Below are 57481 nucleotides of genomic sequence, written 5' to 3' on the forward strand. Positions count from 1 at the left end.
GAAATGGGGGGACGCAGTAGGATAGGGTAAGCGCGCCGTTGGTTGTGCGCGTCCAAGCAGTAAGGCGTGTGTGTAGGCAAATCCGCACACTATAACGTTGAGCTGTGATGGCGAGTCCGTATGNTGTTGGTTATGCGCGTCCAAGCAGTAAGGCGTGTGTGTAGGCAAATCCGCACACTGTAACGTTGAGCTGTGATGGCGAGTCCGTATGGACGAAGTTCCTGATTTCACACTGCCAAGAAAAGCCTCTATCGAGGTGAGAGGTGCCCGTACCGCAAACCGACACAGGTAGTCGAGGAGAGAATCCTAAGGTGTGCGAGAGAACTCTCGTTAAGGAACTCGGCAAAATGACCCCGTAACTTCGGGAGAAGGGGTGCTCTTGAGCGTGCAAGCGCATGAGAGCCGCAGTGAATAGGCCCAGGCGACTGTTTAGCAAAAACACAGGTCTCTGCAAAACCGTAAGGTGACGTATAGGGGCTGACGCCTGCCCGGTGCTGGAAGGTTAAGAGGAGTGGTTAGCGCAAGCGAAGCTGCGAATTGAAGCCCCAGTAAACGGCGGCCGTAACTATAACGGTCCTAAGGTAGCGAAATTCCTTGTCGGGTAAGTTCCGACCCGCACGAAAGGCGTAACGATCTGGGCACTGTCTCAACGAGAGACTCGGTGAAATTATAGTACCTGTGAAGATGCAGGTTACCCGCGACAGGACGGAAAGACCCCGTGGAGCTTTACTGTAGCCTGATATTGAATTTTGGTACAACTTGTACAGGATAGGTAGGAGCCAGAGATCTCGGAGCGCCAGCTTCGAAGGAGGCGTCGGTGGGATACTACCCTGGTTGTATTGAAATTCTAACCCATGCCCCTTAGCGGGGCAGGAGACAGTGTCAGGCGGACAGTTTGACTGGGGCGGTCGCCTCCTAAAAGGTAACGGAGGCGCCCAAAGGTTCCCTCAGAATGGTTGGAAATCATTCGTAGAGTGTAAAGGCACAAGGGAGCTTGACTGCGAGACCTACAAGTCGAGCAGGGTCGAAAGACGGGCTTAGTGATCCGGTGGTTCCGCATGGAAGGGCCATCGCTCAACGGATAAAAGCTACCCCGGGGATAACAGGCTTATCTCCCCCAAGAGTCCACATCGACGGGGAGGTTTGGCACCTCGATGTCGGCTCATCGCATCCTGGGGCTGTAGTCGGTCCCAAGGGTTGGGCTGTTCGCCCATTAAAGCGGTACGCGAGCTGGGTTCAGAACGTCGTGAGACAGTTCGGTCCCTATCCGTCGTGGGCGTAGGAAATTTGAGAGGAGCTGTCCTTAGTACGAGAGGACCGGGATGGACACACCGCTGGTGTACCAGTTGTCTTGCCAAAGGCATCGCTGGGTAGCTATGTGTGGACGGGATAAGTGCTGAAAGCATCTAAGCATGAAGCCCCCCTCAAGATGAGATTTCCCATTACGCAAGTAAGTAAGATCCCTCAAAGACGATGAGGTAGATAGGTTCGAGGTGGAAGTGTGGTGACACATGGAGCTGACGAATACTAATCGATCGAGGACTTAACCAAANGAGGTAGATAGGTTCGAGGTGGAAGTGTGGTGACACATGGAGCTGACGAATACTAATCGATCGAGGACTTAACCAAATTGTTTGAACATTCAATGCACCGTTTATCCAGTTTTGAAAGAATAAAAACTATTAATAAGATACTTGTAATTATAATAAGATATGTTATAATAGGTATTGTCTTTCAAATAGTCTAGTGATGATGGCAAAGAGGTCACACCCGTTCCCATACCGAACACGGAAGTTAAGCTCTTTAGCGCCGATGGTAGTTGGGGGCTTCCCCCTGTGAGAGTAGGACGTCGCTAGGCTATACAATAAAATTATTCCGAAGTAGCTCAGTTGGTAGTAGCACCTGACTGTTAATCAGGTTGTCGCAGGTTCGAGTCCTGCCTTCGGAGCCATTCTTGGAGAGTTGTCCGAGTGGCCGAAGGAGCACGATTGGAAATCGTGTAGGCGGTTAACACTGTCTCAAGGGTTCAAATCCCTTACTCTCCGCCAGCACTAAAAGGATTTTCTATTCCAAACGATGGCCCCTTGGTCAAGTGGTTAAGACACCGCCCTTTCACGGCGGTAACACGGGTTCGAATCCCGTAGGGGTCACCATTCATTCAATACCCAGATGGAGGATTAGCTCAGCTGGGAGAGCATCTGCCTTACAAGCAGAGGGTCGGCGGTTCGAGCCCGTCATCCTCCACCATTATTAAAATAAATTACCTTATTATCGCGGGGTGGAGCAGTGGTAGCTCGTCGGGCTCATAACCCGAAGGTCGTTGGTTCAAATCCGGCCCCCGCAACCAAAATGGTCCCGTGGTGTAGCGGTTAACATGCCTGCCTGTCACGCAGGAGATCGCCGGTTCGATCCCGGTCGGGACCGCCATTTTTTTAAAAAATATGGGTCAGTAGCTCAGTTGGTAGAGCATTAGATTGAAGCTCTAAGTGTCGGCGGTTCGATTCCGTCCTGACCCACCATATTTTTTGCCGGTGTAGCTCAGTTGGTAGAGCAACTGACTTGTAATCAGTAGGTCGTGGGTTCGACTCCTATCGCCGGCACCATGTATTCCCGGAGGGGTAGCGAAGTGGCTAAACGCGGCGGACTGTAAATCCGCTCCTTAGGGTTCGGCGGTTCGAATCCGTCCCCCTCCACCAGTTTTTTTATTCATAGGGGCATAGTTCAACGGTAGAATAGAGGTCTCCAAAACCTTTGGTGTGGGTTCGATTCCTACTGCCCCTGCCAATTAATTTCATGGCGGTTGTGGCGAAGTGGTTAACGCACCTGATTGTGGTTCAGGCATTCGTGGGTTCGATTCCCATCAGTCGCCCCATTTAATTTAAAATAATAAAATATAGTAATATGGCGGTTGTGGCGAAGTGGTTAACGCACCTGATTGTGGTTCAGGCATTCGTGGGTTCGATTCCCATCAGTCGCCCCATTTATATATATTTAAATTTTGGGGTATAGCCAAGCGGTAAGGCAACGGATTTTGATTCCGTCACGCCCTGGTTCGAATCCAGGTACCCCAGCCATTTTTTGCGGAAGTAGTTCAGTGGTAGAACACCACCTTGCCAAGGTGGGGGTCGCGAGTTCGAACCTCGTCTTCCGCTCCAATTATTTTATGGCGGCATAGCCAAGTGGTAAGGCACAGGTCTGCAACACCTTTATCACCGGTTCAAATCCGGTTGCCGCCTCCATAATTTATTACATAATCGGTTTATCCGATTTTTTTTATCTCCATTATGCCGGTGTGGCGGAATTGGCAGACGCGCACGACTCAAAATCGTGTTCCTTTGGAGTGTCGGTTCGATCCCGACCACCGGTATCTATTACAGTGAAGAATCCTTGTTATTTCAAGGATTCTTTTTTTATGTGCGCCGGCATACGCATGAACTATAGGGTGAAAGTCCCGAACCCCGAAGACAGAAGTAGAGGTTAGCCAAGAGCAAGGGTGTCTGTGGTGACGCGGAATCTGAAGGAAGCTGGAGGCAAAACACCGGTCCGAGGAACACGAATCTTATAGAAGGCTAGGTATGATTGGATGAGTTTGCATAACAAAACAAAGTCCATTCTGTCGAAGGTCATATCGAGTAAATGAGGCGGATAGATGGTGTGAAAGTGAATGCGCTTACCCGGGGAGGTCTGATGGAAACGTGAAGTACCCTTCATAACCTATTTGGTGACAAGTAGCTGAACCATCAGAAGTCAGCAGAGGTCATAGTACCATAAATGGGAAGGACNGGAGTGTGGACTCGAATTTCACTTGATCGATGAAGCAGACAATCCAAAGATGGACTTACTTAGTGGAAGAAATGGTGAATCCCATAGAAGACACTAAGAGGCTGAGAATACAAGTGGCAAAGAGAGACAGAAAAAGCATAACGACAAGGAGATACAAAATTGCTGGCCGTCAGACTTCCTGGAACCGTACGTACGATGGTTGTGAGAGGTCGGGGCCTATTCACCCTCTCTTACACGATTTTTATTTATTTTATAATTTTTTTAACAATCTTGATTATTAGATAAATAATACTTATTAAAGCAGCTAGCAATAATATACTAACACTTATCAAATAGGTTCACCTTCTTAAAAAGCGTATAGATTGAAATCTTGGTTACTTCCTGTTGTAGTTACATTTACATAAGCATTTGTATACGTATATACAACACCTACTGCACCCCAACCTTTTGTTTTATCCATTGATGCAGAAGTTCCTGATTTGGATGTAGAAATCTCACTACTATGGACAATCCCTAAATATGTTCCACTAGTTCCCAGAAGTCCGTCACCTTTTTGAGTTGTTGCGACTTTGACTTTACTAACTTTAGATTCACCTGAAGTTACTGTAGCAACTATATTTCCACGATACCAATGGTTTAGTATTCCGATTGAACCAGATACTTTACGAGAAAACGATACTCTAATTCCATTAACATTTGTTTTACTTGTGTTAAATGATTTACTTCCTGTACCACCAGGTAACCATTGAATTGCAAATGAAGAAATTTCCGGATTATCAACAGAAGAGTTATCAGAAGATTCATCTACTGGAGTAGCATACTTTTTAATAAAATCTGTATCCGATTCATTAAAAGGTTCTTCCATTTCATATGATGAATTTATTTGTTCAAATCGTTCATGAATCTGTTCGGCTGTTAAATTATCATTTTCCGGAAATGTGTTAATTTCGCTTGCTTCAACACTTGTAAGCGAATAAGGAATAATAATTAGTATAATTCCCAAAATTAAAGACCAAAAGAACTTTAATGCAACATATATTTAAATAAAACATGTAGCGTAAATAAAAAGTCTCAATTTCGATAGCGTCACCAGTTCATATAATCCATACTCTTTTTCAATGATTTCTCTAGTATCTCCATAAAAAATTTCATAATCTATGGTCATTCCTGAAACATTAGTCATTATTTTTTTGCTTTTAGTATGTTCCTTAGGAGCGTGAGTAGTAAAGAATGATTAAATTATAGTAGGAAAAGACATAATGCCTGTTAAGTAGTATTTACGATGAATAGAGAGGGTATAAGCATGAACAGACATTTTTTTATTGCAGTTCCACTTCCTTCAGACATTAAAGCAGCTCTTCAAGTGAGATGTGAAAAAATGAAGATGGATTTTCATTTTAAACGATGGGTTCATCAGGAAGATTATCACATCACATTGGCTTTTTTAGGTCATGCGGATGAAGAGCAATTACAGGATGTAATGGATGAGACGAGGAAAAATCTTCTGAATGTTCCTCCATTCGAATTAAAAATTCAAGGGTTTAATACTTTTGGGAGAAAAGAATATCCAAGAGTTTTATGGGTTGATCTGCTCGAATCGCAGCAATTAAATGTTGTGCAAGAAATAGTATACCGAGATTGTATGAAGGCTGGATTTGAATTAGATAAGAAGCCCTTTGTCCCCCATATAACTGTTGCAAGAAAATGGGATGAAGCATGCGGGAAAATTCCGTTCGAGGCATTGATGGAGGAAAATTTTCAGCTTCCAAAATTTCTAGTGGAAGAAGTGATTTTGTACGAATCAAAGTTAGAGGAAACCCCAAAATATCATAAAAAGGCTGTTATTCGTTTAGATGGCCAATAATATTACAATCAGCTCGTAAACCTTAAAAAGAAAAGGTTTATGAGCTTTTTTGTTAAAAAGATATCATTTTTAATGATTAGTTCATCTTCCGTTCATTTAAGGATTTTATGCTAAGGATGTAAAAAGGAATGGAGGAGTCAACTATGAATCTTGCGTGGAAAGAAATTAAGAAAAATAAAGTAAGATTTTTAATATTAGGTTCAATTGTTTTTCTTGTTAGTTTTTTAACTTTTATTATTTCTGGTTTGGCGAATGGATTATCACAGGATAATGCCGCCTTAATTAAGGATTTACCACAAGGACAATTTTATATGAATGAGGATGCAGATCAAACTTATAATCTGTCAAAAATAGATAGCGGTACTCAAAATGAAATATTGAGCAAAGAAAAGAATGCTGTAGCTTTTTCATTACAAATGGGCTTTTTAAATGATCAGGACAATAAGCAGCAAAGCGTTGCCTTTGTTACATCTACCGCTTCAGATTTATTTGAAAATGTGAAACATGAGGAAGTTATATTAGACAGCTCAATGAAAGATAAAGGAATTAAAGTAGGAGATACATTAACGAATAATCAATTTAGTGGCAAGTTTGTAGTAAAGGGATTTGTTGACCAAAAGAAATATAGTCATGCTCCTGTTGCCTATATTAATAAAGAGGATTATAAAGAAATTTACCGTGTGGATGAAATGCAGATGATTTTCGTACCAGACGGAGATTCTTCAAAAGAATTTGCTGGATTACAATCATTTTCAAATAAAGCGTTTCTTAATACAATTCCAAGCTATAACGCAGAACAAATGTCTTTAAATATGATTGTTTGGTTTTTAGTGGTTATTAGTGGGATGCTGTTTGCCATCTTCTTCTATATGATGAACGTTCAAAAAATTGGTTTATACGGAATTTTAAAAGCTATTGGTTTGAAAACAAGTAAGTTGTTCAAAATGATATGGACTCAGATGGCCATCATTACAGTTATTTCACTTATTTTATCCGTAACATTTAGCCAAGTATTTAATCTGATAGCGCCAGAAGGAATGCCTTTCACTTTAACAATCGCGACAACAACACAATTATCGATCGTATTCCTAATTATCGGATTTATTGGCGCTACAATTTCAGGACTCCAAATTAAAAAAATCGAACCATTACAAGCGATACAGCAAGGAGAGGCTTAATATGACTTTATTTAAAATCGATGAAGTTAGAAAAACGTTTACGAATGGCGAGGTAGAGGAAGAAATACTTAAAGGGATCGATCTTTCTCTAAAAGAAGGAGAAATAACAGCATTGGTAGGTGCATCAGGCTCTGGTAAAAGTACACTTCTGACAATAGCTGCGGGACTTCAGCCTGCATCAGATGGGCATGTTATATTTGAGGAAAAAAACATGTCTAACATGAGCTCTGAAGAGGTTCGAAAAGTACGAGCAAGTAAATTTGGGTTTGTCTTTCAGTTTGCACACCTTGTACCTTTTCTTACAGTTGAAGAACAATTGCTACTGATGCTAGATGTTTCTGAATCAAAATTAAAGAAGTCGGAACAAAAAAATGAAGTTGATCGAATTCTAAAATTAGTAGGGATGAACCATCGGAAAAATGCTTATCCTTCTTCATTGTCAGGTGGAGAGAAGCAACGTGTTGCTATTGCACGGGCAATCATTCATAAACCGAAAGTTCTCTTCGCGGATGAGCCAACCGCAAGTTTAGATTCACAAAGATCCAAAGAGGTTATGTTATTAATTAGAGATTTGACTAAAACCTTAAATATTACTACATTAATGGTGACACACGATGAAGAGATGCTTGCTTATACGGATCGTATTATTAAAATGAGCGATGGTGTCATTTTGTAAGATGTCATTTAGATCGAGCAGTAAAAAGCCACAACCACACTTTTGATGGTTGTGGTATTTTTTTGATTAGACAGGCTCATTACCATAACGTGGAGTTGATTATTTACGTTCTGACTGGGCGCACGTCCAATGAGGCACTTCGTTTGCGCTCCAAGGTCTCATCTGTGACACCGATCCCCCAAGCCTACACTCCAATTAACTTATATACATGGTGTATGTCATTCCCTCTTTTGAGGATGAGCCATTAAACAACGGCATTAAATTAATGACAAGGTGTAATTATGGATTTTTTAATAAACTTAGTGTTAAGTTACCAAATCATTAAACTAATGAAGCATATTGTAGAAAGAAAGGGGGGGTGATTTGAAATGGCGTTTGTCGTTGCCTTATTGATTGTATTAGTAGGTTTAATAGCGGCATTCCAATTAAGCGAAGGAAGGTCGGAGAAAGGGAGATATATAGTTTGGGGTATTATTACAATGATTGCATTTGCACCATTCTTATCTTTCTTAATTGGCTTAACGTATGGAATGACGGTTAGAAATGGTTGGACAGCAACGATTATGATGTTTTTATTCCCGCTGATTTTTGTCATAGGGCTTATTATATTACTCTTAGGTATTTATAAAAATAAGGAAGAAGATCGCTAAATGTCTCTTAAGGGGATAATCAGTTCATTATCTTTAATATAAAGGTAAAAAGCCGCGAGACTCCTGCGAATTGTTTTTTCAATGAAGTAAATGAAATGTAGAGAAGGAGCCATACGCCCTCGTAAACACCTGTGCTGTCGCTGCGCGGCTCGTGCCTTGCTGGCAGTAAACATAGCGGTTTTTTACCATTTAAGAAGACAGCCTTTTTAATTGAAATGTTTATGTTAATCGAGCTTTTCGGCCTACTTTACAAACGATTCTCATTAATGCCCTGTGTAAAGAAGGGAAGATGGTAAAGACAGCATCCATTGTTTTATGCATTGGCATTGGACAAATAATAGGCTTATTTTTGTGTACGCCTGCAATAGTGATTTTCGCTAGTTGCTGTGGAGACATCATTTTTTGCTTTTTCAATTGTTTGGACATCGCCGATTTATCGATATTAATAGCTGTTGCCTATCAAAAATAGGTGTATCAACAAAAGTCGCCTTGATGCCAAATTCCTCAGCCTCCTAGTGTAGTGATGTCGTTAGGCCCACAACAGCATGCTTCGTAGTTGAGTATGCCGCGGATATAGGAGATGGTCCAAACCCTACCGCTGATGAGGTATTGATGATATGTCCAAAACCTTGTTCTTTCGTAATTTGATCGCCAACTTGAGTACCATACACAACGCCCCATAAATTGATATCCACGATGTTTTTCCATTCGTCCATCGATATATCATAAATTTCACCATACATAGCTCTACCAGCATTATTAAATAAATAATCTAATCTTTGGAACTCCTCATATACATTTGTAATGACATGTTCCACACTTTTGTAATCGGTTACATTCGGACGCCCCCAGGAAAGCGCTCAGTCGGAACGGAAATCAACCCTACGTTATGGTGATGAAACTAATGGAGGAAATATCCATCAAATTGTTGAACTATATATTATGCTTCAAAATCAGAAGGGGAATTACATGGGAGAGTAATAAACTGTATTGGATATAATATCTAAAAAAGTATATTATTAATAGTAGAGAAAGAGAGGGAATGACATGAAACAAATTTTGAAAGTAGTATGTGTGGTATTAATGGCTGTTTGGTTAATACCAATTGAAGGCGTACATGCAGCGAGCTTCAAAGATGTGTCCAAGGATAATACATTGATAACGGAAATTGATTACTTAGTGGAAAAAGGAATTATTAATGGCTATCCTAATAACCTATTTAAACCAGATACATATGTAACGAGAGCGCAGGTAGCTGTCATGCTAACACGTGCTTTAGGGTTGCAAACGACGAATGTCAAAGATCCAAAGTATCACGATGTACCTACTACACATACCTATTATAAAGAAATTGCGGCAGTGCAAAATGCTGGGATCTTCGATGCGGCACAGAAATTTAATCCGAATGCAACTCTTTCAAGAGGGGACATGGCGATTGTGCTGCAAAGAGCATTTAAAATAAAGGGATCTGAGACAAGCTATTTTACAGATGTTTCAGAGAAGACAAGGGGCTATAAGGAAATCTCGATAATTTATAATAATAATATAACAAGAGGATATGATGATGGTTCATTTAAACCAAATTTACCTTTAACGCGAGCTCATTTTTCAGCATTTTTAGCTCGTGCATTAACGTTATCGAATCCGAATCTATTAAAAGATACGGCGTATGACTATACGTATGCGCATTATTCGTTGGAAGACAAAAAACAGTATACATTAAAATATCAGTATAGTCATTATGACGGTAAGAGTGATGTGTGGGAAGTAAGAGATTTGAATTCTAATAAAGTATTTAATAGTGAGCTTTTATTTAGCGATGGTGTTGTTTTTGGTCAAGGCGTTGATCGTGATTATGATTTATTTTACGATTTATTCTTCGGATTACCCCTTAGAATTGGCGTGATTCAACATGAGGATGATGGCGGGGTAATTTCAGGAGTCCGTCTTACTGTTAAAGCAACAGATGGTACTGTCCAAGCAGGTGGAGTCGATTATAATAATGTAATTGTTCTAGAAGAAAAGTCCATATACAGTGATGGAGTTTCAACATATTACTTTGTCGATGAGATTGGTTTAGTTAAGGAACTTTACAATGATGTTGTTGTTTATGAGTTACTCGATCGTACAGCCAATTAAATATTAGCACAAGAAAAGCAAGTCTCCAATAAATGAGGAGGCTTGCTTTTGTCATGGCTATATAAATAGCGAAGCATTTAATATAATGAAATATGAAAAAAACGATGAAGTGCTTGTAGCCATTCCTTTTCGTTATGAGTTGTATAGGTGGTTAGGGATTGTCCCTCGTATATTCGGAATTCGTCGTTTAGCATTGTATATCGACCGTAGAGGGTACGAATCATAGCGATTTTATTTTTTTGTTTAGAAAGTCTTGGAGCGAACTTTGCATCATTAGCGTCATCAAAAAAACTATAGAGCAAACGCCAATTATGTTTTGTTTGTTCATACAGCATCCAACCGTTCGCATCATCTTGTTCAATTTTATAAAGTTCATTGCCTTCACGGTGTTGATGCCCAGCTATTAGTGGAACTGGCTTACATGGAGCTAGTGCGCCTACGCCAACATCGGAAATATATGATTGTCCAGCGAAAGTGACAAGTAGTAGCTGATGCATAGGTATATCTTCGATAGGAGTATCTGCTTCATGGTTACGCCAAAACTGTGCATAGCGATTGGTCACTGAAAAGCCGAGCTCACGAAGTAGCCAACTAAATAAAATATTTAGTTCAAAGCAATTGCCTCCGCGATGTTGAATAATGATTTTTTGAAAAAGGTCAGGGATAGCGAAGGAGATGCTATGTTTCAAGGCAACATCTAGGTTCTCATAGGGAATGGTATGTAGATGTCTTGTTTGGAGCTGGCCAAGGAGCTTAATAGAAGGCTCTAAAGATCCTTGAAATTGAATGAGCTTTAAATATTGCTGTATTTGTGAATTCATAAAATCGCCTCACTTCCTTATTAAATAACATAACCGAAATGGCTTAAGAATACACGTATAATATTAGAAAGAAAATAATAGAAAAGTAGTCAAATAACTTGTAAAATGAAAATATTAGCTACTATAAAGAGAAATACTTCCAATTTTAGTTAATAATAATGATTGTAAGGAAGGTATACGAATGACAAGCGAAATGAAATGGATAGAAGTAAATTCATACGATGAAATGAGCGAAGTAGCGGCGGATATTTTCACTAAGCAATTACAAGTAAAACCGGCTAGTATTTTAGGATTAGCAACAGGTGGTTCTCCTGTAGGGATGTATAAGGAATTAGTGAAACGTCAACAAGCCGGAAAAATATCCTTTAGCGATGTAAATACCTTTAACCTAGACGAATATGTTGGTCTCGATCAATCAAGTCCGGCAAGCTATTGGACATTTATGCATGAGAATTTATTCAATCATGTAGATATTAAGGAAGAAAATATACATTTACCAAATGGTAAGGCAGAGAATTTAGATGCTGAGTGTGTGGCGTATGATGCTCGAATTAAGGAAGCGGGAGGAATTGATGTACAGCTTTTAGGCATTGGTGTTAACGGACATATTGGCTTTAACGAACCAGGCACACCTTTCGATTCAAAAACTAATATTGTAAAGCTAACTGAATCTACACGCACAGAAAATGCAATTTATTTTGATGACTTTAAAGATGTACCAACACATGCTATCACAATGGGTATTCAATCTATTATGAATGCCAAAGAAATCGTGTTAATTGCATTTGGCGAGAAAAAACTAGAGGCTATCGAAAGATTAAAAAGTGGGATCGTGACAGAAGATTTCCCAGCAAGTAAATTATTAAATCATCCCAATGTAACGGTTATTTACGGCGGAACAAAATAGAAAATATAAGCGCAGACTTTGTATTATTTAAAGCCTGCGCTTATTTATTTTGAATTTAAAGTGACGGATAGAGCTAGCAAAGGGATGGATAGAACTAGCGAAGCGACGGAGAGAGCCATCGAAATGACGGAGAGAAGAGCCGAAGCGACGGATAGAGCTATCGAAATGACGGAGAGAAGAGCCGAAGCGACGGATAGAGCTATCAAAGTGACGGATAGAACTAGGCAAAGCTATGGATAGAACTAGCGAAGCGACGGATAGAGCCAGCGAAACGACGGATAGAAGAGCCGAAGCGACGGATTGAACCACCAAAGCGACGGATAGAACGTCAAAAAGGGAGGGGCATTCTCCCGGACGCTTAATATATAGAATTTTTATTTTCTGCCTGATACGATAACACCGGCAACAACGGCAAGCCCACCGATAATTTGGAAAGCGTGTAGCTTTTCATCAAGAAATAGTACCGCAAAAATGGAAGCAAAAACTGGGATAAAGTTTAAGTAAATACTAGCCTTATTCGCGCCAAGCTGTACCACGCCGCTATTCCAGCTTAGAAAGGCAATAATTGATGCAAAAATACCAACATATAGAATGGCTGCTATCGTTGACCATTGCCAGTGAATCGGTTCAGAAAGTGTCATTGTTTCGTAGATGTAAAAGGGTAAAAGCATAATTGCCCCGATCAAGATTGTTACGAGGAATGTCGATTGACCAGGTAAACGATTGGCGTAATGCTTTACTAGAAGCGAATAAATACTCCAACAGAAAACTGCCACTATAACAATTAGATCCCCTTTATTGAAAGTAAAATCGACTAAACTTGCAAATGAGCCCCCCGAAATAATAAACACGACACCACTAAGTGATAAGGCTGTTCCGAGTAGCTGAAATTTTGATAGTTTTTCCTTCAAAAAAATGAAAGACAGTATGTAAATCATAATAGGCGTGGATGAGTTCATTAAAGATGCATTAATTGAAGTTGTGTAATGTAATCCAATATAAACAAGTGTATTAAATGCTGCAACACCTGTTAAGGCTAAAATAATGACGATTGGCCAATTCTCCTTTAGCATACGCCATTCACTCTTTAAATTCCGATAAGCAATCGGGAAAAATACGATAAAGGCGACGCACCAACGTAGAAATGCTAGGGTCAAAGGTGGGATATCACCACTAACTGCACGACCAATAACAAAATTACCACCCCATAAAAGAGTGGCGAGCAATAATAATGCGTATGGTGGTATTTTCATGAAGCAATAACTCCTTTAAAGATAGACTATTATTGTCAATTATAGGCACTAACTTCGTTATTAATCAATGCTACAATATTATCTATATGCTAGAATAAGGAAAACAAAAGGAGGGATTAGGGTGAAAAGCACCGTACCATATTTACAAAAAGGTGATACAGTTGGTCTTGTGGCTTTATCAAGTCTAGTGAAGCCTGAAATGCTAGGGGATGCAATGTCCTTTCTAGACGATTTAGGTCTTAAATATATTATTGGGGATACCATTCAGGCACAGCACGATTATCTAGCAGGCAGTGACGAGGAGCGTCTGGCTGATTTTCATGAGATGGTTAGCAATCCAGAGGTAAAGGCAATTTTTTGTGTTAAAGGTGGCTATGGCTCTGCACGGATTGCGGAAAAGATTGACTACGGACTTCTCGAGGAAAACCCAAAAATATTCTGGGGCTTTTCAGATCTTACATATTTACATTGCGCTATTAATGAATATGCTAATTTAGTAACGTTTCATGGACCGCTACTTATGTCTGTAGGAAGACTAGATGATGTATCAAAGAAAATGTTTTTACAGCTATTTTCACCGATGGAAATACAGTATACGGAGGATATTTCCCCATTAACAATGATTGCACCTGGTGTAGCTCGTGGTCAGATTATTGGAGGGAATTTACGTCGCCTTGTCAGCACATTAGGCACAAAATTTGAAGTTCGCACAGAAGGTAGAATTTTACTGATAGAGGAGCTTGCTGAGACGATTTCACATATTGATTCGATGCTGCAGCAATTAAAGCAAGCGAGAAAGCTTGAGCAATTAGCAGGTGTTATGATCGGTTCCTTTACGCAAACAGGAGCGGATGAAGCGGCACTACATACTTTAATGAAGGAATACTTTGCGGATTTAGGCGTTCCAGTTGTAGCAGGCTTTAAAATTGGCCATGATTCAACGAATATTGCTATTCCATTAGGGGTAGATGCTGTTTTAGATGCACAGGAAAAGGTACTGAAGATTTTGCCTGGTGTGCATTAAAAACAAGCATTCTATGTTATGTTAAATTGATTAAAAATAGGGGGGGAGAAGATGGATATTGAGCAAAAACTATATCAGTCGGCGGTAGAATTGATCGAAAAAAGATACCCTTCTGGTTGGGGTGGTGCTGCAGCAATGTATACTGAAGATGATCAGATTTTAACGAGCGTAGCACCAGACGTTATTAATGCATCTACTGAATTGTGCATGGAAACTGGTGCAATACTTGAAGCGCATAAACTTAATACGAAGGTTACTCATAGTATTTGTGTTGCCAGAGAAAACGAAAATTCTGTATTGACTGTGTTAACTCCTTGTGGTGTATGTCAAGAAAGGCTTTTTTATTGGGGTGAAAATGTAAAAGCGGCTATCACTAATCCGAATGGTGAATTGATATTTAAAACGCTGAAAGAAATACAACCATATCATTGGTATAAAGCATACGAAAAATAATTAAAATGGTTTTTATCTATTGTAATGAGGAATAACTTTTGCTACTTAAAAAAGACATTACATATTTGGTGTAAAAATATGTAATGTCTTTTTGATTTAATAAGGCTCTGCATCATGCCCCTTATCTACTGCATCTTTAGGCGCTTCATCACCATCAATATTACCGAGCGGCTTTGATGAAGATGAATCCTTTTGAGCTTTTTGTAATCCTTCTTTTAACAAGCGACCATATTCCTCATCTGCTTCCTCCGCTAATGCAATCATCGCCTCTTGAATAGCAGTATTACAGACTGATAAATCGCGAATTAAATTTTCGAGAAGCTCATCTCGCTCCCACTGCTCAAAATTGCGATATGTTTCTCCAGCTTGCTTCGTATTACTTTGACGATCAATGGTTTCCCGAACGAGATTGCCTTCCACGAGTGGTGTATATTCTTTACCCGGTTGAGTAGCTTCTTTTAAACCATTTAACATCGAAGGCTCATAGTTTATATGAGGATTCTGCCCTGGAGCTAAATCACGCTTATACAGCATTTGACCACCGTTTTGATTGGTTGCTACCCGTTTTTTAGGAGCATTGATAGGGAGCTGTAAATAGTTTGCACCTACACGATGACGCTGTGTATCAGAGTAAGAGAAGGTACGACCCTGTAGCATTTTATCGTCCGAGAAATCCAATCCATCCACAAGTACACCTGTACCGAAAGTGGCCTGTTCGACCTCAGCAAAATAATCTTCTGGGTTTTTATTTAACACCATCTTACCTACTGGATACCATGGGAACTGATCATTAGGCCAAAGCTTCGTATCATCCAATGGATCAAAATCAAGCTCTGGATGTGGACCATCCTCCATAATTTGAACGTTAAGCTCCCATTCAGGATAATCCCCATTTTCAATCGCATCATATAAATCCTGTGTAGCATGATTGAAGTTTTTCTTTTGGATTTCTTCCGCTTCTTTTTGTGTTAAGTTTTTAATGCCCTGTAAAGGTTCCCAATGATATTTTACAAGGACGGCTTTACCTTCGCCATTGACCCATTTATACGTATTGACGCCAGAGCCTTGCATCATTCGATAACTAGCGGGAATACCCCAAGGTGAATAAATGAATGTCACCATATGGAAGGATTCTGGAGAGCTTGCACAGAAATCAAAAAAGCGTTCAACATCCTGAATATTTGTAATCGGATCAGGCTTAAAGGCGTGAATCATATCAGGGAACTTCATAGCATCGCGGATAAAGAAGATTTTTAAATTATTGCCGACTAAATCCCAGTTACCATCCTCAGTATAAAATTTTACAGCAAAGCCTCGTGGATCACGTAAAGTTTCTGGCGAATGTCCACCATGAATAACAGTTGAGAATCGCACAAAAACAGGCGTCTGTTTCCCCTTTTCCTGAAATACTTTTGCTCTCGTATACTTAGAAATAGGCTCATCCCCGACTACACCATATGTCTCAAAATAGCCATGTGCCCCTGCACCTCGAGCATGAACAACGCGCTCAGGAGCTCTTTCGCGGTCAAAGTGACTTATTTTCTCTATAAAATCATAGTTTTCAAGGGTTGCAGGTCCTCGATTACTGACAGTTCGTATATTTTGATTGTTAGTAATAGGATGCCCCTGTCGATTTGTCAATGTCATGTCATGCTCGTCTGTTGAATCATGTTGTTTTGTCATTGTATAACCCCTTTCTTTGATATAGCCATTGTGTCCATATTAGGGGAGAACTAGACATGAAAAAACCTTCTGCATACGAGGTGAGTTAGAGTCAACGAAAGTGAATTATCAATATATGCTCAAAAATTTGAAAATGTTGATTTTGACTATTTTGATATTGGTATTAGTATTTTTAAAAATAGATATATGGTTGCATGGGTATAGAATAATGCAAGCCAGTCAGGGAGATGTATCAAGTAAGCGATACATCTCTCTTTTTATTGTTAGAAACAGATTAATCTTTAATGAAGTTTGTTTGTTCATTCATTTTAAGTGGATTATCAAAATATGTTTATAAACCTGCGAAAGGTTATTTTGAAAATTCCGAAATTAATGTTACGGTTATTAACAAGTTTGGGATAAGGGCTTCATGGTGATCATTGCTGATGGTTTTTCGTTGTGGGGATTTTCGTACTATTAACACTTTTCATTTTGATTAAAATTAATTTTAAAAGCGAGGGATGACTTTAATTTATTATAAAGAGGAGATGATTAACCATGAGTAAATTACTAGTTCTCTACGATAGTTGGTGTCCTTTGTGCATTAAAATAAAAAAAATATTCAACGTTTAGATTGGTTTCATTTAATTGAATTTCAAACAATTAGAGAAGATATTGATTTTATAGAGGTGTCTTCTGAACAACTAATAAAAAAGATGCACTGCGTTAACCTAGTTACCAAAGAAATTTTTGTAGGAATCGATGCTGTTGCAGCTATCGCTTTTCGACTTCCAATTCTTTTTGTTTTATATTTTCCTATACGGATTTCAAGTTTTATAGGAATTGGAGATTATAGGATTACTGTTACATTATGCTCTTTAGTTGCTCAATATTTTTATGATCACTTTTATGAGGTGTAAATTATGTCGACAATATTTGTATTTTCAATTGCTATGATGGGATTAGGTTTAGCAACTTATACAGCTTCACAATTTGATGTTTTAAAGAAAAAGCTAGTGCAATTAGAAAAAGAAATAAAAGAGTTAAATGATATAATAAAAAAGAGTGAAAATTAACACTCTTTTTTATTTGCCTTTTAGCAAGATGAATCTCTTCTCTTTTTCTAACTCTTTTCTTGATAAGGACCATAATCCTTATCTCTCTCTGGGTTATAAATTGCAATATAAAAGTACATATCATCTATGCTAAAAAAAATTACTTAAAGAAGGAGATAGAAAATGTTACATAATGGATTAAAATATGTTGGATTATTAATCATGTTAATTTTCGGTGGAATCTTTTTGTTAAGGTGGTTTCTTCATGATGAATTATTAGTAGATCAACTAATTGCCTTTGTAACAGGTTTTATAATCTGTATTGCGTCTTTATTTGTAAAATCAAGATGAGGTAATTAAATGCCTTTCTAATTTAGAAGAGCCAAAAGTGAGCCGATTACTCACTTTTGGCTGCTGTGGTTTTTGCAAAAGCTTTATTGAGTAAGAAAATAGAAAATCGAATCATTAAAATATAAATAAATGATTCTAGAAAGCTTGTAAATAATATAAATGCATAGCGGCCGAAAATTTCAAATTCAAATTCATTTGTTAAATAGTTTTGTATCGACCAATCAAAGAATAAGTTTTTATAACTAACAATTATAAATATCGCTAATAGTATAATCCAATACATCAATGACATTTGAAAACGCATTCCTTTTCTTAACATAGTATAGTCCACATCCTCTTTGTCTTTTATCTGATTAGTCTGAAATTTAATTCGGTATATGTTGAGAGTTTCAGAATCCTAACCTAGATGAGGAAGTAATTTCACGAAAAGGTCAATTCTACATATTGCTAAAATACATTAAAAAGCTCTCCTACACAAGGTGTAAGAGAGCTATTGGATGGCGTTTTCAAATAATTGTCAAGTTGTTTGAGTATGGCCATTGCTTATAGTTGGTTATTAGTCATTGGTCATACAGTAACAGGTAACTTGTCATTGGTTTAGTTAAGTTAGCTTCAAAAAGCTAGTTTTGAAAACAGCACATCCAACTCGGTTTGGAGTCTCACCGCCCCGAGATTAGAAATAACGAGAATCATCGAAGTTAATTTCAACACTATAATTCTTTGCATTGATAAGATTTGATAATTTATGTGCATCTTTTTCTAGTGTAATGGCACGTTCACGATACTCATCTGGCTCATACATAGCAATTTCATAAAGCATTGTATTTTCACCATAACCCATGCGTACACTTTCTTTTTCATGCATACTAAACTGTTTGCAAAGCTCGGCATCAGCGCGGAGTTGTGTTGCGAGCTCAATAGCTTCAACCAATGCTAGCTTTTCGCCTTTAAAGTCTACTAAGTTTTTTATATTTGCTTCATATACTAAACGATCTAAAGTACGGATATCAAGACGTACTTGAGCTAACTCAGCTTCAATTACTTTCATTGCACGATTACTCGTTTTAGGAGCTTGCCCTTTTTCAACGGTTACAAAAGCGCTACGATGTAATTCGCTAACGAGCTCTTGAACTTTTTTGGCTAAAATACTTTTTAGCTTAACAGCTTCTGCAAGATTAATCATGAAAACACGTCCTTTTACAGTGTAGTAGATGGTGCTGCGTTTGTTAATAGGGCCATTTTATAATCGCCGCCATGAATTTGGTTAAACATCTTACCAGCAGATGCAAGAAGCTCTTCCGCACTTTCTTCTGACAATGCTGGGCGGAGGTAGAAAATATGTAGAGCCTCGGTCGTTTCCTCTGAAACAGACGTACGTTTAGAATCGACAAATGGTGACCCAAATGCTCCTTCGGTATCACAGCTATAAAGGATATTTTTTAATGCATTAAAACGACCATTTAAGCCCTCATAGCCAGTTTCCTCGTTGCCAAGTGCGATTTCTATATTTCCTTGTAGTTTAGCTACGTCATATAAGCCTACTGGAATTTCATATTGGAGGGAGAAAAAATTATTTAAATCAACACCAGAGTGAAGGGGTGTTAAATAATTTTGCTTACTAATTCGGCGCATTAAGCTTTCTGCTGAGTGACGATAGCGGTTCGGATCTGCACCAAGCTTTTTCCATAGTTGTCGCCATTCTGCGATACCCTCTCGTTGCGTTACAGGATTATCTTGCATTTCTAAAAAGAGGTTCTCCTGATACAATTGCATGCGACCTTTAATCATTTGAGGAGATTCTGCAACGACAATTTTGGTATAATGGATAATGCCGATTTTTAGCTCGGGATGTTGTGTCAATAGAGACTGATTAATTGAAATTTCCATAAAACATCACCTACTTTATCTATTTCTATTATTGTACCATGTAAGGAGTTGGAAATAAAATGAACATACATGACCTACAACGTGAATTTGTGGCGTATGCAATGTCCATTGGTGTAGACAAAATTGGCTTTACAACAGCAGCTCCTTTTACTGAAATGAAAAATAGACTGCGCCGCCAGCAAGAACTTGGTTATCAGTCTGGCTTTGAAGAAAGTGATATAAAAAAACGTACAGAACCCTTACAATTGTTAGAGGGAGCAGAAAGTATTGTGGCGATCGCTGTAGCCTATCCGTCGCGTATGCAAGATGCACCTGTAGGCAAAAAGGGAGCAAGACGCGGGATTTTTTGTCGTGCTTCCTGGGGTGTCGATTATCATACAGCAATACGCGGACGATTGAAGTTATTATCTGCTTGGCTTGAAGAGCGAGTAGAAGGTGTACGTATTGAATCAATGGTTGATACGGGTGCACTTGTAGATAGGGCAGTTGCAGAACGTGCAGGGATAGGCTGGAGCGGGAAAAACTGCTCGATTATTACGCCTGAGTTCGGTTCTTATGTATATTTAGGAGAGCTTATTACGAATATCCCATTTGCCCCTGATAAGCCTATGGAGGATGAATGCGGGGATTGCCGTTTATGTTTAGATGTTTGTCCAACTGGCGCGTTAATCGAGGGAGGACAGCTAGACTCTCAGCGTTGTATAGCCTTTTTAACGCAAACTAAAGGAATGCTACCTGATGAGTTTCGTACCCATATTGGTAATCGTTTGTATGGCTGTGATACATGCCAGACCGTATGTCCAAAGAATAAGGGGAAGATTAACTGGATACATGAGGAATTTAAGCCTGATCCAGAGCTTGCAAAGCCATTACTTGTACCACTTTTAACAATTTCAAATCGTGACTTTAAAGAAAAGTTTGGACATGTTTCTGGTTCATGGCGGGGGAAAAAGCCAATTCAACGCAATGCTATTTTGGCACTTGCCCATTTTAAAGAAGAAGCTGCCATACCAGATTTAGTAGCACTTCTTGAAAAGGATACACGACCTGTTATTCGAGGAACTGCAGCATGGGCTTTAGGTAAAATAGGTGGGGAACAGGCTCAATCTGCATTACTTGAAGCAAAAGTAAAAGAACAAGACGAGGAAGTACTCGTAGAAATTAATAAAGGTTTACAATTTTTTAGTTAAGGAAGTGTACCGTTATGCCATTGCATATCGTTTTATATCAACCAGAAATTCCAGCGAATACAGGAAATATTGCACGCACATGTGCAGGAACAAATACCTCGCTACATTTAATTCGTCCTCTTGGCTTTTCCACAGACGATAAAATGCTAAAACGTGCCGGCTTAGATTATTGGCATAGTGTCAATGTCGTGTATCACGATTCGCTAGAGGATTTTTTAGAGACATCCAAAAATGGCGACGTTTATTTAATTGAGACATATAGTGAAGAGCCATTTACGACACATGATTTTAGTGATAAAGATCGTGATATTTACTTTATGTTTGGAAAAGAAACGACTGGCTTGCCAAAGGATTTTGCGTATGAGCGTAAAGATATGTGCTTACGAATTCCACAGAGTGAGCATGTTCGTTCACTCAATCTATCGAATACAGCTGCCATAGTTATTTATGAGGCATTACGACAACAAGGATATCCTGGATTACATTAAAAAAGCAGTTCTCCCATAGAGGGGAACTGCTTTTGTTTTTCGTTAGACGTGAAGGGATTCGGCAAGAGAAGGAAAGCACCCGACAAGCGACGGATAGCCCGGCAAGCGCCGGAAAGAGCTCCGCAAGCACCGGATAGCCCGGCAAGCGCCGGAAAGAGCTCCGCAAGCACCGGATAGTCCGGCAAGCGCCGGAAAGAACACCACAAGCGCCGGATAAAACCCGACAAGCGACGGATATACCCCCTCAAACCGACGGATAGTACGTCACATCACTTTAAAATTTCAATAAAACAACGTTACCTGCTGGGTCCTCAGTTTGGAATCCCCCATCTATATCAGTAACTGGTGTACCGATTGCACGGAGATTTTCTTTCATTGTTGCTGCTTGCTCTTCATTATCTAGACGTAGTGAAAAAGTTTTTAAGCCAACCTGATTTTCACCAAGTTTTGGTGCGTTCTCAGAGTACCAAGTGTTTAAACCGATATGATGGTGATAGCGGCCAGTTGAGATAAATAAAGCTTGTGCACCATAGCGAGTGACAATCTCAAATCCTAATCCTTTTGTATAAAATTCCTCTGCGGCAGCTAAATTAGAAACTGATAAATGAATATGCCCCATAACCGTATCAGTAGGTAGACCATCCCATCTACCATCACCTTCCTCTAATATAGAATGAACTTTAAGAGGTTCAGTAACCATATGCACTTGATCAAAATGCCATGTCCATTCACTTTCAGGGCGATCAGCATAAACCTCGATGCCGTTTTTATCAGGATCACTTAAATAAAGTGCTTCACTTACATCATGGTCAGATGCACCGAAGTACACGCCATTGTTATGGAAATGAGTAATAATATTTGCTAAATCACGACGAGTAGGCAATAAGATTGCAAAATGATAAAGTCCAGTTGTTAAGCTCGTTTTTTCTTCTACTGTTTCGGGTTGGACGATTGTCAGTAAAGCTGTTTTGCCATCTGCTGTTAAAGTTGCTTTATGAGATTCCTGATGTAAAACTGTAAAGCCAATTACCTCTTGATAATAAGTTAATGAACGCTGTAGATCACTCACTTTAATTTCAACATTTGTGACATATGTGTTAGGTTTTTCATGAAAATGCATAGTAAATTACCTCCGAATATTAGTTATCTTTAATCATCAACTTACTTTATGTAAGTAAGTGTATTTTATAAAGTGCAGAAAGTCAAGTAATTATATTGTTCCAAAAAAATAGAGAAGTAACCAACGAGGTTCTTCTCTAAAAAATCAAGGAAATCCTTATGAATGTTGAGACGTTTTAACTGAGGGTGTCCTTCGGCAAAACGAGGGGTTGATTTCCGTTCCGACTGGGCGTTTTGCCGCTGACGCTTCGCTTTCGCGCAGATAAAACATTGTTGCTGACGCTTCGCTTTCGCACAGATAAAACATTGTTGCTGACGCTTCGCTTTCGCACAGATAAAACATTGTTGCTGACGCTTCGCTTTCGCACAGATAAAACATTGTTGCTGACGCTTCGCTTTCGCACAGATAAAACATTGTTGCTGACGCTTCGCTTTCGCACAGATAAAACATTGTTGCTGACGCTTCGCTTTCGCACAGATAAAACATTGTTGCTGACGCTTCGCTTTCGCACAGATAAAACATTGTTGCTGACGCTTCGCTTTCGCACAGATAAAACATTGTTGCTGACGCTTCGCTTTCGCACAGATAAAACATTGTTGCTGACGCTTCGCTTTCGCACAGATAAAACATTGTTGCTGACGCTTCGCTTTCGCACAGATAAAACATTGTTGCTGACGCTTCGCTTTCGCACAGATAAAACATTGTTGCTGACGCTTCGCTTTCGCACAGATAAAACATTGTTGCTGACGCTTCGCTTTCGCACAGATAAAACATTGTTGCTGACGCTTCGCTTTCGCACAGATAAAACATTGTTGCTGACGCTTCGCTTTCGCACAGATAAAACATTGTTGCTGACGCTTCGCTTTCGCACAGATAAAACATTGTTGCTGACGCTTCGCTTTCGCACAGATAAAACATTGTTGCTGACGCTTCGCTTTCGCACAGAGCAGAACAACAATATAAGCGGACACACTCCTTAATTTAATAGTTATTCAACAATAAGAAAATCACTAAGCATGAATATATGCTTAGTGATTTTCTTGAGGTATTATTTCTCTGATCTGTAGTCGCCTTCATAACCAGCAGTGAAAATAGCAGCTAAGAATGCAACAGTTACACCAATAATTAATAGTAAACTCATGGAAGAACCCTCCTCATGTTTATAAAGACATCTTTTTTTAGTATAGCCTATCTACTATAAAAATGAAACGACATAGCGGAATAAAATATGTCAGAAATGGTTCAGAAATAACTATTTCGGGAAAACTGTAAGAGAGGTGATGAAAATGGAAAAAAAGGTTCCGAATATCGAAAACGGTACAATGGCTAGAAATTTTAAGGATTTGCAGGATTTAGGTAAGCAGATGGAGCATTTGCGTGATGGTCAAGAGCTTGTAGAAGACGACCGAATTCCAGACCCTATCCAAGTAGATGATTATGAAGAGGAAGCAACAGAACAATAAGAAATGACCCCGAAAATTTTCCTTATGTTTCTTAAAACCAATTTTTTGTATAATGGAACTAGGAAAAGAAAGGGGTTGTTATTCTTGAATTTACAAGCAACAAAAACATTAGCAAACGGTGTGGAAATGCCTCGCTTTGGCTTAGGTGTTTATAAAATGACAGAGCGTGATGAGACTTTGCAGGCTATTGATAAAGCTGTTAAATATGGCTACCGAGCTATAGATACGGCTTCGCTTTATGGTAATGAGGTTGAGGTGGGGGAAGCTATTCGTCATTCTGGCGTTAAACGTCAGGATATTTTTGTTACGACGAAGGTTTGGAATAATGACCAAGGCTATGATGAAACATTACGTGCCTTTGAAGTATCATTGAAAAAGTTAAATATGGATTATTTAGATCTATATTTAACCCATTGGGCAGTACCTGAAACATTCGAAGAAACATATAGAGCAATTGAACGTTTATATGATGAAAAATTAATTCGTGCAACAGGTGTCTCGAATCACCATGAGCATCATCTGCAAAAGCTATTAGGCAAAGCAAATATTGCACCAATGGTTAATCAAGTAGAGGTGCATCCATATTTACAGCAAGACGCATTAAGAGCATTTTGTAGTGAGCATGGAATTGCTGTTACTGCATGGTCTCCACTAGGTCGTGGTGGTGTGCTTGATAATCCAACGATTATGGAAATTGGTCGCGAAATAGGGAAGACAGCTGCTCAAGTAGTGCTTCGCTGGCATTTACAAAATGATACACTTATTATTCCGAAATCTGTAACACCTAGTCGTATTGAGGAAAACGCACAGATTTTTGATTTTGAATTAACATTAGCTCAAATGGATAAAATAGCTGTGTTAAATCGCAATGAACGATTTGGGCAGGACCCAGATAATTTTAAATTTAATTTTTAAGTACTCAGTGAAATAGAAATCCCGCTCTCTACTTAGAGAAGCGGGATTTTCATGTTAAATTATTTAGATTCCTTTACAAAAGGAATATAGTTAGAAAGCATTTTTGCCATGTGCGCACGTGTAGCGTTGTTACCAGGCATAAATTTGCCGTTTGCACCGCTAACGATTTTTAAGTCCTGCATCAATGCAATTGCATTTTGTGTTTCAGCATTGTATTGTGAAATATCACTGAAATCAGCTTTTAAACCAGATTTAGCATCATGTTGTAAATTATATGCACGAGTAAACATTAATGCAAGTTCATAACGTTTTACTTTCGCATTTGGATTAAATTTACCATCTGTACCTTGAACAATTCCAGCTTCAGCAAGTGCTACAATTTCTTTTTGTGTTGCAGCATTTACATTCGCAATATCCGAGAATGTTGCTTGGCCTTTAGCTTCAAGCTTTAAGGCACGTGCGATAAATGATGCAGCTTGTGCACGAGTTAAGTTTGCGTTTGGTGAATATGTTGTTGCAGAAATACCGTTTGTTAAATCACGGTAATAAAGATCACGAACATAGCCTTCTGTTTCTGATCCTTTTGCGATATCTGTAAATGGAATGGTTGCGATAATACGTCCTTCTACTTTTGGATCAACTTTTTTCAGTGTATCTAAGTGTTCGATAAACATTTCATAGTCAATCGTACCAGGTTCACTTACACGGCCGTCCTCATAAACTTTTTTCAGTGTATCGTAGCCGTCTCCGCCTTTAGCAGTGAATGTATTTGTTGCCGCTTTATAATAGGCTGCTTTATCAAGTTCTTTACCATTTAATTTAATAGATTTCACACGTTTACCAGCTGGTGCTTTTCCGTCAAACTCTACTTGTAAACCAGAGAAGTGTAGGAAGCCACCTGATTCTTTCGGGAATTCTTTCACACTATGTTCAGCAATTTCATAGATTTCAGCACCTGTTAATTTTGCGATACCAAGTGCATTACCGAATGGCATTACTGTCATAACTTCGCCAACAGTGATATCTCCAGCGTCAATACCAGCTCGGATACCCCCACCATTTTGGAAGGCAAATTGTACTTCTGGGTCAATTTTCTTAGCACCAGCAAGCATACCATCAGCAATTAAGTTACCAAGGTTTGTTTCACCAGCACGAACGCCCCAAAGATTACGACCGCCATTTAGTGGTGAAACAGCTGTATTGCCTGTTGATTGATTTAAGATTTTTGAAATTTGTTCTTTATATGGTGCTAAAAGTGCTGTAGCTTCAGCATCAGCCTCTACAGGTTTTTCTTTATCAGTTAAAGCGTGTAATTGACCGAAGTAATCAACAACGGCACCGTTATCGTCGAATGTTAGGTCTAATTCACCTAAATTTTCGCTATATTGGCCAGTTTGAACGATAATTGTAGGGTTCTTAAATGGCGTTTCTGCTTTCACAGGCTTGTCTAATTTTGTATGTGTATGACCACCTACGATCACATCAATGCCCTCTACAGCCTTCGCTAGTAATTGGTCATTATCCCAATCTACTGAGTCATCGAAGCCTATGTGTGTTAATGCGACAATTTTGTTAACACCTTGTTTTTCAAAATCTGCTACTGCTTTTTTCGCAGAGTCGATATAGTTTGCAAACTGGACGTTAGCAACGCTTGAAATGGAAGGAGTTTCTTCTGTTGTTAAGCCAAAAATACCTACTTGTTCTCCATCGATTTCTTTAATAATGCCGTTATAAATTTTACCTTTTTCAAAGTCTTTTGTGACTGTTTTGAATTGTAAGCCATCAAATAGAGAATCCTTTGAAAAATCTAAGTTTGTTCCTAATAATGGGAAGTCTGCTCCCTTAACAAATTTCGCAAGTGCAGCATGTCCTTCTGGGCTTGAACCTAAATCGAATTCATGGTTACCAAATACCATGGCATCATAACCCATTAAGTTCATTAACTTCATATCAGTCTCTCCAGCAAATTCGTTGAAGTATAAAGTACCAGAGAAAACATCACCAGCATCTAAAAGAAGTGAGTTTGCATTTGCAGCACGAAGTTCTTTTACTTTTGTTGCACGCTTTGGAGCATCCTCAACGTGTGCATGCGTGTCATTTGAGTGTAGAATTGTTAATTTAAAACCGTCTTTCGTAGCTGTAGGTGTTGCTTCCGCTGCATGTGCAGCAAAACCAGGTGTAGCTAGTAAACTCGCAACTAGAGTTGTTGCTGCAATACTTTTAACCCATTTCATCAATGAATTCCCCCTCATAATATGTCAGATGACTGACAATTTAATCTTATTCTATCATGAAAAAAATCTACCGTCATTACCAATAATGGAAAATGTATATTAAATTTACTGTAAAAAATAGATGAAGAAATTGTAAATAATATATTTATACTTTTTTAGAATTATAAGTAAATAGATTGAAGTAAAGGCTCATCACCATAACGTGGGGTTGATTTCCGTTCCGACTTGGCGCTTTGTAGCTGCCGCTTTGCTTTCGCTACAGAAAACATTTGTTGTTGCTGTCGCTTCGCTTTCGCACAGATAAAACATTTGCCGCTGCCGCTTCGCTTTCGCGCAGAGCAGAGCTTCCTGGGGGCGTTGGGCCAACAAGTGTTTGCTGTGCGAAAGTGTAGTGTTAACGTAGCGTCAGTGGCACGAGGTTGGTCACGAAGGCGTTATCACAGGACGTGATGCTCTTAGCTTTCGTTCCTCTACTCGCTTCGCTACAGGGGTCTCATCTGTGACACTAATCCCCAAGGAGTCGCCCAGTCTCCACTTCAGTCAACTTATATAAAAAGGCATAAAAAACTGCACCCCCAATTGTTAGCTGGAAGTGCAGTGTAATAATTATTACTGATCCTTTACAACGATTTGCTTATTTAAAAATGGATGCTCGAATTCCAATTGAATAGCATGGAGCTCGTAATCATCACTTGCCGTTTCTCTTGCTCCGTACATTGTATCTCCAATAATCGGATGACCGATATGTGCTAAATGTACGCGAATTTGATGTGTTCTCCCTGTTTCAAGAATTAGATGGACGACACAAGAGCTTTTATAGCGAGCTACAACTTCATAGTGTGTAACTGCATGCTGTCCAGTTTTAGAAACGACACGTCTTGTTGCATGATGTCGGTCTTTCCCAATAGCTTCGGCAATTGTGCCAGATGAAGAACGTAAATTTCCTTGTACCTCTGCAGCGTATGTTCGAATAATGGATTTTTCCTCAATCATACGGTCAAAGATTGATTTTGCTAATGGGTGCTTTGCTACAAGTAATAAACCCTGTGTTCCTCTATCTAATCGATGGACATGCTCTGCATAAGTGCCACCTTGCTCTTGAATATGTGCCATAACATGATTCATACAAGTGTGGGTATCACGTGCATCATTTGGATGTGTCGACATGCCTTTTGGTTTAGAGACAATCAAGCAGTGGTCATCTTCATAAACGACATCTATTGCACACACCGGTGTCGGTTGATAATTGGATGGCGGAATAGGGAATGTAAATTTTATGATAGTTCCTGCCTGTAGTGGATCTTTCCATTGAATAGGCTCTCCGTCAACTGTTGTGATAGCCTTTGCCATACGCAGTTCATGGACTAGCTTTTTGCCGAGTCGCCAATGATTGCGTAATAGTTCCTCGACTGTCAAATTATTTGTATTTATTTCATAATGAAACATATATCTTCCTCCGTAGAAAAGACCGTATTCCTATTGTAGAACACGGTCTCTTAATCAATTTGCTGTTTTAGCAGCCTTCATTACATAGAAGCTTGCCCCTGCAATTAAAATAAATGCAGTTAGCGCTAAAAATGGGATTGTGATAAAGCCTAACCAGTTTATATATTGACCAGTACATGAAACAAGACCACAAGAAGGAGCAGTTTCAGCTAAAAAACTAAGCTTTTGAATTCCATAATGGTAAAGTGATACACTGCCACCCATAATGGCAAAAACAGCTGTTGTTACAGCAATACGTGCATTTTTTTGGATAAAGGCAATAGTTGTCATAATGACAATTGGATACATGAAAATACGTTGAATCCAACACATTTTACACGGCTCATATTGACGGATTTCAGAAAAGTATAAGGAACCTAGTGTTGCAACGACAGAAACTATCCAAATAAATAATAAGCCATTTTCCTCTTTTTTAGACATTTAAATTCTCTCCTTAATATAACCATGTACTTGTTCGATTATAGTTGTTCTAGTTTTATATGTAAATTAACTTACCCAAAATAAGGTATAGTTTTATCAAGAATTTCGGTCTAAAGTATGAATGGCTAAGGCAGACGTTCCAGACTTTGAAATGTTATCATTAAAATTAGTAATGCCAAAGAAGAGGTGTTTTTGTGAAGGAGAATGAGCATTCCAATATCAGTATTTTAAAAGAGATTGCAGAGTTATTAAATGAGGAAACTGAAATAGTGACGATGTTAAAGGGAGCGCTTGTAAATTTTTTAAATGGTACAAATTTTGAAACTGGCTGGATTTTTTTTATCGATGAAAAAGGGCGTTCAGAGCTTGTTGTCCATGAAAATTTACCAGAAGCATTGGAGTATAAAAATTGCCATTATTTAAAAAAGGGAGGCTGTTGGTGTGTTTCCCGCTATCGTAATGAGGAATTAAAAAAAGCTTCTAATATTATTGAATGTCAACGAATTGAAAGTGCAATAGCAGCTAATGTTGGCGATCACGAAGGCATTACACATCATGCAACAGTGCCGCTTCAATCGGGACAAGAGCGTTTTGGTGTCTTAAATGTTGCATCAAAGGATACCGTACGTTTTTCAGAGGAGGAGCTAGCATTATTAGAATCAGTAGCATTTCAGATGGGTTCTGCTATAAAGCGTATTTTACTAACAAAGCAAGAGCAAGAAATGGCACTCGTAAAAGAGCGCAACAGGTTAGCGCGAGATTTACATGATTCTGTTAATCAACTCTTGTTTTCCGTTACGTTAACGGCGAGAGCTGGTATTGAAATGACAAACGATAGTGATGTGAAGGAGACGTTTAAGGAGATTCAGCATTTAACACAGGATGCCTTAACAGAAATGCGTGCTCTCATTTGGCAGCTCCGTCCAAAAGGATTAGAAAATGGTTTACTTGAAGCGATAAAGGTGTATGCTGAAATGCTTGGCTTAAAGCTTCATGTAACGGTCTCAGGTGTACTACAATTCCCATCACGTATTGAAGAAACTTTATTTCGAGTAGCACAAGAAGCACTTAATAATGTTCGTCGTCATGCTGGTGTGCTAGAAGCGGCACTTTATATTACGGTCACTTCTACAGATATTTTACTTGTTATTCGAGATGATGGACGAGGCTTCGTCATCGATAACAACACTAAGCTACTTTCAATAGGCTTGCAATCGATAAAGGATCGTGCGAAATCAGTTGGTGGTACAGCTGACTGGGTTAGTGAAATTGGCAGAGGAACAGAGCTGTTAATTCGCTTGCCATATTAAGGGGGGAAGAGAATGATACGTGTATTAATCGCAGACGATCATCATGTAGTGCGTCGTGGATTATTATTTTTCTTAAAAACACAGAAAGATATTGAAGTTGTAGGAGAAGCGAAAAATGGACTGGAGGCAGTAGCTTTAGCGGAAAGTATACAGCCAGATATCATACTCATGGACTTAGTAATGCCTGAAATGGATGGTATACAGGCAACGAAGCGCATCAAAGCTAAGTTTCCGCAAATAGAAATTTTAATGCTTACAAGCTTTTCAGACCGTGATCATGTGGTGCCAGCTATGGAGGCTGGAGCAGCAGGCTATCAGTTGAAAGATATTGAGCCTGATGAATTGGTATTGTCCATTCGCCGTATTATGCGAGGCGAAAATACATTACACCCAGAAGCAACAACGACTCTTGAAATGGACCGTCAAGAATCTAAAAATGCGCCTCATGCATTAAATCCACTAACACCTCGTGAACAGGATGTGCTTGCAGAGCTCACAAAAGGGAAAAGTAATCGCGAAATTGCGTCCTCCTTATTCGTCACAGAAAAAACAGTGAAAACCCATATTTCTAATATTTTCACGAAGCTACAAGTACAGGATCGTACTCAGGCGGCTCTTTATGCTGTAAAGCACGGGCTGACAGAGGGTAGTGGTATGTAAAAGCTAATTAATTATTAGTACAGATTATGGCTCATGACCAAAAACAGGGGATGCTATTTGTTAAAACATATGCCATGCATATAAGTTGATTGGAGTGGAGGCTTGGCGACTCCTTGGGGGTTCAGTGTCACAGATGAGACCCTGGAGCCAGTAGGGGAACAAAGGCTAAAAACATCACGTTCTGTGATAACGCCTTCGTGACCAACATCGTGCTGTTGCTGTCGCTACGCTTTCGCACAGACAAAACATGCTGCTGTCGCTACGCTTTCGCACAGACAAAACACGCTGCTGTCGCTACGCTTTCGCACAAAAAAACATCGTGTTGGCCCAAGCGGCTCATCGGACGCCCACAGGAAAACGCCTAGTCGGAATGGAAATCAACCCCACGTTATGGTAATGAGAATGGATTATTGAAAAATATGCAAAAATATGTAAACGACGAGTTCATAGGAGCCCGTCGTTGAAACCTTTATTTATTTTTGAATAAAAAATTTGTTGGAAATATCTATTAAAGTAGAGCTTGGTGAAAGTGCTAGTTCATCTTTTAGTTTTTGCTCATAGGCGAGAAATATTTTGTATGCATGATCATGAAGTCCTGCATTTATTAACATGTGTAAATAGTGCTCAAGTTTTTGCTCATTATATGGATCAAACTCTAAAAGGCCGTTTAAAAAATTAAAGGCCTTATCAGTATCCGTTAGTACAGTTGCTTGAAAACCTTTTTCTAATAAATCTATGTATGATTTAGTCAGCTTATCTTTATAGGCAGTAGCCCATTCATAATCATCAAATATGAGCAGTCCATTTTTATAAATAGAGAGACATTGATTGATTAATGAAATTGGTGGAAATTCTAACTTTGTGAAATCATCATAATATCTTTGGAAATCATATAAATCACAAAGAATGTTCGGTTTCTCAAAGATATAGTATTTATTTGAAAAGATAATACAGTTTACATAACCTATATTATTTAAGGTTTTTCTTAAATAAGAAAGAGCGGTATGAAGGTTCGATTTTGCTCGAACATACTCTAAATCAGGCCATAGAATTTCGATTAAATAGTCGCGATGAATTGGAATATTTGGATGTAAAATAAAATATACAAATAACTCCTTTGTTTTCTCCGTTTTGAAGGCCACTAAGCTGTTGTTACTATATGCGGCAAATTGATTAAAGCATTGTACATTTAACATAGTTCTCGAAGCTTGCTGAATCATTTGTTGAATGGAATATTCATGCTCAATACGAGAAATAGTCTTTTCTAAACGAGCATGGCTAATTGGTTTAAGTAAGTAGTCAAGCCCCCCGATTTCATATGCCTGTAAAGCAAATTCCTGATATGAGGTTATAAAAATAACACTAACATGTGGACGATCAGTTTTGATAATATCAGCTAATTCAAGCCCAGTTAGTTCATTCAACTTTGCCTCTAAAAAAATGACGTCAAATTCTATTGTTGATAGCTCATTTAAAAATACTCTTACACTTGTAAAAGTTTGGATTACCTCTATTTGCTGAAATGCTTGTAGTTTATTTTGAAAATAGTGTAAAGCTAAAGGTTCATTGTCTATTAAAACTGCTCGAATCACATCAAAATCTCCTTTTTACAATTAAATTGAAAACATTAAACTCTAGTTGATTGTGTTTGAAAAGGCTTCCCGCATATAGGGAGGGCACTAAAAAGTGAATTTCACATAAAATTAAAAATTTGACACTAAGATTTAGCGCTCTGTATTCCGTTTTCCATGAGCGAGCATCGAGCCTCCTACGCTATCGTCTCGTACAGGATTATGTTTAGCTTGTTCCCGCAGGAGTCTCGTAACGCCGCGTTAAAACTTTTACATTAGAAATTTGGACTTCCACAAATAGTTACTATAAAGTAGTTTTTCAGAGCCTTTATATAGAGGATAGAAGTTTTATATTTTGTGTTAAGAGAATTGAAATAATTGTATAAGCGTTTATGATCAAACTATTCTTTTAAAAAACGGAAAACAACTTTGTTATAGTAGAAAAACCGTTTAATAGCGCCGATTATAGGTATTGAAGTTGTTTTTTTCTTATATTGTAAAAATAGTAGAATGAATGTAATGATTTATTAGGCGTTATTATAGTACATTCGACTTAAATAAAACTCAAAAAGTACTTAAAAAATACTTAAAATAAATGGCGAAATAGTAATTAAAACACAATTAACATAGAAAAAATAGGACTTATAGTAAAGGAGTACAAATATGAAATTAGAGCGACTTTTAACGATGACAATGATTTTAATAAATCGTAAAAAGGTGAAGGCCCAGGAGCTAGCCGATTTATTTAATGTGTCAGTCCGTACTATTTACCGGGATATTGAAACGTTGAGCTGTGCTGGGGTTCCTGTCATTAGCCAACAGGGTGTTAATGGTGGAATTAGTTTAATTGATGGCTATCGTGTCGATAAGCAAGTATTAACGCAGGAGGAACTTACTTCACTTTCTATTGCCATCAAAAGTGCACTGACAACATATGAAGATTCACATGCAGAAGCAGTGCTTGAAAAGTTAACAGGCGTAGCGGATGAGAAAGTAAAACAATCTATTGATCAACTATTTATTGACCTTAGCCCTTGGGGACCAAATGCTATTTTTAAGGAACAAATTACATTAATAAAAAAAGCAATTGAACACGCGTATTGTATAAGTTTCACCTATTCCACTACGCATGGTCGCATAACAAATCGACTATTGGAGCCGCACACGTTAGTACAAAAAGGGAAGGTTTGGTATGTTTACGGCTATTGCACATTGAGAGAAGATTTTCGCTTATTTAAAATTTCAAGGATGAAGAATTTAAAAGAAGAGATGACAACCTTCCAGCGCAAAGAAGTCAACTTATCTGAACTCCCATGGGATAAAGAGTGGCATCGCCCTCAAAATATAGTAAACCTGACGTTGTCTTTCGATTCTGCAGTAACGACACTTGTTGAAGAATCATTTGGCGCCGAGCATGTAGATCATGAGAGTTCAACTATTAAAATTCCTTTGCCGGAGGATGAATGGCTATATGGCTTTCTTCTTAGCTTTGGTCACCGCGTAAAAGTTTTAGAACCACCTCATATAAGTGAGATTGTGCTAAAACGAGCACAGGAAATTGTGGAGTTGTATAAAAAAGATTAACTTCTACCTAATTGATGACATACAGATGTCAGGTTTCCTTTGTTATAGTCATTACAAATAGAACGAAGGGTGGAATGAATGATGCAAAGTTATTGTCAAAGCTGTGGAATGCCGTTAGTGGATGAGTCATTATTTGGTACAGAAAAAGAAGGACACAAAAGTCAGGATTATTGCACATATTGTTATGAATTAGGAGAGTTCAAGCAGCCAAGTCTAACGGTCGAAGAAATGGTCGAAATGTGTGTGCCGCATTTAAAGGAAGACGGAATGGCGGAAGAAGAAGCACGCCAAATGTTAGCTTCTTTTTTACCAAGCTTAAAGAGATGGAGAAAGCATGAAATGAAAGAACCCGTTGTGATGAAGAAAGAATTATTTCAAATCGTAGGAATCTCGGCACGAACAAGTAATGCCAATGAAATAACTCCTCAAGCAAAAATACCGCAATTATGGACAAACTTTTATCAGCAAGATGTAGTGGGACAAATACTTAATCCAGTCAATCAAGTAACATACGGTCTGTATTCTGACTATGAAACGGATGTTAATGGAGAGTATTCAATTACACTTGGCGTGGAAGTTTCAACTGCGGATGAAGTTCCGGAAGGTATGGTCTTAAAAACAGTGCCAGCTGCTAAATATTTAGTTTTTACTTCTGACAAAGGTCCATTTGAAGAAGTTGTCGTGAAGGCTTGGCAGGACGTTTGGGCTTGGTTCTCAAACTCAGGGGTAGAACGAACATACACTGGTGACTTTGAAATGTACGATGAACGATGTGCCAACCCACAAGAAGCACAAGTCGATATTTATATTGCGATTAAATAAAAAGTCATTTTTAGGCCTCCTATCGATAATTGATAGGAGGCCTGCTTGTTTACGCGTTTAACTACTTTTGGCAAGTGTTTTTGTATGTGCAAGCACAAAGCCGATTCCGGACGCAATTATGCCGAGGCATAATTGATAAAACAAGCCTCTAACCAATCAATTGGTAGGAGACTTGTCATCATTTGCTGGAGGAACTTCTATTTCTGGCTCAATATGCACGAGCACCTGACAAAAGCGATTTTCACGAGTAACGGTTTTCTCAATCTCCTCTGTAATACGGTGACTTTCAAAGACGTTTAAGTAAGGATCGACGGTTACTGTTACGTCAATAAAGTGCATATTGCCATGTGCACGACCCTTAAAGTCTATGAGTTCGATCACTCCGTCAACATTGCGAATTAATACGGATAATGTCTCAACCTCTTCGATATCAAAGGCATCTGTCAGACTTTGAACCGCTTCCCAAAAAATTTCTACAGCTGTTTTAATAATAAGAAGTGCGACGAGAAGTGCTGTTAATGTATCGATAATAGGGAAGCCGAAAATTGCTCCAAAAATCCCGATCGCTGTCCCTATACTTACAAGGGCATCTGAACGATTATCATAGGCGGCAGCCTTAACAGCAGCGCTTTTTACTTTTTTTGATAGTGCCAAATTATAGCGATAAACGATATACATCACTACTGCACTGCCGATTGCCACGTAGGCTGTTACTAGTGATGGCGCTGTGCCAGTTGGCTCCCAAAGGCTTTTTATCGAATTAATAAGTACCTGTAAGCCAACAATTAGCATAATGAACGATGCAACAAGTGACGCAACTGTTTCTGCACGTAAATGCCCGTATTGGTGATTAGAGTCAGGTGGTATTTGGGCAATCCGCAATCCAATTAATACTGCAATGGATGCGATAATATCAGTGGTATTGTTAAGTCCATCTGCTTTTAGTGCTTCCGATGTTCCGATATAGCCAATCGTCAGTTTTATTGAACTCAGTATTAAATATGTACCAATGGATAACCAGGCACCTTTTTCCCCTTGACGTAAATTTGTATAGAGCTCCATTTTGTTTCCTCCTCGCAAAACTTTCGGGCATTATAAAACGACTCCCTTAATCGTGTAAGGGAGTCGTTTTTGCGTATTTATTAACTTTATTTCAGTAGAAGCTCCCACCATTATAGGTTGTGAGCAAAATATTATTTTTATCGCCTGAATTTTATAAGCACGATTTTAATCGTACCATGGTAAATACCGATAAGGCAATTTAATTTTAGTCTTCATCGTTTTCATTTGATAAATCACTTTCAGGTACTTTCAGAATTTCTAAGTATAAAATATGGTGACCATCTAATTCTTTTGCGATAAATTCATAACCTTGTTCTTCAATACTGTCTCCTTCGACCGCATCAAATTGCTTCGTCATGAACCAACCACCGATTGTATCAATATCATCATCTTCTATGTCAGTACCTAGCATATCATTAACGCTTTCAACTAGCATCTTCGCATCTAAAATAAAGTGATCTTCGGCAATTTCCTGAACCTCTGGAATTTCATCTTCATCGAATTCATCTTGAATGTCGCCGACAATTTCCTCAATAATATCTTCAATCGTAACTAGACCAGATGTTCCGCCATATTCATCCATTAAAATAGCCATATGAATGCGTTCACGCTGTATTTTTAGTAACAATTCGTTAATTTGCGTTGTTTCCATTACGCGAATAATTGGCTGCATATAATCAATCACTAGTTTATCGCCATTTGCTGGGTCTTTAATGTAAGCGGTTAATAAGTGCTTCATATTGACTAAGCCGATAATATGGTCCTTGTCACCATCGATAATTGGGTAACGGGTATATTGCTCAACACCCATTAAATCAAAAACTTCTTTAATCGTAAGCTCTTTTTCAATTCCCACGATTTCAGTACGTGGTACCATGATTTCTTTTGCAAGACGATCAGAGAACTCAAAAATACTGTTAACATATTCATATTCTGAAGTATTAATTTCTCCACCCTTTAAACTATCTGACAAAATCATTCGTAACTCTTCTTCTGTATGGGCTACTTCTGATTCTGACATCATTTTCAAGCCGAAAAGACCAGTTAAGCCACGTGCAGATCCATTCAACAGCTTAATGATTGGATAAGTAACATTGTGGAATAAAATTAATGGGCCAGAAAGATTTAATGTGACAAATTCTGCTTTTTGGATGGCTAATGTTTTTGGCGCCAATTCTCCCATAACTACATGCATAAACGTTACAATTGAGAATGCAAGTATGAATGAAAGGACAGTAGTAAAACTTTCACTCAAATTTAGAAATTCAAACACTGGATTCAAGATAATCTTAAATGTAGGCTCACCAAGCCAACCTAGGCCTAAAGCAGTGATAGTAATACCTAACTGACATGCAGATAAGTATTCATCTAAATCTGAAATAACACGTTTTGCATTTTTTGCTTTTTTATTCCCTTCTGCAAGCAATTGATCAATGCGTGTAGATCTTACTTTAACGATTGCAAACTCAGTTGCAACGAAAAATCCTGTCATTATTATTAGTAGGGCGAATGCCGCCAACCTTATGGTTATTCCCAATATGTCTCCGTCCAAATAATTCCTTTGTCCCCGCCCAAATGAGGGAAGTAAACAAAGTGTACACCTCCTATGATTTAAAAAATTGTTGGATGTTTTAATCATAAAATATTTACATGCAAAACACAAATATTGACAACAATCTTTTTTACTTGATTTTCAATCCGTAAATTGGAAAAATTATATATTTCCAAACACCTAAAGGATTGAAAATAAAAATTCGTTATGCTAACTTTAATAGAGCAAAGAAGATAGTTTGTTTAGAGAAAGAAGCATTTGCATCTCATATAAAACGACACGTCAAAAATCTCAAGAGATCTTTACTCGCGGATTTTTTTAAATGAATTATTTTTTCATAGCAACAAAAAGGAGCCATCTCATTCGTATGAGATGGCTCCTCTTTGTTTGAATTATTTATTGTTGTTGAAAACGTAATTTCAAGCACGCTTTTTCCACATCGTGTAGCGTTTCTTTTAACGGAATTTCACCTGAATAAAGTGAAATTGTAACAGGTGCTTTTTCTGTTAAACCTTGCTGTGTAAAAATATAATTTTTGCCGTTATACGTTAAATACATATTTTTTACAGGTCTTTTTCCGAAAGTAGTAGTAGATGAATTAAAAAAGCCTTTTAATTGACTACAGTATTCATTATAGAAATCACTTTTAAAGCCCGAAAGAGCCTCGAATTTTTTACTATCAATAGCTTCAGCTTCATTCGCTAACTCGAAAATTTTAGCGGAAAACTCGGAAAAAACTTCTTTTACTTTTGCACGAATTAATGCTTTTGAATTATAACTGTTTAAGTCATCTGAAAGAGTGACTTTACTCATTGAAATAGCCTCCTGCATAAAAAAACATTTAATACTTGATAACATAAATGTATAAGAAAAATAAGGGAATTTCAATATACTTAAACAATTTTAAGATAATAGCAGTGCTAAAAATAGTAAAAAATAGGTATGTTTATACAGTATGAGTGCGGAAAAATATTACTTTTTTCAGTCGTAAACATGGTACAACATAAGTTCATGAATCATTTTTTTAACATCCTCTTCGTTTGGAGGGACAGGTCCACTCCATTGTATAACGCCATCTTTTAAGTACTCTGCTGTGTATCGTTCACGTTGATAGAAGAAAGAAATAGTCCAGCCTGGGAGCTGAGAATTTTCAAATAACGGCTTAAAGCTGAAATGCTGAATCATAACCAAACCCCATTTCTTATATATGTAGTTAATATTATTCAAGGATAGTGGTAATTTTGCAACTATTCACTTTGCGAGTAGTGAATATGCTTAGACATAATCATAACATGTGGTTGATTTCAGTTCCGCCTGGGCGCTTTGTTGCTGTCGCTTCGCTTTCGCACAGATAAAACAATTGTAGCTGCCGCTTTGCTTTCGCTACAGATAAAACAATTGCTGCCGCTTCGCTTTCGCACAGAGCAAAGCTTCCGGGAGCGTCTGATGAGCCGCTACAGGGTCTCATCTGTGACGCTGTGATCCCCAAGGAGTCGCCCAGTCGGAACGAAGATCAACTTAATACGTAGCCCGTAGCGTAAATCAGCATCTTCAAAATAATGAAGATGGATAAAAATAGTTAAACAACATACTTAATAGAGGGTATTTCTTTCGTAGAAAATCATTGCTCTGCTATAATGAGTGCAGCAGGCGACAAAATACGCCAATAGTGAATACAATTGAAATGAGAGGATACTAATGGATAATTTTCTAGTGACATTAATATTTATGGCAATCATTGGAGCTGCAATTGGTGGTGTAACAAATCATTTAGCCATTAAAATGCTTTTCCGACCACATGAAGCTATCTATATAAAAAATTGGCGAATGCCTTTTACACCAGGTCTTATTCCCAAACGACGTGACGAATTAGCAAGGCAACTTGGACTAACGGTTGTGAATTATTTATTAACACCTGAAACCTTTAGAAAGAAATTTTTCTCAAAGGATATTCAGGAAAAGGTTGAAGAGTTTGTACAAACAAAGGTAGAAGAAACGATTTTTACAAATGATAAAACGATTCAGGATTGGCTAACATTAGCTGGATTTTCCAATATGCCAGCAACAATTGAACAGAAGGTAGAAGCAATTGTTGAGGGACAATTTGAATCAATTAAGAATACACTATCAACGAAATCAATTCGTACACTATTATCAGCAGATATTCAAAATACAATTGATGCAAAGATTCCAGTAGCCGTTAACCATATTTTAGAAAAGGGTGAGGATTACTTTTTATCACCTGAGGGCGAACTGACGATTAAGGCAATGATTGATGACTTCTTATCGTCAAAAGGATCGCTTGGTGGAATGATTAATATGTTTTTAGGTGATTCTTCTTCGCTCGTGGCAAAGGTTCAGCGTGAGCTTATAAAATTTATGCAGTCACCAGGAACATCAGAATTACTAACGAAAATTTTTACTCAGGAATTGGAGAAATTAAAAGAGCGCCCAGCGATGGATTTCTTACAGGATATTCGTTTTGAACCCATTTTATCGAAATTGCAAACTTACGTAAAAGAACAATTAGCAGTTGAAGAGCGCTTGAATCAACCTATTTCGCATTACTGGCCAGAAGGTAATACATGGATGAAGGAAACAGTAATTCCACAAGCTATCGAAAAAGCGTTTGTAAAAGCTGAAGACAAATTAGAAGATGTTTTGAAACGCTTAAATTTACAAGAAGTAGTACGTGAGCAGGTTGATTCTTTCCCTGTATCGAAATTAGAGGAGCTTGTACTAGGTATTTCAAAACGAGAGTTTAAAATGATTACAGTACTTGGTGCAGTTCTTGGTGGGTTGATTGGGATTGTGCAAGGGTTGATTGTCTACTTTATTTAAAAAGGAGAATATGTTTATGATTAATATTTACAATGACATTAATGAGTTAGAGGCAACTTTCCGTAAGACACCTGAATTTGAAGTGTTGAAAGAAGCGGTGGCAGTTGTTAAGGAAGATGAAGAGGCATTAAATCTATTCAAAAATTTCCGTAAGATTCAAATTGAACTACAGAAAAAGCAATTAGCTGGCGAGGATATGCTGGAAGATGAGCTTATATATGCACAAAAAGCTTTACAGCTAGCACAGCAAAATGAAAAAATTTCCTCAATGCTTGAGGCAGAAATGAAGCTGAGTAAACTAATTGAAGAGGTAAACCGCATTTTAATAAAACCTATACAAGCATTGTATGAAGAAATTTAACAGCGTTTTTTAGTAGGAATATTACTTTAACCTACGCAATAGTTGGCCTAGCGGCGATGTTAAATGTCCAAGCGGCGGAAGGGTAGGATTTACCGGCGCTATTAAGAGTCCAAGCGGCGGTAGAGCATAATCTACCGGCGCAATCAAGAGCCCAACCGGCAGAAAAGCAGATTCTCTCATCGATCTTATCAAATAGCTCCTTTAGGAATAAATATACCAATAGTTGCACATATAACAAGTAAGAAAGAAAACGTGTTTCCGCAAGCCGGAGCACGTTTTCACTTTAAGGCTCAATATCGGAGGTTATACTATGCATGTAATCATTGAATGGACCTATAAAACGCAAAAGGGTGCAGAAACTGTTCTGCGTTCAGAAGAAATGCCTGCAGCTCAAGCATTACTACTAGCAGAGGACATGGAGCGGACAGGGAGAGTAAAATCACTGCATTGTATCGATCGACAGGATACAAGTTGGTCTTTAAAGGAACTAAAGGCATATTTAAAGGAAATTGACACTGAGCCACACAATATTACAGTCTATTTTGATGGCGGCTTTGATCGTGCAACAAAACAATCGGGGCTAGGCTGTGCTATTTATTATGAACAAAATGGCAAGCCATATCGATTAAGAAAAAATGCTTTTTCGTCGGAGCTTAAAACGAATAATGAGGCAGAATATGCTGCGCTTTATTTGGGGGTAGTTGAGCTTGAACTATTAAACGTTCACCATTTGCCCGTTTGTTTCACTGGTGATTCCCAAGTAGTCATCAATCAATTGAGCGGGGAATGGCCAGCACTTGAAAAGGATTTATCGAGCTGGGCAGATAAAATTGATGTAAAGCTGAAAGAGCTCAGTATCCAGCCAGAGTACAAACTTATATCACGTAAAGAAAATTCTGAAACCGATCGCCTTGCAACTCAAGCATTAAACGGTATAGATATCACTGGGTTAAAGGAAATTGTAAAGGAATAATTATGGACCTGACTACTCCCACAGCTAAAGCAGTGGGGTTCTTATATACTTAAGAGAAGCGTTACAAAGCTCTCCACAGATGGTGTTGCCATGTCCTGTGTACAACATCTTTGATTTATCTTCTGTTCCATAAGACTTTCTTATTTACACAAAAAAGCACTTCATTCCTCCCACCTCTGAAGAAGTGGGCTTCCTGAAGCTCACTTCTGTGAGACAATCAAAATAAAACCACCAGTTTTTTCGAACTGGTGGTTTTTAACTTCTAAACTATTCTAAAGCATTCATTCCCAATGGACCCTAGTCGGAACGGAAATCAACCACACGTTATGGTGATGATCCCTAATTACTCCATTCATAACAGCTTTTACAAAAGTATTGACTGGAAATATCACCCATCATAAATTTTCCTGTTTTTGATGAAACTTTTACCATTATAAAACTACTACTACTATGAATCCAATAATAAGGAGAGATATTATGAACATGAAAAAATTTGCTCCAGCAGCAATGACAGCATTATTATTTGGAAGTGTAGTAGTACCAGTCGCTTCAGCAAATGAAAATCCTACAGAGGCAGAACAACAAGTTCCACAAATTCAACCTGTTCACATTTTCAACAATACGCATGGAACAGTTGAGAAAGTTAATGTTGGTGAAAGTATTACATATTTCACAGTAAAAGATGGAGATCAAACAAACATTTTAGAGGTAACTAAAGATACACTTGTTTTCGATAATACAGGTAAAAAAGTGGAACTTAAAGAAGGCGATAAAATAGTAGCTTATACACTTGCAAACAAGCCACAAAAATTAATTTATCCACCACAATTCGACCCTGATGTTGTCATTGTTGAAACGGAGGAAGCTGGATTTGTTGAAGTTGATTACTTCTTTGAAAACTTAACAAATACTTATGATATTTTAAAATTAAACATTGGTGAAAATACTGAGCTTTTAAATGCAAAGGGAGAGAAAGTTGCAGCAAAAGATTTAGCGGAGAAACACTTAGCTGTTTTCTATACGGCTTCAACAAAAAGTATCCCAGCTCAAACAACACCTTCGAAAGTATTTGTTCTTGATGACGAATCTAAAAATACTCCAGAAAATACTGTAGAAGCGGAAATAGCAGCAATCATCGCGGCAGATTATTATGAGGTAGATGGAACAAAGATGGTTCCGTTACGCTTGATTGCTGAAAAGCTTGGCTATACAGTAAAGTCAACGGGTAAAGGTGCAATAATTTCAAAAGGTAATTTATCTTACACAATTACTCTTGGAGAAAAAATGTTTGGTTATAACAAAGCATTACGCCCACTTAATGCAGCACCTGCTTTGTTAGAAGCGAATAAAACGTATGTGCCAGTTGAATTTGTAGAGGAATACTTAAAATAATTCGAAAAAACTCTGTAAAGGTAAGTATGCCTTTATGGGGTTTTTTGTGTTTTGTGAAGAATGTTTAATAAATGCCGAAAAACACTTTCTATATAAAAAATTCCCAAATTTAATTGTTATAGGAAACTTGAAAGAACAGTTATCGTCTTACTTTATGAAGAAAATGATTTTACTTCAGGAATTCAAACATAAGAGAGGATTTTATATGCAAAGGAAATCAAGTAGATCTAAAAGAACGAAACCAAAGAATAAAATATTGAAAATCTCCTTATTAGTTATTTCGATGTTACTCTTAACCGTAACTAGTTATGGAGCTTATGCGTTTGTTAAATTTAAAAATGCCTATGATAGTTCAAAGGTCGATTTAGATAGAGAAGGAAATAAATCAGACCTTAGAGAAGAGGATGTTTCATTTACAAAAGATCCTATCTCAATTCTATTATTAGGTGTTGAAGATTATTCTAGTAAGGCGGAGAATGGTCGAGCAGATACTCAAATGGTTATTACTTTAGACCCGGATACATCTGAAATTAACTTAATTACAGTGCCTCGAGATGCAAGAGTTAATATAGAAAATGCTGGGGAATATACGGGTATACATAAGATCAATGCCGCTTATAATTACGGATCAATTACAGGCTATGGGGCAATTAAACTTCAATTAGAGACAGTTGAAAAATTTCTTAATATACCGATAGACAACTTTATTGCAGTAAACTTTGATGGTTTTAGGGATATTGTCGATGCTTTAGGTGGAGTAATAATAGATGTAAAAGAGGATTTCTGGGAAGACAATATTTACGATAAAAAAAGGATAGAGTTTCATAAAGGTGAAGCACATTTAAACGGGGAAGAGGCACTTGCATTTGTAAGAATGAGATACAGACCTGTTAATGCTACATACTCACGCGAAGAGAGACAAAGACAATTTTTGACTGCAACAATTAATCAAGCAAAATCGACGAATACAATATTTAAAATTGGTCAAATTGCAGATATTTTAGGAAAAAACGTAGAAACAGATTTAAACCCTAAAGAAATTTACGCACTCCAAAAACAATATTTGAATTCCAAGAACTTATCTGTAAAAACGTTAGACATACAAGGGGAAGATCAGTATATAAATAATGTTTCTTATTATATACCCGATATGGAAAGCTTGGAGAAAGTAAGCATGAAATTAAGAAATATTCTTGAACTGAAAGAAGAAAATTTCAAAACAAATGCGGATATTGCTAGATAAAAGATGAGAATCCATTTTGATTAATTTTTTCAAAATGGATTTTTTGTATTATAAGCAAAATATTCTGTTATTATTTGTGGTTTTGCTTAACGTTATAAAAATTTGTTAAACTATTGGTACTATAATTTATGAGAGAAAAGAGCGAAGAAAATGAAAATCATTCACATAGATCAAAAATATCCTGAGGATTGGATTCGCGTATTAAATCATATTGCGAATTTATTTTTTGAGGATTCCAAGCTAAAAGTAGAGCCTGAAGAAACGGATATGGCAGTGTCTTTCGAATATAACGTTGGCGATGATTTCTCACTGTCGACCAAAGCAGTTCTAAAGGTAGATGGTAAGCGTTATACGAATGATTACCGTATTCAATACGAATCTGGGGCTGAAGGACGTGAACTAAATATTCGTATGAAGCGTGCTTTGTCTCACGTATTTTTAGATGTGCTAGAGCAACATACGGGAATGCATCAGCAATGGGGGATTTTAACAGGTGTGCGTCCGACTAAGCTTTACCATAAATTTCGAATGGCCGGGAAGAGCGAGGAAGAAATTGCGGATATCCTTATTCGTGATTTCCGTCTGTCAGAGGACAAGGTGACGCTACTAAAAGAAATAGTTGCTCGTCAGTTAGTGACGATCCCTGACATAGATAAAATCGGTAAAGAAATAAGTATCTATATCGGCATTCCTTTTTGCCCGACTAAATGTGCCTATTGCACGTTCCCAGCTTATGCGATTGGCAGCAATAGAAAGCAGGGGCGTGTCGCTACATTTTTAGATGGGCTGCATATTGAATTACGTGAAATGGGGAAATGGCTGAAGGAAAATGACATGAAAATCACGTCCATTTATTGGGGTGGGGGTACACCGACATCTATTGAGGCACATGAAATGGATGCATTGTATCAGACGATGAATGAATGCTTCCCACATCCTGAAACAATCCGTGAAGTAACAGTTGAAGCGGGCAGACCTGATACGATTACGCCTGAAAAACTAGAAGTGTTAAAAAAATGGGGTATTGACCGAATAAGTGTCAATCCACAATCTTATACAGACGAAACACTGAAAGCAATTGGTCGTCATCACACAGTACAGGAAACGATTGATAAGTTTTGGCTAGCACGTGAATCGGGCATGAATAATATTAATATGGATTTAATTATTGGTTTACCGAATGAAGGGGTTGAGGAATTCCAGCATTCGTTAGAGGAATCTGCAAAAATGCAGCCAGAATCGCTAACGGTACACACTTTGTCATTTAAGCGTGCATCGGAAATGACACGTAACAAGGCTAAATATAAGGTAGCAGACCGTGATACTGTTGCACAAATGATGCATATGGCACAAGTATGGACGAAGGAAAATGATTATGTACCATACTATTTATATCGTCAAAAAAATATTTTAGGCAATTTAGAAAATGTCGGCTACAGTAAAGTTGGCGAAGAAAGCATCTATAATATTGTCATAATGGAAGAAGTACAGACAATCTTAGGGATTGGGTGTGGAGCTTCCTCTAAATTTGTTCATCCCGAAACAGGGAAGATTACGCAGTTCCATAATCCAAAGGATCCTGCTGCCTACATCATGACGTTCGAAGATGCAATCGGTAAAAAAATCGAGTTTTTAGATGAATTGTATAAGGCATAAAAAATGATGGCAATCTGACGTGTGTTCAGATTGCCTTTTTGTTCGATAAAACTCGAAAACGTTCCGATAAATTCGTATATTGTTCCGATAAAAATGGAAAACATTCCGATAAATCCACATAATGTTCCGATAAAATCTCAGGAATGTTTTAAGTCTGAATTATAATGATTATAAAAGCTTAACTTCAATGATTGGGGGTATAAAATATGAAAGTCATTATTAGTCCAGATTCCTATAAGGGGACTTTGTCGGCCATCGAGGTGGCTGATGCAATGCAAGCAGGAATCTTAGATGTTAATCAATCGATTGAAACAATTATTCTACCAGTTGCAGACGGAGGAGAAGGTACATTAGAATCACTTGTTGCCTCAACAGATGGTCAATATATTTTACAACATGTGCTTGACCCATTGGGCAGAGAAATTGAAGCGAGATATGGTGTGCTCGGTGATAATGAAACATGTGTTATTGAAATGGCTCAGGCATCCGGTATTATGCTGTTAAAGGACAGTGAAAAAAATCCTGAGCTAGCATCAACGTACGGGACGGGGCAGTTAATCAAGGCTGCTCTTGATAAAGGGTTTAGGAAGTTTATTATCGGAATTGGGGGTAGTGCTACAAATGATGCTGGTATTGGCATGTTAAATGCGCTTGGACTGCAATTAAAAAAAGAAGATGGCACTTTAATTGCTGATGGGGTGTCGGCATTATTAGATTTAGCGTCAATTGATACTAGTCAGTTAGATTCCAGATTGGCTGAAGTAAAATTTATTGTTGCATGTGATGTTGATAATCCATTGATTGGAGAGCGGGGGGCAACAACTATTTTTGGACCTCAAAAAGGTGTAAAAGAGCATCAAATGGCTTATTTTGATAGCTGCTTAAAGCAGTTTGCAGACATTGTTGAACAGCAATTTGACATCCGCCTGCACGACTATAAAGGTGCAGGCGCTGCAGGTGGAATGGGAGGTGCATTAATAGCTTTTTTAAACGGCAGTTTTCATGCAGGTATTGATATTGTGATCGACGCCGTACAGCTAAAAAAACATTTAGAAGGTGCCGGGTTTGTTATGACAGGTGAAGGCAAATCAGATCGTCAAACATTACATGGGAAAGCACCATTAGGAGTGGCGAAGGCTGCGAAATTAGCGAATGCACAGACTGTCTTATTGTCAGGGGCAATAGATAAAAATGATAAACCTGAATTACTCGAATATTTTACTGTTGTTGAATCATTAGTAGATGAAAATATTAGTGTTCAGCAGGCAATGCAAGAACCTTATTATTTTATTCGCATGAAAACTAAGAAAATGCTTGAGAATTATATACAAAATGGATGTAAATTCGGAGCTGGGGATGACGTTTATTAACGTAGCAACTTATAGAATCACCCTCCTGTTATGGATTTTAGTTTAATTGAAATAGAGAGCAGCCATGGTTAGCTCTCTTTTTTGTATAATAGAAAAGTAGAAAGGAAGTTAGTAGATGAAAAAATTAATAGTAATGCTCCTTTGTATTTTTTTATTAGCAGGCTGTACGGAGACATTAAATACGGAGAAAGTATCCGTCACTGCGGGACATGAAATGCGTGTCCATTTTATTAATGTAGGACAAGGAGATTCGATTTTTATTGAGTCGCCAAACGGCAAGACGATGCTTGTTGACGGAGGTGTTAAAGGAGCTGGTCAACAGGTTGTTTCGTATTTGAAGGAACTTGGTGTGAACAAGCTCGATATAGTGGTCGCTACACATCCTGATGCAGACCATATCGGTGGTTTAATTCCTGTGTTAAATTCGATAGATATTGGACAATTTTATGATTCAGGGAAAGTACATACATCTCAAACCTTTGAAGAGATGCTGACACTTATTGATACGAAGAATATTCCTTATAATGTTCCAAAAACAGGCGATAGCATAGCGTTTGATGATGATCTTAATGTGAAGGTGTTAAACGCCAATGAAAATGCAACAGATAATAATGATGCTTCCATTGTCTTAAAAATTGCATATGGTAATGTATCGTTTTTATTAACAGGTGATGCGGGTGTTGCGTTGGAAAAAGAGATGCTACAGTACGATGTGAAGTCGACTGTGCTAAAGGCGGGGCATCACGGTTCTAACACGAGTAGCTCGGCGGAGTTTATACAGGCAGTACATCCTGAGGTGACAATTTTAAGCTATGGAGAGGGAAATAAGTATGGTCACCCTCATACGGAAGTGGTTGAGCGTCTACAAGCAATTGGCAGTAAAATTTACGCAACCGCAGACGCTGGGACTGTTATCGTATCAACAGATGGGGTAAACTATGACGTGAATTCGAAAGAAATGTCAGGAACAAGTGTCAAAGCACCATCAACTAGTGCGAGCGTTGAGATTGTTAGTAAGGACTTAATAGAAGAAATTGTAGGCATTAAAAATAATGGTAGTGAAGCAGTGTCCTTAAAAGATTGGCAGCTTATATCAATTGAAGGGTATCAAGTTTTTAACTTCCCAAATGTATCATTGCAGCCAGGGAAAACAATTTATGTCACAAGTGGTACAAATGCACGGGAAGGTCAAAACTATTTAAAGTGGACAAAAAAACAGATTTGGCTGAATGATGGGGATGCTGCACAATTACGTAATGCGAAAGGGGATATTGTCAGTGAGCTCGACTAAATACACCTTAGACCGTATTGAAGATGGATATGCAGTTTTCTTGAAGTACCCAGAGGAAGAGGAGCAAATTATTATCTTACAGTCCGCCATGAATAAGCCAGTACAGGTGGGCGATCGTGTGCTTATTGAAGAAATTGATGGCATCTATCAAATTGAAATTTTAAAAGAAGAAACTGAGCAGAAAAAGGCTGAAATACAAAGCTTAATGGATAGATTACGTAAGAAAAATCAATAGTTATAGAATGAAGAATAGGCTGGGATTAGGCTAATCACTAAAAGTGGCGGATGGCATTTGTTAAAATGGATACCTTGTAATATGTTGATTGTAGTGGAGGCTGGGCGACTCCTTGGGGATCAGCGTCACAGATGAGACCCTGGAGCGAGCAACGCGAGTGAAGCGGCTCATCGGACGCCCCCAGGAAAGCGCCCAGCCGCAACGGAAATCAACCGTACGTTATGGGATGAGAAAAGCCTAAAACGCTATGCTAAATATTTTGAATATATGCTAAAATAATTATATTAAGAAGCTAGGAGCTGACACAATGTCCATTAACACAATTATTTTTGATTTAGATGATACGCTATTATGGGATAAAAAATCTGTCAAAACAGCATTTGAAAAAACATGTGAATATGCAGCAACAATACATAATGTGAATCCAGCTGAACTAGAGGAAGCTGTGCGTAAAGAATCACGTACGCTTTACGAAGGCTATGAAACATATGATTATACGGTGTTAATCGGTATTAACCCATTCGAAGGACTTTGGGGAACATTTGATGATCCAACGGAATCTTTCCAAAAAATGAAAGATATTGTGCCAGGATATCGTACAGAAGCATGGACAAAGGGCTTAGCAGCTCTTGGAATTGATGATGCGAAGTTAGGAGCAGAGCTAGGGGAACGTTTTGTGGCAGAACGTAAAGTGTCTCCATTCTTATATGAGGATACTTTTGCCGTGCTAGATGAACTAAAAGGAAAGTATCAACTCGTATTACTGACAAATGGAGCACCAAGTCTACAAAATTTAAAGCTAGAAATAACACCAGAAATCGCGCCATATTTTGACCATATTATTATCTCTGGTGACTTTGGTAAAGGGAAACCAGATGCCTCTATTTTCGAGCATGTCATGGAGAAAGTGGGCATTATAGCAGATGATGCGATCATGGTTGGAGATAACTTAAATACTGATATTTTAGGCTCATCTCGTGTTGGTATGCGTAATGTTTGGATCAATCGTGAAAACAATGTACCAAATGGCGTTGTTACTCCAACATATGAGGTCGATTCTTTAACTGCATTATTAGAACTTGTAACTAAGCTGTAAGCAAAAGGATAAATATAAATTAAGGCGTATCAATAAACAAGGGTTGATTCTCCTCGTCACTACGTTCCTGCGGGGCTTTCCGCGCAAGCTCATCCCGCAGGAGTCGCCACTCTCCGTGAAAAATCAAAGGTTCCTCATCATTAGTATGAGAAGAAGAGCTGAAACAAAATAGTGTTTGTCTACAGTCTGAAATGTACTGATTCATTAAAGGATCAGTACATTTTTTTGTTTTTTAAAATTTGTCGAAACATTTGCTGTTCGGATAAAATGAATTGTCTGAAAAAATAATTTATACTAATATTGATAATAAAAGTAAACACTTTGAATCTAGTGATTTCAATTTAAGAAAGCGCTTTCTTCAAATCGATTTAGAGAAAATGTACAAGCCTAGTCGTTGTAAGAATAAATATATTGGATTACATGTTTATGGGGGTGTATATGATGAAAGCAAATCGTTTAGTGTTTGAAAATGCCATTGATATTAATCCACGCTCAGGCATCATAAAATTCAATGGGAATCGAATGATCTTAAAATCAGCTGAGGCTCTTGGGTTTTTTAGGCGCGATATCATTCAAACGTTGAATATGGAGCGAGCAAAAGGGTTTTTATTACGCTATGGTTGGGCATGCGGCTATAGTGCTGGTGACTCTATTGAGAAGATGTACAATTGGAAAGAGTTAAAAGAGTTAATAAGAGCTGGCGCAGCGATTCATACATTAGAGGGCGTTGTCAGTGTAGAAATTGATGTATTGGAAATAAGCGACGATAAATTTGAAATGGAAGGTAAGTGGTTCCATTCTTACGAGGCGGAGGAGCATGTCCGCCATTTTGGCTTTAGTGACGAAAGCGTATGTTGGACATTAATCGGTTACGTAGCAGGTTTTCTAGCAAAAACCTATCCAAAGGAGATTGTCGTTTTTGAAGAAAAGTGTCGTGGTAAATGTGATGACTATTGTAAATTTGTCGTTCGAACCAAAGAACATGCTACAGCAGAGCAATTAGATTTATTACGATATTTTCAAGAAACTTCCTTAGCTGACGAATTAGATGCTACGTATAACGAATTAAAAACGCTGAATAATTCTATCCTGCATTCTGACACCATCCACAAACAAATGACACATGCAATGCTTGAAGGTTATACATTGAATCAACTTTTACATCTTTTAAGTGATGCGTTGCAATGTAGTGTAACAATAGAACGTAGATATTTAATGAAACCAGTTGGCTATTATTTTATGCAGAAGGATGGTGAGGAACTCTATATAGAAAGAAGTAGTAAGAAAAAAGAACTTCGACATGAATATGAGATTATGACTATGAAAAAACAATTGGGGACTTTAGTGATTCTTAGTTATAATGATTTAACACGAGAGCAGGAAATGATTATTGAACGCGCAGTGACGGTCTTCTCAATTTATTTATATACACAGATGCAAATTGCCCAATCGCAGTGGCAAAGAAAGTCCGATTTTTTAGATGAAGTCATGACTAGACAATCTTCCACAGAGGCACTCATTAAAAAGGCACGTAGTATTTTCTATTTTGATCCGAGTAAAAATAATCGTGTCATCGTGATAACATCTGAGCATGAGGAACCAGAAACTTTGCATAGCTATTTAATGACAGAGTATTTAAATGTGGAGTGCTTTATTAAAAATCAAGAGGTTCTGCTTATTCTAGAGGATTGTGAAAAGAATATCGAATATATGTCAGACTTTGTAAGCATATTATCGAAACGATTAAAAGAGCAATTCAAACAATCTATATTCCAAATTGGCGTAGGGAAAAATGCCGAAAAGTTAGAGGAAATAGGAAACAGTCACAACGAGGCAAGACTGATTTGTCAATTTCTACAATCTGCCGCACCTGGACAGACACAATCTGCTATTTACGAAAACTTTCAGCACATAATGCTTTTTTTAAAGACGACAAACCCAAAGGAGCTTTTACAGTTTTATGAAGTGGTACTGGGCCATCTATTAAAATATGATGAGCAAAATAATGCAACACTTGTCCATACGCTAGAGGTTTTTTTAAACCACAGTGGTAATGTCAATAAAACAGCAAAGGCTTTGAGTCTATCAATCCCTGGTTTTCGTTATCGAATGGAAAAAATTGAAGCTTTATTGCAAGAAGATTTACGTACAGGAGATGGACGTTTCCGATGTCAGTTAGCCTTGAAAATCTATTATGTAATTAAAACGTTAGAAAATAAGAAGTAAGAAAAGTCAGCGGAATTGCTGGCTTTTTTCTATTTCTCGCATATATTTCTTTCAAATTTTAAAGAAAGGAAACAGAATACCATACTTTTTATAAATTATCTAAAAATTCAAAAACTATTACATTTAAATAGACATGTCAAACAAGAAAAAATAGTTGTAGGGGGAAAGGGAATGGTTGTAAAGCAAGGTACGAAGCCATTGACAGGGCAGGAATATTTAGAAAGTTTAAAGGATAGTCGGGAAATTTGGTTACATGGTGAACGTGTAAAGGATGTCACGACCCACCCAGCGTTTCGAAATTCGGCACGATCGATTTCACGTTTATATGATGCCATGCATGACCCAAAATACAAAGATATTTTAACTTGTGAAACGGATACGGGTAGTGGTGGTTATACCCATAGTTATTTCCGAGCAGCACGTAGCGCAGATGATTTAATTAAAGGACGAGATGCTATTGTTGCTTGGGCCCACCTTACATATGGGCAGATGGGTCGGACACCAGACTACAAAGCTTCATTCCTTGCAACTCTCGGTGGGAATCCTGAATACTATTCACCTTACCAAGAAAATGCAAAGCGTTGGTACAAAGAATCACAGGAGCGCAATTGGTTCTTTAATCATGCAATTGTGAATCCGCCTGTAGATCGACATAAAGATGTCCATGAAGTAGACGATGTTTTTATCCAAGTGGAACGTGAAACGGACGAAGGTTTGATTATTAGTGGTTCAAAGATGGTGGCTACTGGTTCAGCTATTACTAATTACAATTTTGTTGGCACATATGGATTACCAATCAAAGATAAAAAATTTGCTGTTGTCTTTATTGCACCAATGGATGCACCCGGTGTGAAGCTTATTAGTCGTGCATCGTATGAAATGACATCTGCAATTATGGGGAGTCCATTTGATTATCCGCTAAGTAGCCGTTTCGATGAAAATGATGCAGTACTTGTATTCGAGCAAGCACTTATTCCATGGGAAAATATTTTAATTTATGAAGATATGCAAAAGACCACTTCATTCTTTGTAGAAAGCGGTTTCATTAATCGCTTTACTTTCCAAGGTGTCACTCGCTTAGCGGTAAAATTAGATTTTATTATTGGTGTATTGTTGAAAGCATTAAAGACAGCGGGCACTGATCAATTCCGTGGTGTACAGGTGCATATCGGGGAAATTATAGCTTGGCGTCATATGTTCTGGTCATTAAGTGATGCGATGGCACTGAATCCTGAGAAAAAAGAAAATGGCATCGTTATTCCGAATTTAAGTGGTGGATTCGCCTATCGCGTATTTTTACAGGAAGGTTGGCCGAAGATTAAAGGCATCATTCAGCAGATTGTGGCAGGGAATTTAATCGTTCAGCCATCTAGTGCAAGAGATTTTTTAAACGAAGAATTCCGTCCGACATTAGATAAGCTCTATCGTGGTTCAAATGGTATTGAAGCCCTTGAAAAAATTAAAACAATTAAGCTACTTTGGGATGCGATTGGTACTGAATTTGGTGGTCGAGGTGAATTATACGAACGTAATTATGCTGGAAATCATGAAGATATTCGATTACAGACATTGTTTGGGGCACAAGGCAGCGGTAAAACAGATGAGTTTATAGCGTTTGCTGAGCAATGTATGGCAGATTACGATTTAACAGGGTGGACAGACCCTACGTGGGTTAATCCAGATGATGTGAATTATTTTACAAATAAATAGTGATAACAATTAGGGGGAATGTTTGATGTCAAATTTTGATGTAGCACAATTAGCGCATGTGGAGCTTTTTACACCAAAGCCAGAGGAATCTTTAAAGTTTTTCACAGATTATATGGGGTTACAAATTACTGCACGTGAAGGGCAATCGGTTTATTTACGAGGCTATGAAGACTTTTATCATCACACACTAAAGCTTACGGAAGGAAAAGAAGCTGGTCTTGGACATTCGGCATGGCGTGCAAGTTCACCAGAAGCGCTAGAGCGTCGTGTCGCATCTTTAGAAAAAAGTGGCTATGGTAAAGGGTGGATCGATGGTGATTTAGGTCATGGTCGTGCCTACCAATTCGTCACACCAGATGGACACAATCAAGAAATTTTGTGGGAAGTAGATTATTTCCAACCAGCTGAAGATCAAAAAACATTATTAAAAAGTCGTCCACAAAAACGTCCATTAATGGGTGTTCCAGCGCGTCGTTTAGATCATATCAACTTAATGTGTAGAGACGTGGCAAAAAACCGTGAGTTTATGTCCGAGCATTTAGGCTTCAAGTTACGTGAACAAATTGTCTTGAACAATAATGAAGAAATCGGTGCATGGATGAGTGTTAGCCCACTTGTACATGAGGTAGCGTTAATGAACGACCAAACTGGCAATAGTGGCCGCTTCCATCATATTGCATTTTGGTATGGTTATCCACAGCACCTAATGGATACAGCAGATATTTTTGTAGAAAACGGCATTCAAATAGAAGCAGGGCCTGGTAAGCATGGTGTCAGTCAAGCGTACTTCATGTACGTGATGGAGCCTGGTGGCAACCGAGTTGAACTATTTGGCGATTCAGGCTACTTAATTTTCGATCCTGATTGGAAGCCAATAACATGGCGTGAAAATGAGTTAGATGAAGCGATTGTTTGGTATGGTTCTCCACTACCGAATGAGTATTTCTTATATGGTACACCAGATCGATCAGTAAAGGTTCCTGTGAAATAAACAATAGTAGTTCATCGCCAAAAGTTAGCGATAATATTTGTTAAAAAACGTATGTCGTGTATATAAGTTGATCTTCGTTACGACTGGGCGACTCCTTGGGAAAGCGTCTAGTCGGAACGGAAATCAACCCACGTGATGATGATGAGCCAGTAATAGTTTGACCCGAAAAATTTACATCGCTGTCTCAAATACTACTTCAGAGTATTTGAGACAGCACTAAATCATAAGGAGGTTATGTAATGGAGGATCGTTTGTTTAGGAATGCGATGGGGAAATTTGCAACAGGTGTCACAGTAATTACAACAAATGTAAATGGCAGTATTCATGGTATGACTGCAAATGCGTTTATGTCTGTTTCTCTTGATCCAAAATTAGTTGTCATCTCTATTGGCGAAAAGGCCACTATGCTTAAGCATATCCAGCATAGTGGAACATTTACTGTCAATTTTTTATCAGCACAGCAGCAAGAGCTGTCCATGCTATTTGCCGGACAAATCAAAGAAAAGCGCCATGTAGCATTCGGTGATTTACAAGGTGCACCAACAATTGAAGGCGCTATTGCACAAGTAAGCTGTGAGGTCGCAAGCACGTATATGGAAGGGGATCATACGTTATTTATCGGACGAGTGAAAAACATTCATCTAGAAGACGGGGAGCCATTGTTATTCTTTAATGGACAATACGGTGCATTATCAGCAGAAACAACGCTACAGGTCTAGGAGGTTAGATATGGATAGACAACTATATGCAGAGAAATTACAGGAAGCTGAGGCAACGAAGCAACCGATCAATCCGCTATCATCTACTGTTCCAGACATAACTGTAGATGACGCTTATGCTATTCAATTACTTCAAATTGCTGCAAAGCAACAAGAGGGGAAACAAATTGTCGGTAAGAAGATTGGTTTAACGAGTAAGGCGATGCAGCAGCAATTTAAAGTTTCAGAGCCAGATTACGGTCATATTTTATCGGATATGGTAGAGGTCGATGGTGCAACGATCTCACTGAATCATTTCATTCAACCAAAGTTGGAATTTGAGATTGCGTTTGTTTTGAAGAAGGACTTATATGGACCAAATATTACAGTGGAGGATGTTATTGAGGCGACGGATTACATTGTCCCTGCACTAGAAGTAATTGATAGTCGTATAGTGGATTGGAAAATTCGTTTTGAAGATACAGTCGCAGACAATGGTTCCTCCGCCATGGTGATTATTGGTGGAACGCCTACAAAATTGCTAAATGTAGACTTACCACATATCGGCATGAATGTTTACCGTAATGGTGAGTTGTTTGATAGTGCCGCCGCTGCCGCTGTTATGGGTGATCCATTACGTGCAGTTGCATGGTTAGCAAATAAACTGAGTAAATATCATATCGGTTTGCAGGCGGGGGAATTTGTGTTAGCAGGCGCATTAACAGCGGCAGTCACAATTGAGGATGGAGATACGTTTACGGCAGAGTTTGCCCATCTAGGTGCTGTGTCCGCTACGTTTAGGCTGAAGGAGGAGAAATGAAGATGGCAAAATTGAAAGTTGCGATTTTAGGCTCCGGTAATATCGGTACAGATTTAATGTACAAAATTGAGCGTAGCGATTATTTAACAATGAGCGTCATGGTAGGAATTGACCCTGATTCTGAGGGAATTCAACGTGCAAAGGCTCGTGGCTATCATACAATCACGAATGGAATTGATGGCTTAGTGGTATGTCCTGAGCTCTTTGATATTGTGTTTGATGCCACAACGGCAAAGGCACATTCTATACACAGTGAGAGAGTGCTCGCTCTTGGCAAAAAGATCATTGATTTAACGCCAGCTGCTATAGGCCCATTTGTTGTGCCATGTGCTAATTTGGAAAAATTCGCGACGGCCGATAATGTCAATATGGTGACATGTGGTGGCCAAGCGACTATTCCAATTGTCTATGCTATTAACCAAGTAGCTGATGTTGAATATGCGGAAATTGTTGCAGCGGTAGCAAGTAAAAGCGCAGGACCTGGTACACGGGCTAATATTGATGAATTTACACGAACAACAGCAAAAGCAATAGAGGACGTGGGCGGAGCAAATAGGGGGAAGGCCATTATTATTTTAAATCCAGCCGATCCGCCGATTATCATGCGTGATACTGTGCATGTTTTAGTGAATGAAGGTAATAAGGAACAAGAAATTATCAAAGCGATAGAAGATATAGTGCTAGCTGTTCAGCAATATGTACCTGGATATCGCATGACAAGTGCTCCTATTTTTAATAGTCAACAAGTATCAATCTTTTTAGAAGTGGAGGGAGCAGGGGATTTCTTCCCAACCTACTCAGGAAATCTCGATATTATGACGGCAGCAGCCGTACAAGTGGGGAATGAAATCGCTAAACAGCTACAGGAAACAGTGAAGGCGAACTAAGCGGAGGTGAATATAATGAAAAAATTAACCGTTTTAGATGTGACATTGCGTGATGGTAGTCATTCAATGCGCCATGCATTTACGGAGCAAC

At 38.3% G+C, this 57481-nt stretch carries 56 protein-coding genes, 16 tRNA genes and 2 rRNA genes (2 of these 74 only partly in view); 53 read left to right on the plus strand and 21 right to left on the minus strand.

Translation table 11 applies throughout. The features are described from left to right. From AN161_RS05065 to AN161_RS05150, 18 genes are all read left to right on the plus strand, one after another. Positions 1-1551, plus strand: a 23S ribosomal RNA gene (locus AN161_RS05065); it begins 1465 nt to the left of the window's first position. Between the two features lie 191 nt (positions 1552-1742). Next, positions 1743-1858: ribosomal RNA gene (gene rrf / locus AN161_RS05070) — 5S ribosomal RNA — on the plus strand. A 16-nt stretch (positions 1859-1874) separates the two neighbouring features. Next, positions 1875-1951 (plus strand) — tRNA-Asn (locus AN161_RS05075). 5 nt (positions 1952-1956) lie between these two features. Next, positions 1957-2048, plus strand: a tRNA-Ser gene (locus AN161_RS05080). A gap of 30 nt (positions 2049-2078) precedes the next feature. Next, positions 2079-2153 (plus strand) — tRNA-Glu (locus AN161_RS05085). An 18-nt stretch (positions 2154-2171) separates the two neighbouring features. After that, positions 2172-2247 (plus strand) — tRNA-Val (locus AN161_RS05090). A 25-nt stretch (positions 2248-2272) separates the two neighbouring features. Further along, positions 2273-2347 (plus strand) — tRNA-Met (locus AN161_RS05095). 4 nt (positions 2348-2351) lie between these two features. Beyond that, positions 2352-2427: transfer RNA gene (locus AN161_RS05100), tRNA-Asp, on the plus strand. A 16-nt stretch (positions 2428-2443) separates the two neighbouring features. Next, positions 2444-2519, plus strand: a tRNA-Phe gene (locus AN161_RS05105). A gap of 8 nt (positions 2520-2527) precedes the next feature. Continuing rightward, positions 2528-2603: transfer RNA gene (locus AN161_RS05110), tRNA-Thr, on the plus strand. Between the two features lie 9 nt (positions 2604-2612). Continuing rightward, positions 2613-2696 (plus strand) — tRNA-Tyr (locus AN161_RS05115). A 14-nt stretch (positions 2697-2710) separates the two neighbouring features. Next, positions 2711-2784: transfer RNA gene (locus tag AN161_RS05120), tRNA-Trp, on the plus strand. Positions 2785-2796: 12 nt separating this feature from the next. Continuing rightward, positions 2797-2872, plus strand: a tRNA-His gene (locus tag AN161_RS05125). Positions 2873-2904: 32 nt separating this feature from the next. Next, a tRNA-His gene (locus AN161_RS05130) sits at positions 2905-2980 on the plus strand. A 19-nt stretch (positions 2981-2999) separates the two neighbouring features. After that, a tRNA-Gln gene (locus AN161_RS05135) sits at positions 3000-3074 on the plus strand. Positions 3075-3080: 6 nt separating this feature from the next. Next, positions 3081-3155: transfer RNA gene (locus AN161_RS05140), tRNA-Gly, on the plus strand. 10 nt (positions 3156-3165) lie between these two features. Next, a tRNA-Cys gene (locus AN161_RS05145) sits at positions 3166-3239 on the plus strand. A gap of 47 nt (positions 3240-3286) precedes the next feature. Next, positions 3287-3367 (plus strand) — tRNA-Leu (locus AN161_RS05150). Positions 3368-4129: 762 nt separating this feature from the next. Here AN161_RS05150 and AN161_RS05155 read toward each other — a convergent pair. Beyond that, positions 4130-4786 carry a hypothetical protein gene (locus AN161_RS05155; RefSeq protein ID WP_053593290.1) on the minus strand — a complete coding sequence of 219 codons (657 nt, stop codon included), beginning with the start codon at positions 4784-4786 and terminating at the stop codon, positions 4130-4132. A 300-nt stretch (positions 4787-5086) separates the two neighbouring features. Between AN161_RS05155 and thpR the strand changes: the two genes are divergently transcribed. From thpR to AN161_RS05175, 4 genes are all read left to right on the plus strand, one after another. Next, the gene (gene thpR / locus AN161_RS05160) at positions 5087-5647 is read left to right on the plus strand and encodes an RNA 2',3'-cyclic phosphodiesterase (RefSeq protein ID WP_053593291.1); all 561 of its coding nucleotides are present in this window, start codon (positions 5087-5089) and stop codon (positions 5645-5647) included. A gap of 143 nt (positions 5648-5790) precedes the next feature. Next, on the plus strand, positions 5791-6825 hold the full coding sequence (locus tag AN161_RS05165; protein ID WP_053593292.1) for an ABC transporter permease: 1035 nt from the start codon (positions 5791-5793) through the stop codon (positions 6823-6825). A gap of 1 nt (position 6826) precedes the next feature. Further along, complete coding sequence (locus tag AN161_RS05170) at positions 6827-7501, plus strand: ABC transporter ATP-binding protein (RefSeq protein WP_053593293.1); 675 nt, start codon at positions 6827-6829, stop codon at positions 7499-7501. Between the two features lie 368 nt (positions 7502-7869). Then, a complete protein-coding gene (locus AN161_RS05175; protein WP_053593294.1) occupies positions 7870-8151 on the plus strand; it encodes a hypothetical protein in 282 nt (93 codons plus the stop codon). Between the two features lie 219 nt (positions 8152-8370). On the opposite strand, the gene AN161_RS30495 is transcribed toward AN161_RS05175, so the two are convergent. Both AN161_RS30495 and AN161_RS30500 read right to left on the minus strand, forming a co-directional pair. Beyond that, the gene (locus AN161_RS30495; protein ID WP_241774504.1) at positions 8371-8565 is read right to left on the minus strand and encodes a hypothetical protein; all 195 of its coding nucleotides are present in this window, start codon (positions 8563-8565) and stop codon (positions 8371-8373) included. A gap of 98 nt (positions 8566-8663) precedes the next feature. Further along, positions 8664-8969: an SDR family oxidoreductase gene (locus AN161_RS30500; RefSeq protein WP_053593295.1), complete on the minus strand. Its 306-nt coding sequence runs from the start codon at positions 8967-8969 to the stop codon at positions 8664-8666. A 229-nt stretch (positions 8970-9198) separates the two neighbouring features. Between AN161_RS30500 and AN161_RS05185 the strand changes: the two genes are divergently transcribed. After that, positions 9199-10290 carry an S-layer homology domain-containing protein gene (locus AN161_RS05185; RefSeq protein ID WP_053593296.1) on the plus strand — a complete coding sequence of 364 codons (1092 nt, stop codon included), beginning with the start codon at positions 9199-9201 and terminating at the stop codon, positions 10288-10290. 77 nt (positions 10291-10367) lie between these two features. Here AN161_RS05185 and AN161_RS05190 read toward each other — a convergent pair whose 3' ends face one another. After that, positions 10368-11111, minus strand: coding sequence for an arylamine N-acetyltransferase (locus AN161_RS05190; protein WP_053593297.1), 744 nt, complete (start codon positions 11109-11111; stop codon positions 10368-10370). A gap of 193 nt (positions 11112-11304) precedes the next feature. On the opposite strand from AN161_RS05190, the gene nagB reads away from it, so the two are divergent. Together nagB and AN161_RS29450 are read left to right on the plus strand one after the other, a co-directional pair. Continuing rightward, positions 11305-12018 carry a glucosamine-6-phosphate deaminase gene (gene nagB / locus AN161_RS05195; RefSeq protein ID WP_053593427.1) on the plus strand — a complete coding sequence of 238 codons (714 nt, stop codon included), beginning with the start codon at positions 11305-11307 and terminating at the stop codon, positions 12016-12018. Positions 12019-12102: 84 nt separating this feature from the next. Then, a complete protein-coding gene (locus tag AN161_RS29450; protein ID WP_158002975.1) occupies positions 12103-12258 on the plus strand; it encodes a hypothetical protein in 156 nt (51 codons plus the stop codon). Between the two features lie 134 nt (positions 12259-12392). On the opposite strand, the gene AN161_RS05205 is transcribed toward AN161_RS29450, so the two are convergent. Then, the gene (locus AN161_RS05205) at positions 12393-13271 is read right to left on the minus strand and encodes a DMT family transporter (RefSeq protein ID WP_053593299.1); all 879 of its coding nucleotides are present in this window, start codon (positions 13269-13271) and stop codon (positions 12393-12395) included. A 121-nt stretch (positions 13272-13392) separates the two neighbouring features. Here AN161_RS05205 and AN161_RS05210 point away from each other — a divergent pair, with 121 nt between their 5' ends. Then, on the plus strand, positions 13393-14295 hold the full coding sequence (locus AN161_RS05210; RefSeq protein WP_053593300.1) for an LD-carboxypeptidase: 903 nt from the start codon (positions 13393-13395) through the stop codon (positions 14293-14295). 51 nt (positions 14296-14346) lie between these two features. After that, complete coding sequence (locus AN161_RS05215) at positions 14347-14748, plus strand: cytidine deaminase (RefSeq protein ID WP_053593301.1); 402 nt, start codon at positions 14347-14349, stop codon at positions 14746-14748. A 96-nt stretch (positions 14749-14844) separates the two neighbouring features. On the opposite strand, the gene AN161_RS05220 is transcribed toward AN161_RS05215, so the two are convergent. Next, complete coding sequence (locus tag AN161_RS05220) at positions 14845-16431, minus strand: catalase (RefSeq protein WP_053593302.1); 1587 nt, start codon at positions 16429-16431, stop codon at positions 14845-14847. Between the two features lie 902 nt (positions 16432-17333). Here AN161_RS05220 and AN161_RS29455 point away from each other — a divergent pair. Beyond that, positions 17334-17486 carry a hypothetical protein gene (locus AN161_RS29455; protein WP_158002976.1) on the plus strand — a complete coding sequence of 51 codons (153 nt, stop codon included), beginning with the start codon at positions 17334-17336 and terminating at the stop codon, positions 17484-17486. Positions 17487-17862: 376 nt separating this feature from the next. Here AN161_RS29455 and AN161_RS05225 read toward each other — a convergent pair whose 3' ends face one another. From AN161_RS05225 to AN161_RS05235, 3 genes are all read right to left on the minus strand, one after another. Continuing rightward, the gene (locus AN161_RS05225) at positions 17863-18135 is read right to left on the minus strand and encodes a hypothetical protein (protein WP_053593303.1); all 273 of its coding nucleotides are present in this window, start codon (positions 18133-18135) and stop codon (positions 17863-17865) included. Between the two features lie 354 nt (positions 18136-18489). Beyond that, complete coding sequence (locus AN161_RS05230; protein WP_053593304.1) at positions 18490-18999, minus strand: hypothetical protein; 510 nt, start codon at positions 18997-18999, stop codon at positions 18490-18492. 14 nt (positions 19000-19013) lie between these two features. Next, positions 19014-19703, minus strand: coding sequence for a phenylalanine--tRNA ligase beta subunit-related protein (locus AN161_RS05235; protein ID WP_053593305.1), 690 nt, complete (start codon positions 19701-19703; stop codon positions 19014-19016). Positions 19704-19762: 59 nt separating this feature from the next. Between AN161_RS05235 and queG the strand changes: the two genes are divergently transcribed. Both queG and trmL read left to right on the plus strand, forming a co-directional pair. Then, positions 19763-20893, plus strand: coding sequence for a tRNA epoxyqueuosine(34) reductase QueG (queG, locus tag AN161_RS05240; protein WP_053593306.1), 1131 nt, complete (start codon positions 19763-19765; stop codon positions 20891-20893). A gap of 14 nt (positions 20894-20907) precedes the next feature. Continuing rightward, complete coding sequence (gene trmL, locus AN161_RS05245) at positions 20908-21381, plus strand: tRNA (uridine(34)/cytosine(34)/5-carboxymethylaminomethyluridine(34)-2'-O)-methyltransferase TrmL (protein WP_053593307.1); 474 nt, start codon at positions 20908-20910, stop codon at positions 21379-21381. Between the two features lie 274 nt (positions 21382-21655). On the opposite strand, the gene AN161_RS05250 is transcribed toward trmL, so the two are convergent. Both AN161_RS05250 and AN161_RS05255 read right to left on the minus strand, forming a co-directional pair. Then, positions 21656-22501 (minus strand): VOC family protein, encoded by an 846-nt coding sequence (locus AN161_RS05250; protein ID WP_053593308.1) that lies wholly within the window; start codon positions 22499-22501, stop codon positions 21656-21658. A 156-nt stretch (positions 22502-22657) separates the two neighbouring features. After that, complete coding sequence (locus AN161_RS05255; RefSeq protein ID WP_143114613.1) at positions 22658-23419, minus strand: hypothetical protein; 762 nt, start codon at positions 23417-23419, stop codon at positions 22658-22660. A gap of 368 nt (positions 23420-23787) precedes the next feature. Between AN161_RS05255 and AN161_RS30095 the strand changes: the two genes are divergently transcribed. Next, entirely contained in the window at positions 23788-23964 is a 177-nt protein-coding gene (locus AN161_RS30095) for a hypothetical protein (protein WP_198926840.1), read from the plus strand. An 84-nt stretch (positions 23965-24048) separates the two neighbouring features. After that, the gene (locus AN161_RS05265; protein WP_053593311.1) at positions 24049-24879 is read left to right on the plus strand and encodes an aldo/keto reductase; all 831 of its coding nucleotides are present in this window, start codon (positions 24049-24051) and stop codon (positions 24877-24879) included. Positions 24880-24938: 59 nt separating this feature from the next. Here AN161_RS05265 and AN161_RS05270 read toward each other — a convergent pair whose 3' ends face one another. The 4 genes from AN161_RS05270 to AN161_RS05280 all read right to left on the minus strand — a co-directional run bounded on the left by AN161_RS05270 (position 24939) and on the right by AN161_RS05280 (position 29039). Then, on the minus strand, positions 24939-27113 hold the full coding sequence (locus AN161_RS05270; RefSeq protein WP_241774505.1) for a 5'-nucleotidase C-terminal domain-containing protein: 2175 nt from the start codon (positions 27111-27113) through the stop codon (positions 24939-24941). Between the two features lie 192 nt (positions 27114-27305). Beyond that, positions 27306-27482 (minus strand): hypothetical protein, encoded by a 177-nt coding sequence (locus tag AN161_RS29460; RefSeq protein WP_158002977.1) that lies wholly within the window; start codon positions 27480-27482, stop codon positions 27306-27308. A gap of 240 nt (positions 27483-27722) precedes the next feature. Continuing rightward, complete coding sequence (locus AN161_RS05275) at positions 27723-28559, minus strand: RluA family pseudouridine synthase (protein WP_053593313.1); 837 nt, start codon at positions 28557-28559, stop codon at positions 27723-27725. A 54-nt stretch (positions 28560-28613) separates the two neighbouring features. Beyond that, complete coding sequence (locus AN161_RS05280; protein ID WP_053593314.1) at positions 28614-29039, minus strand: disulfide oxidoreductase; 426 nt, start codon at positions 29037-29039, stop codon at positions 28614-28616. A gap of 194 nt (positions 29040-29233) precedes the next feature. Here AN161_RS05280 and AN161_RS05285 point away from each other — a divergent pair, with 194 nt between their 5' ends. Continuing rightward, positions 29234-30349 (plus strand): GAF domain-containing sensor histidine kinase, encoded by a 1116-nt coding sequence (locus AN161_RS05285; protein ID WP_053593315.1) that lies wholly within the window; start codon positions 29234-29236, stop codon positions 30347-30349. Between the two features lie 12 nt (positions 30350-30361). Further along, a complete protein-coding gene (locus AN161_RS05290) occupies positions 30362-31009 on the plus strand; it encodes a response regulator transcription factor (RefSeq protein WP_053593316.1) in 648 nt (215 codons plus the stop codon). A gap of 473 nt (positions 31010-31482) precedes the next feature. Here the strand turns inward: AN161_RS05290 and AN161_RS05295 are convergent, their stop codons facing one another. Beyond that, positions 31483-32601 (minus strand): response regulator, encoded by a 1119-nt coding sequence (locus AN161_RS05295; protein WP_053593317.1) that lies wholly within the window; start codon positions 32599-32601, stop codon positions 31483-31485. Positions 32602-33243: 642 nt separating this feature from the next. On the opposite strand from AN161_RS05295, the gene AN161_RS05300 reads away from it, so the two are divergent. Both AN161_RS05300 and AN161_RS05305 read left to right on the plus strand, forming a co-directional pair. After that, positions 33244-34164 (plus strand): YafY family protein, encoded by a 921-nt coding sequence (locus tag AN161_RS05300; protein WP_053593318.1) that lies wholly within the window; start codon positions 33244-33246, stop codon positions 34162-34164. Between the two features lie 78 nt (positions 34165-34242). After that, on the plus strand, positions 34243-34986 hold the full coding sequence (locus AN161_RS05305) for an effector binding domain-containing protein (RefSeq protein ID WP_075807179.1): 744 nt from the start codon (positions 34243-34245) through the stop codon (positions 34984-34986). A gap of 156 nt (positions 34987-35142) precedes the next feature. On the opposite strand, the gene AN161_RS05310 is transcribed toward AN161_RS05305, so the two are convergent. The 5 genes from AN161_RS05310 to AN161_RS28570 form a co-directional block, all read right to left on the minus strand. Further along, on the minus strand, positions 35143-36048 hold the full coding sequence (locus AN161_RS05310) for a cation diffusion facilitator family transporter (RefSeq protein WP_053593320.1): 906 nt from the start codon (positions 36046-36048) through the stop codon (positions 35143-35145). A 205-nt stretch (positions 36049-36253) separates the two neighbouring features. Next, positions 36254-37585, minus strand: a complete 1332-nt coding sequence (locus AN161_RS05315) for a hemolysin family protein (protein WP_277815924.1) — start codon at positions 37583-37585, stop codon at positions 36254-36256. Between the two features lie 411 nt (positions 37586-37996). Further along, on the minus strand, positions 37997-38413 hold the full coding sequence (locus AN161_RS05320) for a hypothetical protein (RefSeq protein WP_053593322.1): 417 nt from the start codon (positions 38411-38413) through the stop codon (positions 37997-37999). A gap of 168 nt (positions 38414-38581) precedes the next feature. Continuing rightward, positions 38582-38785: a YheE family protein gene (locus AN161_RS05325; RefSeq protein ID WP_053593323.1), complete on the minus strand. Its 204-nt coding sequence runs from the start codon at positions 38783-38785 to the stop codon at positions 38582-38584. Between the two features lie 100 nt (positions 38786-38885). Continuing rightward, the gene (locus AN161_RS28570; protein ID WP_143114614.1) at positions 38886-39068 is read right to left on the minus strand and encodes a hypothetical protein; all 183 of its coding nucleotides are present in this window, start codon (positions 39066-39068) and stop codon (positions 38886-38888) included. Positions 39069-39298: 230 nt separating this feature from the next. Here AN161_RS28570 and AN161_RS05330 point away from each other — a divergent pair, with 230 nt between their 5' ends. From AN161_RS05330 to dmpG, 17 genes are all read left to right on the plus strand, one after another. After that, positions 39299-40441 carry a DUF445 family protein gene (locus tag AN161_RS05330; RefSeq protein ID WP_053593324.1) on the plus strand — a complete coding sequence of 381 codons (1143 nt, stop codon included), beginning with the start codon at positions 39299-39301 and terminating at the stop codon, positions 40439-40441. Between the two features lie 16 nt (positions 40442-40457). Beyond that, complete coding sequence (locus AN161_RS05335) at positions 40458-40802, plus strand: YlbF family regulator (protein WP_053593325.1); 345 nt, start codon at positions 40458-40460, stop codon at positions 40800-40802. Positions 40803-41112: 310 nt separating this feature from the next. Further along, complete coding sequence (locus AN161_RS05340) at positions 41113-41775, plus strand: ribonuclease H family protein (protein ID WP_053593326.1); 663 nt, start codon at positions 41113-41115, stop codon at positions 41773-41775. 477 nt (positions 41776-42252) lie between these two features. Further along, on the plus strand, positions 42253-43167 hold the full coding sequence (locus tag AN161_RS05345) for a copper amine oxidase N-terminal domain-containing protein (RefSeq protein WP_053593327.1): 915 nt from the start codon (positions 42253-42255) through the stop codon (positions 43165-43167). A gap of 46 nt (positions 43168-43213) precedes the next feature. After that, a complete protein-coding gene (locus AN161_RS05350; protein ID WP_241774506.1) occupies positions 43214-44410 on the plus strand; it encodes an LCP family protein in 1197 nt (398 codons plus the stop codon). A 150-nt stretch (positions 44411-44560) separates the two neighbouring features. Further along, positions 44561-46066: a coproporphyrinogen III oxidase gene (locus AN161_RS05355; RefSeq protein WP_053593328.1), complete on the plus strand. Its 1506-nt coding sequence runs from the start codon at positions 44561-44563 to the stop codon at positions 46064-46066. 206 nt (positions 46067-46272) lie between these two features. Further along, positions 46273-47436: a glycerate kinase gene (locus AN161_RS05360; RefSeq protein ID WP_053593329.1), complete on the plus strand. Its 1164-nt coding sequence runs from the start codon at positions 46273-46275 to the stop codon at positions 47434-47436. Between the two features lie 115 nt (positions 47437-47551). After that, positions 47552-48727 carry an MBL fold metallo-hydrolase gene (locus AN161_RS05365; protein WP_053593330.1) on the plus strand — a complete coding sequence of 392 codons (1176 nt, stop codon included), beginning with the start codon at positions 47552-47554 and terminating at the stop codon, positions 48725-48727. Continuing rightward, the gene (locus tag AN161_RS05370; RefSeq protein WP_053593331.1) at positions 48714-48962 is read left to right on the plus strand and encodes a DUF3006 domain-containing protein; all 249 of its coding nucleotides are present in this window, start codon (positions 48714-48716) and stop codon (positions 48960-48962) included. The genes AN161_RS05365 and AN161_RS05370 overlap by 14 nt, the downstream gene beginning before the upstream one ends. 307 nt (positions 48963-49269) lie before the next feature. Further along, positions 49270-50058 (plus strand): HAD family hydrolase, encoded by a 789-nt coding sequence (locus AN161_RS05375; RefSeq protein ID WP_053593332.1) that lies wholly within the window; start codon positions 49270-49272, stop codon positions 50056-50058. Positions 50059-50496: 438 nt separating this feature from the next. Next, positions 50497-52284: a XylR N-terminal domain-containing protein gene (locus AN161_RS05380; protein WP_206743139.1), complete on the plus strand. Its 1788-nt coding sequence runs from the start codon at positions 50497-50499 to the stop codon at positions 52282-52284. Positions 52285-52455: 171 nt separating this feature from the next. Then, on the plus strand, positions 52456-53994 hold the full coding sequence (locus AN161_RS05385) for a 4-hydroxyphenylacetate 3-hydroxylase N-terminal domain-containing protein (protein WP_053593334.1): 1539 nt from the start codon (positions 52456-52458) through the stop codon (positions 53992-53994). Between the two features lie 25 nt (positions 53995-54019). Continuing rightward, positions 54020-54985, plus strand: coding sequence for a catechol 2,3-dioxygenase (locus tag AN161_RS05390; RefSeq protein ID WP_053593335.1), 966 nt, complete (start codon positions 54020-54022; stop codon positions 54983-54985). 239 nt (positions 54986-55224) lie between these two features. Further along, positions 55225-55704, plus strand: coding sequence for a flavin reductase family protein (locus AN161_RS05395; RefSeq protein WP_053593336.1), 480 nt, complete (start codon positions 55225-55227; stop codon positions 55702-55704). Between the two features lie 10 nt (positions 55705-55714). Next, positions 55715-56503 (plus strand): fumarylacetoacetate hydrolase family protein, encoded by a 789-nt coding sequence (locus AN161_RS05400; protein WP_053593337.1) that lies wholly within the window; start codon positions 55715-55717, stop codon positions 56501-56503. A gap of 2 nt (positions 56504-56505) precedes the next feature. Next, complete coding sequence (locus AN161_RS05405; protein WP_053593338.1) at positions 56506-57390, plus strand: acetaldehyde dehydrogenase (acetylating); 885 nt, start codon at positions 56506-56508, stop codon at positions 57388-57390. Between the two features lie 15 nt (positions 57391-57405). Beyond that, on the plus strand, positions 57406-57481 hold the 5' portion of the coding sequence (gene dmpG / locus AN161_RS05410) for a 4-hydroxy-2-oxovalerate aldolase (RefSeq protein ID WP_053593339.1). 938 nt of this gene lie beyond the right edge of the window; 76 of the gene's 1014 nt are visible here — the first part of the coding sequence; its start codon is at positions 57406-57408; its stop codon lies beyond the right edge, outside the window.

This window comes from Lysinibacillus sp. FJAT-14222 (assembly GCF_001278875.1).
Classification (GTDB): Bacteria; Bacillota; Bacilli; order Bacillales_A; family Planococcaceae; genus Lysinibacillus; species Lysinibacillus agricola.

What these genes read in the sequence shown, in the direction of transcription:
- thpR (WP_053593291.1), top strand. Translation starts at nt 5,087, where the DNA reads ATGAACAGACATTTTTTTATTGCAGTTCCACTTCCTTCAGACATTAAA.
- AN161_RS05165 (WP_053593292.1), top strand. Translation starts at nt 5,791, where the DNA reads ATGAATCTTGCGTGGAAAGAAATTAAGAAAAATAAAGTAAGATTTTTA.
- AN161_RS05170 (WP_053593293.1), top strand. Translation starts at nt 6,827, where the DNA reads ATGACTTTATTTAAAATCGATGAAGTTAGAAAAACGTTTACGAATGGC.
- AN161_RS05175 (WP_053593294.1), top strand. Translation starts at nt 7,870, where the DNA reads ATGGCGTTTGTCGTTGCCTTATTGATTGTATTAGTAGGTTTAATAGCG.
- AN161_RS05185 (WP_053593296.1), top strand. Translation starts at nt 9,199, where the DNA reads ATGAAACAAATTTTGAAAGTAGTATGTGTGGTATTAATGGCTGTTTGG.
- AN161_RS05190 (WP_053593297.1), bottom strand. Translation starts at nt 11,111, where the DNA reads ATGAATTCACAAATACAGCAATATTTAAAGCTCATTCAATTTCAAGGA.
- nagB (WP_053593427.1), top strand. Translation starts at nt 11,305, where the DNA reads ATGAAATGGATAGAAGTAAATTCATACGATGAAATGAGCGAAGTAGCG.
- AN161_RS29450 (WP_158002975.1), top strand. Translation starts at nt 12,103, where the DNA reads ATGGATAGAACTAGCGAAGCGACGGAGAGAGCCATCGAAATGACGGAG.
- AN161_RS05205 (WP_053593299.1), bottom strand. Translation starts at nt 13,271, where the DNA reads ATGAAAATACCACCATACGCATTATTATTGCTCGCCACTCTTTTATGG.
- AN161_RS05215 (WP_053593301.1), top strand. Translation starts at nt 14,347, where the DNA reads ATGGATATTGAGCAAAAACTATATCAGTCGGCGGTAGAATTGATCGAA.
- AN161_RS05220 (WP_053593302.1), bottom strand. Translation starts at nt 16,431, where the DNA reads ATGACAAAACAACATGATTCAACAGACGAGCATGACATGACATTGACA.
- AN161_RS29455 (WP_158002976.1), top strand. Translation starts at nt 17,334, where the DNA reads ATGTCGACAATATTTGTATTTTCAATTGCTATGATGGGATTAGGTTTA.
- AN161_RS05225 (WP_053593303.1), bottom strand. Translation starts at nt 18,135, where the DNA reads ATGTTAAGAAAAGGAATGCGTTTTCAAATGTCATTGATGTATTGGATT.
- AN161_RS05230 (WP_053593304.1), bottom strand. Translation starts at nt 18,999, where the DNA reads ATGATTAATCTTGCAGAAGCTGTTAAGCTAAAAAGTATTTTAGCCAAA.
- AN161_RS05235 (WP_053593305.1), bottom strand. Translation starts at nt 19,703, where the DNA reads ATGGAAATTTCAATTAATCAGTCTCTATTGACACAACATCCCGAGCTA.
- queG (WP_053593306.1), top strand. Translation starts at nt 19,763, where the DNA reads ATGAACATACATGACCTACAACGTGAATTTGTGGCGTATGCAATGTCC.
- trmL (WP_053593307.1), top strand. Translation starts at nt 20,908, where the DNA reads ATGCCATTGCATATCGTTTTATATCAACCAGAAATTCCAGCGAATACA.
- AN161_RS05250 (WP_053593308.1), bottom strand. Translation starts at nt 22,501, where the DNA reads ATGCATTTTCATGAAAAACCTAACACATATGTCACAAATGTTGAAATT.
- AN161_RS05255 (WP_143114613.1), bottom strand. Translation starts at nt 23,419, where the DNA reads ATGTTTTATCTGTGCGAAAGCGAAGCGTCAGCAACAATGTTTTATCTG.
- AN161_RS30095 (WP_198926840.1), top strand. Translation starts at nt 23,788, where the DNA reads ATGGAAAAAAAGGTTCCGAATATCGAAAACGGTACAATGGCTAGAAAT.
- AN161_RS05270 (WP_241774505.1), bottom strand. Translation starts at nt 27,113, where the DNA reads ATGAAATGGGTTAAAAGTATTGCAGCAACAACTCTAGTTGCGAGTTTA.
- AN161_RS05275 (WP_053593313.1), bottom strand. Translation starts at nt 28,559, where the DNA reads ATGTTTCATTATGAAATAAATACAAATAATTTGACAGTCGAGGAACTA.
- AN161_RS05280 (WP_053593314.1), bottom strand. Translation starts at nt 29,039, where the DNA reads ATGTCTAAAAAAGAGGAAAATGGCTTATTATTTATTTGGATAGTTTCT.
- AN161_RS05290 (WP_053593316.1), top strand. Translation starts at nt 30,362, where the DNA reads ATGATACGTGTATTAATCGCAGACGATCATCATGTAGTGCGTCGTGGA.
- AN161_RS05300 (WP_053593318.1), top strand. Translation starts at nt 33,244, where the DNA reads ATGAAATTAGAGCGACTTTTAACGATGACAATGATTTTAATAAATCGT.
- AN161_RS05305 (WP_075807179.1), top strand. Translation starts at nt 34,243, where the DNA reads ATGATGCAAAGTTATTGTCAAAGCTGTGGAATGCCGTTAGTGGATGAG.
- AN161_RS05310 (WP_053593320.1), bottom strand. Translation starts at nt 36,048, where the DNA reads ATGGAGCTCTATACAAATTTACGTCAAGGGGAAAAAGGTGCCTGGTTA.
- AN161_RS05320 (WP_053593322.1), bottom strand. Translation starts at nt 38,413, where the DNA reads ATGAGTAAAGTCACTCTTTCAGATGACTTAAACAGTTATAATTCAAAA.
- AN161_RS05325 (WP_053593323.1), bottom strand. Translation starts at nt 38,785, where the DNA reads ATGATTCAGCATTTCAGCTTTAAGCCGTTATTTGAAAATTCTCAGCTC.
- AN161_RS28570 (WP_143114614.1), bottom strand. Translation starts at nt 39,068, where the DNA reads ATGAGACCCTGTAGCGGCTCATCAGACGCTCCCGGAAGCTTTGCTCTG.
- AN161_RS05330 (WP_053593324.1), top strand. Translation starts at nt 39,299, where the DNA reads ATGGATAATTTTCTAGTGACATTAATATTTATGGCAATCATTGGAGCT.
- AN161_RS05335 (WP_053593325.1), top strand. Translation starts at nt 40,458, where the DNA reads ATGATTAATATTTACAATGACATTAATGAGTTAGAGGCAACTTTCCGT.
- AN161_RS05340 (WP_053593326.1), top strand. Translation starts at nt 41,113, where the DNA reads ATGCATGTAATCATTGAATGGACCTATAAAACGCAAAAGGGTGCAGAA.
- AN161_RS05345 (WP_053593327.1), top strand. Translation starts at nt 42,253, where the DNA reads ATGAACATGAAAAAATTTGCTCCAGCAGCAATGACAGCATTATTATTT.
- AN161_RS05355 (WP_053593328.1), top strand. Translation starts at nt 44,561, where the DNA reads ATGAAAATCATTCACATAGATCAAAAATATCCTGAGGATTGGATTCGC.
- AN161_RS05360 (WP_053593329.1), top strand. Translation starts at nt 46,273, where the DNA reads ATGAAAGTCATTATTAGTCCAGATTCCTATAAGGGGACTTTGTCGGCC.
- AN161_RS05365 (WP_053593330.1), top strand. Translation starts at nt 47,552, where the DNA reads ATGAAAAAATTAATAGTAATGCTCCTTTGTATTTTTTTATTAGCAGGC.
- AN161_RS05375 (WP_053593332.1), top strand. Translation starts at nt 49,270, where the DNA reads ATGTCCATTAACACAATTATTTTTGATTTAGATGATACGCTATTATGG.
- AN161_RS05380 (WP_206743139.1), top strand. Translation starts at nt 50,497, where the DNA reads ATGATGAAAGCAAATCGTTTAGTGTTTGAAAATGCCATTGATATTAAT.
- AN161_RS05385 (WP_053593334.1), top strand. Translation starts at nt 52,456, where the DNA reads ATGGTTGTAAAGCAAGGTACGAAGCCATTGACAGGGCAGGAATATTTA.
- AN161_RS05390 (WP_053593335.1), top strand. Translation starts at nt 54,020, where the DNA reads ATGTCAAATTTTGATGTAGCACAATTAGCGCATGTGGAGCTTTTTACA.
- AN161_RS05395 (WP_053593336.1), top strand. Translation starts at nt 55,225, where the DNA reads ATGGAGGATCGTTTGTTTAGGAATGCGATGGGGAAATTTGCAACAGGT.
- AN161_RS05400 (WP_053593337.1), top strand. Translation starts at nt 55,715, where the DNA reads ATGGATAGACAACTATATGCAGAGAAATTACAGGAAGCTGAGGCAACG.
- AN161_RS05405 (WP_053593338.1), top strand. Translation starts at nt 56,506, where the DNA reads ATGGCAAAATTGAAAGTTGCGATTTTAGGCTCCGGTAATATCGGTACA.